Here is a 57,671-nt window from a genome sequence, read left to right as displayed (position 1 = left end):
GAAGGCACCTCAAAATCTCAACTTTCCAAAGCCCGAGCCATGCTGAGGAAAATTCTGGTCGGTTAGGATATGATTATGCCACTTTTTCATTATAAATGCCAACTCATAAAAAGGCTCCTTTCGGACAGGACCGATGATCCCTTACGTCCGAAGATCGAAAACAAGGTGCAAAAACACCTGGAAATCTGCGAAGATTGCAGGAAAGAAGCCGATTTTTACGTCGAATTATCTAACGTTTCCCCAAAATTGGGGAATTTTCAACCACCCAATTATTTATGGGAAAGGATTTCCCTGGCGGTTGATGAACATCCCTGGGAAGAAGGCGATAATTCCCATCCGATTTTTCAATTTTCCTTTTTACATTCGTATAAAAATTCCATACCTTTAGCGGGTGTTGTAGCGACCGTATTATTGGTAATAATATTAACCTTGATGCCGGATTTATCGACCGATATGGGCGGCAATAACAATCAGGTTCAGGCGGGTGAAATAAATCCTGAGGTAGCGTACGTTTCATTGTTTATGATGAGCCAGGGCGATAAATATCCGCCGGAAGTGCAGGATTATTTCATTAGTCAATTAAACGGGCTTAATGAAAAAATTGCGATCATCAAAACCGCCATGGAGCGTCATCCGCATAATCAGGAAATCAAACTTCGACTGGCTGAGGTTTATAAACAGAAAATAAGTATTTATAAACGCCTTGAAATACCGTCGCGCTACCAGCTTATGGGTAATCTTAGCCCGAAACGTATAATAAATTAACGAGATCCAATCATGTACGGCAAACTTGGAAAATATTCGCTATCCGTATTAATGGTAATGAGTAGTCTGCTGATTTTCTCATTTAATGCCGTTTGTGCCCAGGAAGAAGAAAACGCTTCAAAACCTTCACCCAAATACGGACTTGATAAAGGCGATGATTATGATACCCGGATCCTGGCCATCAGTCAAAACTATAGTCAGCTTATTGAACAACTGGAATCAGTTATCGGCGAATTCGAAGATTACTTTGAGACGTATAGTCTTTATACCCTTGACGAAACAATGACGGCTCTCGAGATATTAGAAGAATCTATCGATAATGAATTTTCAAAAGACGTCACTGATGAAATGATCAAAAATCTTTCTATTGCTCTCGATAAAGCTATGGAAAATCTGGATGAGCTGCACACAGAACTGCGCGAGGGCAAAACCAAAATCAAAAGGAAACATCTCCGGCATTTAAGGTCTCTGGGTAATGATCTCGAAGATATAAAAGATCAATTGGAAGAGATGAAAGATGATTTTGATGAATATGAGACATCGAATGACGAAAATATCTCAATTATAATCGATAACGCCCTCCGTCAGGCTCAACGGGAATATCGAGAAGCCCATAAAAAATACCGTGAAAAGGAGCGAAAATCCGGAATTGAGCTTCCTAATATTGAAGATCTACTTGATTTAGATAGCCTAATGAAAAACCTGGCCATTCCGGCTATGCCCGCTATGCCCAATTTCTTTCATGAATTTGACTCCCATCTGGAAAAATCCGCGTCCGTATCTTCCACTGGCAGCGATGCGACTATCGCGATAATTAATAATATCGGTGGTATTACGGTCACGGCGCGAAATAGTTCAGAGATTGTCGCTGAATTGACTATCAATTATTCTGAACATTCGAATACGAGCAAAAGAATTGCCGAACGAATCAAATTAAAAGCGGAATCGAATTTACGGAACGGTTCGGGGAATGATGGCATCATAGTTGAAGTAGTCTATCCATTTTCCGATAATAATGAAAAGGCTATCGGGATCGTATCATCTCATCTGGATATAAAAATTCCCCGCGATAATCCTCTTAGACTATCCAACGCCTTCGGACCGGTATCGATCACCGGCCATCACAATAAAATAATTCTCAATTCAAGTTTTTCAAACATTGAAATGCTGCACGTTGACGGAGACGTATATGTTACCAACTCAACGGGAGAAATTTTCCTTAAAGATATCTCCGGCCATTCTGAAATAACAAACTCTTTCGGGCCCATTGAAGCATCAATGCTCAATGGAAGATCTATAATTCGAAACAGTTATGCCCCCGTAACAATTTCTAAATCAATCGGAGAACTCGAAATAAACACATCGGGGAAAGTCATAATTAATCACCTCGAGGGCGACGCCGAGATTCAATCGAGCAACGGCAAAATGGAAATTTACGATATCTCCGGAAATCTCGAAGCCTCCAATTCATTCGGTGATATTTTGGTCGAGAACATTGGCGGCAACGCCATTGTGGAAAATATCAACGCCGAAATCGAAATCAACAACGTTGGCGGCACCCTGGAAGTTACAAACCGAATGGCATCCATTAGTATTGTTCAGGTTGGCAAGAGCATCGATATCGAATCTTCCAATTGCCGAATATACATTGAACAAGCCGAGGGGGACGTCGATATCAGCGGCCGCTTTGGACAGATTGACGTTGAAGGCGCAGGCGGATTTGTCAGGATTAATAATACCAGCGCCCCGGTGAATATCTCCGATGTCGCCGGAAATGTTATCGTGTCAAACCAAAATTATCCAATCTCTTTATATTCAATCGAGGGTGATATTGATATAGCCAATCAAAACTCATCGATTGATTTCGTTAATATTGGCGGTCGATCCGTAGTCAGCACCAGTTTTGGTCTCATCTCGGGAGAAAATATCAAAGGCGATTTTCAAATTACCAATAACAACGGTTCAATAGAATTAATGCGCATTCTGGATATATCTCATGATTGCCAGATTTCTACACGATACGGCAATATTGAACTGGAACTTCCTGAAGACATCAGCTATAACCTGAACGCCTACACATCACTGGGAAGAATTGACTCAGATTTGCCGTTAAAGATTTCCACTAACGGCAATATTACCTACGGTGAAGTAATTATTGATGACAATAAGCCCACCCTGACCATTCACGGAGATAATTCCTCAATAAAAATTTCAACCAACTAACTCTTTGCGTGTATAATTAATCAGAACCAAAAATAAACGAAACTTTGGAATCGTTTCTACGAATTAAATAGTAGAAGATAATAAAATCGCGGATAGGTAAATTTTTCAGTTGGTGGACGATTATAAGGGCCGGACTTCTCCCGGCCCTTTTTCTGCATAAAAACTAATTCTTATTTCCGGCTTATTCACATTTCAGGATTTGTGCCGGATTAATGTTCGCGGCATTAATTGTCCTGACAGTCACGACCACGAGCGCAATTGCGATAGTCAATATTCCAACCGTTACAAATATTTCCCATCCGGGTTCAACGCGATATACGAAATTTTTTAACCAGTCATTTAATAACAGGAACCCAATAGGCAATGCTATTAAATTTGAAATGGTCACCAATAACAAATATTTGCGGACCAGCAGTGAGATTATGCTTATTACTGAAGCGCCTAATACCTTTCGAATACAGATTTCTTTCATTCGGTGCCGAACCGTAAATGCAGACAACCCTAACAATCCAAGGGCCGCGATAAGAATCGAAAGGATACTTGAATAGGTTAAGATTTTTACACTTTTGTTCTCTGAACCGTATAGGTTATTTAAATCATCGGAAAGCACTGAATACTCAAAAGGAACATTCAGGCCTACAATATCTTTCCAAATATTTTGCATCCCAATAATTGTATTGTCATTGTTTGAATCATTTACCCTGACCAAAAGATAATTGCATCGGCTATCATCTAAAACCATTATCAAGGGCTGCAAACTGTTCCGAAGGTATCGAAAATGGAAATCCTGTACAACCCCGATTACTTCATTATCGTACCAGGGTTCTCCCTCCGATGATGATCCCGCAAAAGCTCTTAATCGTGTTTTTAGATTATTGTCCATAATCAAATTTAAATACTTGCGGGCGGATTCATTCAGGATAAATCCGCAATCCATATCATATGCGATTTGGTCATCCTTCAATCTGACACCCATTGTCTTGATAAATGAACTGTCGATCCAGAGGGTGGGAACAACCTTCAGATTCCTATCTTCCTCGGAAGCATATGACAAAGCGTTGCAGTCAGTTTCAGCGGGACTTTTTGATGCGGCGGCCACTCCCGTTACATTGGCAAGTTTAATCATTTCCGATTTGAGGATTCGTTGTTTTTTATATGCCTCATCAATACCGATAGGGATCACAATTAGCCCGCTCTTATTATAACCCAGATCCTTATTCATAAGTAAATTATACTGTTTATTGACGGTTAGTACGGCAAAAAGTAAAATGACAGTACATGAAAATTGAAAAATAACCAATCCTGATCTTGTTCGGGATGTTGATTTTTTGCCAGTTCGGTTGGCACCGAATATCTTGAGGGAAATATTCGATGATAATACCAGGGCCGGGCATATCCCCGTAACAATTCCGGTTAATACTGTCACCAGACCAACAATTAAAAATGCGTTGGTATCACCCCAAAAACTTATTTGACGGCCCGTTTCAGATAACAACCCAAACGAAGTTTGAAAAAGGTTCATGAATAATAACGCAATGAGCGATCCCAAAATGGTAATGATAAATGACTCCACGAAAAATTGATATACGATGTGGCGTGTTTTCGCACCCAGAATCTTCCGCATACTGATACCGCGTAATCTATCAAAGATCAGAGCCGTTGAAATATTGATATAATTGACGATGGCAATAATCAGGATACTGATTGCCAAAGCCGCGAAGATGTATAGCTTTTCGGAATTGGTATCCCACCGGAGATGGATATCTTTAACGGATTCTAATGAATAGACAACCTTCTTATCGGCGTTATTTCGATATTTATCTGCCAAAATATTCAGGCGCTCAGTTATAAGAGGCGATGACTCTTTATCATTCAATAACAAATATGTTGCCGTGCGTGAATCCCAATGATTGGACCACCCCTGATAAGCGTTTTCGAGCGTGGAAAATGATGCCACAAAATCAAATTGCAAATGCGAGTTGGCTGGAATTACATCAATGATTCCGGTTACAGTAAGATTTATGGCGTTTTCAAAAATTATGGTCTTCCCGGTCGGATTTTCCTCGCCAAAATATTTTTTTGCCATTTTATCGCTAATCAATACAGAGTTTGGCGAAGAAAGGGACTTTGCAGAATCACCGGTGAGAATAGGAAAAGAAAACAGATCAAAAAAAGCAGGATCGGCAAAACAAACATGTTTTTCTCTGAAGCAATTCTCTTCGTATTTAATCAATCCTTCCCATAGCGATATTCGAATAGCGTGTTCAACCGAAGGCACTTCAGCCTCAACCAACGGTGCCAGCGGTGTCCCGGTATACGGACGAGTTCTAAAGAATCCATCGGAGCTTCGCATCTCTTCCACCACACGATAGATTTCATTGCTTCGACTGTGAAATGAATCAAATGAAAGTTCATGATTGACAAATATAAATAACGCAAAACAGCAGGAGAGACCGACGGATAACCCAATCATTGAAATGATTGAATATGATTTATTTTTCCATATATTCCGGATCGCCGATTTAATATAATGCATCCCTAATAAACCTCCTGAAAAATATTGGCCTAATACAAGTTATTTATTTAACGTTGAATCGATTTTCTTATGACTAACCTCTTCCAAATATGACTTTCATTCATTACTCGAGTCATTTATCATGAGATTATTATTTGGATTACTATTTTTTATTAGTACGGCGTTATTAATGAATTGTTTCAATTCCCATATTTGGGTCAGAATAAAATGCCATTGATATCGCAAATTATTTGCTGATCAATTTTTAATTATTAATTGCGGATTGAAAAATTATTTCGATTTGGCGGTAATTCTCTTATCGGCTTCGATTTTGGCTATCTGGTTTCGCAGCTTATCCTCGATATCGAGAATCGACGTCTCATCATGATAAACGGTCGTATCAAAACTCGACATCTCTTTAAGTTCTTCCAGTACTAACGAAATCGTCTCCACCGATTTTATAATTACATCCATTGAATTGGCGGCGGTATTATTATCGTCGGTTATGGTTCCTTTGGATACAGCCAGCTCCACCAACTGCGCCCGCCCCAAAATAGTCGCCGAGGCGTTATTGATGTAATGCGATAGAGTTGCCGTTATTGTTTTCAACGAATCGAGGGCCGCTTTTTTCATCTGGTCGCGGGCAATCTGGGCCTGCATTTTCCGGTTTTCCCGCAGGACCGATTCCACCAGAATATATTGCTTGTATATCAAACTATTGGCGGCTTCCAAAAGATCAATCGGCGAACCGATCTGGATATCGAGAAACTCCGATTCCTGGACTAACATCTTCATTATCCGTTCCTGCAACTCGGACAGAACGGTCGGACCTATCCCCAGAGTCTGTGATAAATAATCAACCTTTTCGACATCAGACTTATCAAGCGGCGGAGTCTGGCAAACCTTGAATCTTGAAATCAGATTTCCGAGACAGACAATCTGTCCCAACCTATCGCTCGGTATTGAATTTTCATCATGAACGTCATCATGATGTCCGGCGATAGCTTCGCCGATAAATCTCGGTATCTTCCACTGATCCAAAAGAAACTTGGCCACCCGGGCATGATTGGTGCTCCAGGCCGCTTCCTCAAGCTTAATCTGGTTCTCACCGGCTTCGACCAGTTTCCAGATTCGTTTGAATTGGTCAGGGAAATTCGCCTGAAGAACCAAAACTCCCAGATCATGCATCAGACCGGCCACAAACGCTTCTTCGGCCGGGCGATAGGTGCAAATATTGGCAATCTCCCGGCAGGCGATCGCGACCTCCAGTGAATGCCGCCAGAAATGAACCCGATTTACAATCGAATTTTTGATATCAAATTTATGATAAAGCCCCGTCGATAATGCCATTGCCTTGACTGCCCGCAAACCCATCGCTACCACCGCCTGGTTCACGGTCGTAATTTCCCGGGCCAGCCCGTAGAACGGAGAATTGACGATTCTCAAAAGTCGAGCCGTTAAGGATGGATCTTTCAGGATTACATCGGCCAGAGCGTTAGCCGTAGAATTCTCATCATCAGCGACGCGAATGACCTCCGCCAACACCTGCGGCAGCGAAGCAAGCTCCCGGTTGTCCTTTAGCAAATTAAATATCTGTTCTTCCGACATATCATTACCCTAAACAGGGTATCGACAGTATCTTATTAAGATTTAGAGGATATTCGCAGGCACCTGCCTATTAGTCGTTTTTTCCGATGAATTAACTGTTTTTTTTGAGTCGCTGTCATCTCCAAATTGAGCATCAATTCGACCACCTCCGACGCCGCAACCGGGTCTTTCTCCGTATGCTCTTGATACTTAGCCAATTCCAATAAATGCTTGAAAACCTGCGGATCGTCCAATCGGGATTCGGAATTTTTCCAAATCTGACTGGCCTCATCCAGATACCCCACCTTTTTTAAGGTTAATGAATATTGCAATTGAGTTACTAATGAACTTTCATCCATATAACCCCGGCGGATATATTTAACATATTCAAGCAATTGTTCAAATCGCTTGTTCTTGAAAAAATGATTTATAACCCCTTCCATTAATGCCACCGAATTCGTTCTCTCGGGGCGAATGAGTACTTCGGGAATATACCGCGTTACAAGCGCCAACGAAATTACATCCAGACGATTATGCCGGATAATTTCGGGAATCAATCCCGGCTGACGATCATAGAGATAATCGAAATACCTGGTCGGGATAAGATATCCGGGAATATCCTCGCCCCGGTCAAACGATAAGAGATATTTTTCGAGAGTAATCAGCGTGCAGTCTTCCCCCAGCCTGCGAAACAGCGATCGGGCCGGATGCAAAACATCGATATGATCGCCGATTTCGGGAACATCCATGCGGTTAATCGTATACCTCCCCGATATCATTGGCCAGTCGAATGATTTACCATTGTAAGTTACAAGAATCGTTTCAGGCGTCAAATACTCGGATGATAATTTTAGAAACAATGATTCATGAGGATAATCGGGCAAAAAATATTGCACGACGCGAAAACAGTTTTTATGAAAATACCCGAATCCGCACAAGAACACCACCATCCCCGCACCCGAAAGCCCGGTCGTTTCGGTATCGAAAAAAACAAACCGCTCTGGATTATAATTCGACTCATCTCCGCCGGTATTGAAATGCCAATTTTGATAAAGATCGGAACCAAGATGATCGTGAATATCTTTTAAATCTGAGTACGGAAAAATATCGAGGTCATCGACAATTTTGAGAACGATGCTTCCGTCGATTTGGATGATTTCCGCCCCGAGAATTTCGGCCAACTTGGGAAGATTCTCATCGCCGGTAAAATCATCTCCCGGCAAATCATAAAACTTATCGAGAGTCTGTAGCCGCTTCTTCTTTTTCATCACAGGAAGTTAGACCTGGCTTCAGATGATCTATATATGACTCGCGTTTCATTATCGAACGAGTATTACTATCGGTCATAATGCTCATACGCATAAGCTCCATGGCTGCTTCACAATCAAATTTCCATAAGGCTTGAAACATAAAGCTATTTATATAAGTGCCCTGACAATGTGCTTTTATTTTTTCGACATTATATTCGCAACTATCTTCGGCAATAATCCGGGCCAAATATGATTCCTTAAAATGCGAATTGTCATCATCAATATATTTAAATATATATTTCTTCTTCACTTCACAATCCAAGTTCTTTAACGCCTCATACGCGCTAAAACGGACGCCGTAGTATTTATCATCCAATACCGGAACGAGAATGTCGAACAACTCTTCATCATCAACCATCCGCCCCGCCGATACAGCCGCCATCGTCCGCACCAGTTCATTCTCGTCCTGTAGTGCCTCTTTAATCGCGTCCAAGCCCCGCCGATCACCGATTTTCCCCAGCGCCCGGATCGTCTGATACCGTACCCAGTAATACGAATGGTCTTTGACTTTCAGCAGATTTTCCACCGAAGATGAATCGGGTATATAAAAAAGTATCAACGACACCCGCGACAATTGCAATGAATCCTCGACGGTGAGAAGCGCGTCGTTCAAAAGCGGTACTGCCGGTTTTCCGATCTTTGCAAGGATTTGCCTCAGAGTCACTCGCTCGCGGGCATCTATCGTCCCCAGCTTGTCTATCAAAAACGGAACGATCTCGACGCCGTATCCGGCCATATCATCAATCGTCGGCTGAACCATATCCCTATATTTCATCGCTCCCGACGACGCGATAACAAACATCGAATCGACCGTCTCCTGCGTTAGTTTGGCATTTACCGGTAAAGACAGACCAGGCGACACTGCCAACAATATTGAAATCAAAAAATGTTTTTTCATCTCCAAATCCTAATTAAGCTTTTTTGTGCTGTCAGGTCCTGATTTTGTGAAGCAAAATTGTGACCGACAATCTCAACAACCGATTCATCGCGCTATTAAGGAACTATCAATAAAAATCAAATTTTCGATTCACGGAGCAGCGGCTGCGTTAAGCATAGCGCCCCCCCTCCTCCTTTTAGAGATATTTCATCTCCCTGATACGTCATAACGTCGCAACCAGCAGACTGCAGTCGTCGCATCGTAACAGGATTTCCTTCCAGCATGAGACATTTGCCGGGTGATAAAGTTAAAATGCTGATTCCAAGCGAGTCATCTTCCTCATCTGGTAAAGTAATAAGATTAAATCCGCGTTTTACAAGAAAATCGGTGAACGACTCGGGCAGGTAATTTGGCAAGACAACCGCTATGTTATGATGGATAGGGCAAAAAACCGATGCAAGATGCAGCGCATTAGAAAAGGGAACCGGCAGTACTTGAATTCCGTGGCGCGATAATAGTTTTTCCAATTGATCAAATCCGGCTTTTCCTGTACGTGGACCCTGTCCAACCGCTAAAGTATGATTATCAATCCAAACCAAATCCCCGCCGTCAATAAATACATCTCCTGAAAATTGATGGAGAATTGGAATACCCAGCTTTTCCAGACATCGGCGAATGCCTTCTCCTTCACCGAGGCGGAGTTTTTTTGCCATTTGGAAAATTATAGCTCCATCGGATATGATAATTGCGGGATCACGCACAAAGATTGCGTCTGCACAATCAACCAGATCCTCATCATGGTAAAGAACCTTCACGCCCACATCATTTAATATATCAACAAATTTATCGTGTTCCTGCTGTGCCAATAACATATTTGGGCTTGACGGATAGCCCCATAGCTGGGGATCATCAACTGCGAATGAAGCATCAGGACGGCGAACCAAGACTACTTTGAGTTGATCGATCATGCTTTGACAACCGTAGTGCATTTTGGGTATCTCCTTTTCTCTGAAATTTATAAATACTTGGGACATGAATCCAAACTTAATTATTTGTAATTCCAAAGTCGGCCAACCTACTATAGCCTCGGTTGAAATTAAGATAATTTCAAGTTTTATCATGTCCCGCCAAGTCCTGTTTCCTTATTTACGGGAAAGTGACCTGACAATCTCAACCGTCGGTTCACCGCTTCGCTGAGGAACCGACAGAACAATTCCTATTTTTTATCGACCGCCGTCGAATCGGACGGAAGCACCTCAATCTTCTTCAAATCCAATCCCCCGCCCCATTTGCCGGGGACTTTCCAGAACTTACCATTACCGCCATTGGCGCCGTAACGATCATCACCATCCATATCCAAAAACAATCCGATCGACCCGTAATCCCGTCGAGGATTACCATACCCCTGCGTATTATGCGTATGGGTCGTAAAATATCCGTCGTCGCCATTTAAATCCGTAAATATCCCGATGCCGTTTGCCTGCCCGCCTCCCTGCGCCAGTCCCTGCGCCGAATAAACGTCGTTACCGCCCCGGTCAAGAAGCCATCCGCATGAATAATCATGCCCGACTCCATGACACAAACCATGAGAGCGATAAATATCATCCCCCCCGCCGTCGAGCAGAAGCCCAAGCGCCATATGCGCCCCGGCTCCCTGGGCATACTGATACGACGCGTACAAATCATTGCCCGATTTATCATAAATCATCCCCAGCGACCACCAGTACGATGATCCCTGCGCGAAGAAATCGGCGATATACGAATCATTCCCGCCATAATCACAAATAAACCCGAATCCTCCAGACATATACGGCCGCACACCGATTGCGAATCCCTGCGACAACGATTGATAATGATCCCCGGCATGAAAAAACTCTTTGTATTTGGGTTGGACTATGTAAGCATCATTTCCAGCATAGTCGGCAATCCCACCGATTCCTCGCACGAACCCGAACCCCTGGCTCTGAAAATGGCAGGTATACGTATCCGATCCGTCCTCGTCAATCAGAAGCCCCAGCCCGAACGTCCCGGCTCCCTGAACGAACGTATCTCCGAAATATTTATCGTTTCCTTTTTTATCCCACAGAATCCCAACGCCGAAATACCCCGACCCGAGCGAGAAATTCTTACCCCAATAAATGTCGTCGCCTTCATAGTCAATCAAAAGCGAATACGACAGCGCTCCCGATGCCAGCGCAAAATCAGTTTCAGCTTTATATATATCATTGCCTGAATAATCGACAATCAGAGTCGGATGCGGATTTTCGATATCGTACGAAATATTATAAACATCATCCCCCCCTGGATCGATAATCATGAAGTAGTCCCCGGTGTATGTGTCGTTACCGGAAGTGCCTATTGCTAAGCGCCCAAAATCTGTAAACCAAGAATATGGTTCTGACTTTACCTTATTAAATGTCTCCTGATATGACATACTATCTTCTGCCAGTAGCTTATATATTGTATCCAGTGAATTTAAAAGTTTTGGAGGGAATCCTGAAATATCTGTGTCAATAATATTATCGCTAAGTTGAACGAATTCCTTTGCGAATTCTTCTTCCAATTGCTGTAACGAATCTAATTTCTCATTGCTATGAACTCTATAATCCGGATAATCAAGAATTAACTCCTTATAATCCCTGAAAACAAATTTGAATATCTCTGATTTTTTATCATCCGGTATAACTGTCGCCCCTTGTCTAAACTCTTTATCATAACCCACAACAGTTGGAAATACTTCTGGCCAGCAGTCTATATAAATATGGAACTGCTGAAGCATATAACTATATTTCCACTTAAATGAGCCAGTTACATCACGCAGCCGTTTTGACAATTCTTCAGAAGGATAAGGGCCGGGAGGTGTTCCATAGCCACATCTGGCAATATATCGTTCAAGTCCGGGTGGATGTCTATCTCCTTGCAGTATGTCCAAATAATTAATACATTCATTTGGTTCTTCAAAAAATCTGGATAATTCCACCGCGCAGCTATCGGCAAAATCATCCATCAAAAGCGGGTGTTTCATCAGGCTGTCAACGATTTTCAAACGATACGGATCGCGAGGCATATAATCATCACGAAAAGTAAAATCATCGCGTGTAAACAACATATACGACAGCAACTGATCCAGCCCAGCGTTGAGAAGGCTATCGGAATTAATTATCGTTGAATCATTTTCAGATTCCTGCGCGAACGAGGGAATAGCCAATGCCGCGCATATCAGGATCGGCAAAATATATTTTTTCATACATTATTAAAACGTGCAAAAACCCATTATGTCAATCATTAATTTTAAGACTTATAAGAATATGAAATAGTCCAAAAGACCGGTGGCCCATTGTCCTCCCGCGAAGCGGTTTTTTGGGTGGGTTCCGTCGCATTCCATTCACAATTATCACTCAATTCAACCCCTGTTTCTGAAATCATCCGCAACTATAGATGATATAAATCTATTGCCGTACATGTGTGATTCGCGGGGAAATGGCCAAATCCAAAAATACTAAAAAGGACAAAACGAACCCAATTCGCTGTAACCTAAATAGGGATATATACTAACAAGGATTTTACAAAAATAAAGTGTGGATAACTCTTAAACCATAGATTGCCACACTCGCGACGCTCGTTCGCAATGACGGGGATGGAATGGCTGGAGCCCGTTGGGCTTCTGCCCTACAAGATTATTTTTATTGTGTAGCGACAACTCTTGAGTTGTCGCATTGTCGAAACCGCGGGGGTTTCGACCGACCAGAAAAAAACCCGGTCATATTACCGGGTTTTGAGAAAAAACAAATTTATGAAACAACCGAAAAATTATCCTACCAGCACCTTCTCGAGGCGCTCGCAGATATAATCGATTTCGCTTTTACCGATAATCAAAGGCGGGCTGATACGAATCGTATGACCGTGACTGTCGTTGACCAGCATATCCATAGCGAGAAGCTCACGGCAGAAATGCATTGCATCGCCCGATTTTACTTCGATGCCGATGAAAAGCCCTTTCCCCCGCACTTCCTTGACATGCTTCGAGCGCGACGCGATATCCTCGATTTTCTTTTTCAGAATCGCGCCCATCTCGGCCGACCGCTGAGCCAGCTTTTCATCTTCGATAACTTCCAGCGCGGCAATCCCGCAGGCGCAGGCAAACGGATACCCGCCGAAAGTCGATCCGTCGCTTCCAAGACTGAAAACCATATCCATCAGATGCCGGCTGGTAACCATCACCGAAAGCGGAGCCAGTCCGCCCGAGATCGCCTTGCCCAAAATCATACAATCGGGAATAACATTTTCATGCTCAAAACAGAACATCTTACCGGTTCGTCCCAGACCAACCTGGATTTCATCAAAGAGAAGCAGCATATCATTCTCGTCGCACAGATCGCGCAAACTTTGGAGGAATCCTTCCGGGGGCTGATACATACCGCCCTCACCCTGCATTGGCTCAATGAGGATAGCGCAAGTGTTCTTGTTTATCTTACTTTTGACGGCTTCAATATCGCCGTACGCAACCGATGTAAATCCGGGTGTCAGCGGTCCGAAGCCCTCTTTATATTTCTTCGACGTCGAGAACGATATAACGGTCGTCATCCGGCCGTGAAAGTTATTATCAAAAACGATGATTTCCTGATTTCCATCCGGAATGCCTTTATGTTTCCATCCAAAATATCTTGCAAGTTTGATAGCTGTCTCCACCGATTCCACGCCGCCGTTTTTTGGCAGAACCTTGTTGCCATGCTCTCCGAAGCGCGGAGCGATCTGAGGAAGCATCGTCGCCGCTTTCTTGAGAAACAGAGCCAGCAAATCGGTATAGACGACATTTGAAAGAACGGACGCGTAATGTCCCTGAATAGCATCAACCGCCGCCTGGACAATTTTGGGATGATGATGACCCTGGTTGGCCGCCGAATACGCCGCCAGACAGTCGATTACTTTGTGTCCATCCTGAGTATAAAGCCAGGGACCTTCCGCCTTGCGGACGATTGTTTTCAACCGTCCGTAATGATCGGCCCCGTATTTGGATTCGTATCCGACGATCTCATCATCGGTCAGCGCAGAAAATCCCAATTTGATTGCGTTTTCAGCCGCTTTAATATCTTGTGCTTTCATAGGCACCTCCGAGTCAGGAAATTCATCAGTTCAGTTACCGTTCCGGTTGTTTACATACCGGTTATTGCCGCGTCAATATAATAGTTTAAAATCCGGTGGCAACCCCATTTTCAAGGATTCGGCCGGTTAAGGATAAAATTCATCGAAAGGGAATAACGTTTTGAATTATAACTTCATTTCTTTTTTGATTCGAAGTTTGGCGTCAATAAGTTTGTCATGATCAAGATGCAAAAGCCGGGCGAACCTGTGAACCAGAAAATCTTCATGGCCGTTTAAATGCTGGTCAGTATATATAACCCGCCAGACCATCTCGATTATTTTGATTTTATCATCGATATCGAATTGATCATTTATCTGTTTGGTGAAATAATAAAGGTCAAGCTGATTATTGATCTCTTTTTGAGAAGTTTCCAATATTTTCCCAACCTCGTCCTCACTGATCTCAAAATGTTCTTTCAAAACCTTTATTATTTCGACTCGCTCATCGCCGGAAAACTCATCATCGATTTTGGCGATTTCTAAAAGCAAAGCCGCCGTGGCAACTTGCAGATCATGTTCGCTTGATTGCTCGGAACCGCTCTCCCCTCGCCCCTGTCCCATTAAATTTTGTAAAAATCGTCTCACGAATATTTCCCGATGTATCCTATTAAGATTTTTGCCTGCCTTTTCTTACACTGTCAATAATACCAAAAATTGGGACGAATTCATAATAAAATGTGTCCCCCGAACCGACATTATCTTAAATAGCCGTAATGCGTTACGATTAAATGAGATGGGGCGATTATATGAATAATCGCATTAAGCAGTGTCGGAATTCTGGACAATTCACACCAAAATCGAGAAAAATCAGAATGAGTGCGAAGAAAGGCCATGCGTCTGATTAACAATAGCTTATTGTAATACCAAAGTTAAATACTCCTTTGGCCTGGTTTTTGCTCAAATATAGACAGATAAGTAAATTTTTATGGGATTTTGATATGAAGACAAAATTGACAATATTGATGACGCTCTTTCTAATGTTAGCTGGAACTATCGGATCGCAGGCGGCGATTTATACTTTCCAGCCTTCTCCCGCCGATTTATGGGACCTCTCCCACGATCAGGCTTATACCTGGGGCATAAGCTGGGATTTTCCTGAAGAACAGATTATTGAGGCAAAATTGACCTTTTTTGACATTTACAACTGGAAATCGGAAGATAATTGGCTTTATATTCATATGCTTGACAATCCACCCGTGGGTACCTTCGCTCTTAGCGATCCGATTAGTAACTCCAGTGGAACTGATTATTTTGCCAATGAGGGCATTTTAATCGATATCTGGAGCGATCCCAACGGTGGCCCCCCGGGCATAGACCTGACATACTCATTTTCGGATATTGGGATACTCGATGACTTCATCGCATATTCATCGGACGGAATTTTCGGATTCGCAATTGACGCCGATTGTCATTATTTCAATAGAGAAATTCAACTAACGGTCTTTACATCAGCTTCCGTTCCCGAACCGAGCACTGTAATTTTAATCGGTCTTGGTTTAGCCGGATTTGGATTTTATCGCAGATTTAAATAGAATCAAGCTTCAGACAAAGCAATTAAGACGGCCATGATGGCCGCCTCAGACTGATGACAGAGGGCAGTTTTTTGAACTGCCTTTTATTTTTATGACGATTTTGATCTGTCTCGGAGAGTTTTTTCTTAAATTGTCGAGAATCGATATTTTCGATGATTATTTGCCAACAGGAAGCGCTTTTTCAGGCAATAAATGATACAATAAGAAAGATGGCGAGCCATCTTCTCGATGTTCATCGCAATCGCCGTCATCAAACATTGCTCGCTGACATTCTTCAACCCGCAATAACGTGCATACCGCAGACCATGCAACTCTTTGGCATCGGCAAATGATCGCTTCACCGTCTCCCGACGCTTCTGACGAAGATATTTACCCAATGGTGTTTTCCATATCTGTTCCCGATACCTCTGCCAGACATGACGGGTTATAACTCGAACATGATTCCGTGACTCGGTGCATTCGGATAGCATCCGGCATTTACCGCATAGCCTGGGATCGGAAACATACTCATTCGAGCCGGCTATTCCTGCCGTTGAAACAGTACACTCCTTAATTAATCTGAATCATAATATTGACTGTTTCTAATAATGAAGGAAAAACATATATCAATTAAAAAAGGTTTCGACCGACTTTGTCAAAAGTCTGGGGAGCCTTATTCAAGCCGGTTCTTTTTTTTGCGCGATTTATTGGTGATTGACATTTCAATTTTTTAATTGAATTATTCATGAGGAAAATATATAAATAACGTTTACCAAATGGTACATGGAAATATTCGATGGATGACTTCAAATTTATACATTGCTCCGATTTGCATCTGGATGCTCCTTTCGCGGGAATTTCATCATCCAATGATGAAATCGGCAAGATTCTCAGAGACGCCCCATATAAATCCTATTTTAATATGGTAGCTCAGGCGGTAGAGGATAAGGTCGATTTTGTAGTTATTGCGGGTGACATTTTCAATACCGCCGATAAGAGTATTCGGGCCCAATATAATTTTTATCGAGGATTAAAACATCTTTCTGATAACGACATTCCGGTATTTATTGCCCATGGGAATCATGATCCCCTTAATAGCTGGTCAACAAAAATGAAAATTCCGGAAAATGTTATTGGCTTCGACGCTGACAATGTATACAGCCGGCAGGTCATTGTGAAAGGTAAGCCGGTAGCGAGAGTATATGGAATTAGTTATGGGACTCGGGATATTAAAGAAAACCTCGCACTGAAATTTAAACGAGAGGACGAATTACCGGCAATTGCGGTATTGCATTGTAACGTCGGAGAAAATACCGGACACGAACCTTACGCGCCGGCTACCGTGGATGATATTGTCAATCGGGGATTTGATTATTGGGCACTGGGTCATGTGCATAGTTATAAGATAATCAGAAAAGAAAATCCCACGATAGTTTATTCGGGAAACATACAGGCGATAAAATCATCCGAACGCGGCCCCAAAGGATATTGCCTGGTTGATTACTCGCGCCAATTGGGTTTTAATGTTGAATTTAAACCGATTGATATGGTTCGCTATGAGTCCATAAGAATAGATATCACTTCATGTAAATCCATTGAAGAAATCCCCGATGAAATTACCGGGCATATTGAAGATTTGATTGGAAAATCAGATAATCGGCACTTAATATTTTCATTGGATATTTATGGCCAGACAAATTTAAATACCGAATTAAGACGTCGCGATTTTATACAGAGCATTTCCGAGGATTTGCGCGATCAATATGCAAGTCGTGATCCGATAGTCTGGGTTGACAAGATAAATCTATCGACTAATGGCGAATTTGATATTGAATCGTTTCGTAGCGAAAAGAGTTTTGTGAGCGATGTTATTTCGGCGTATGACGCAATCAGTTCAGAAGATCCGGAATATCTCAGATTAATTCGGGCCGAATTGGAGGCGTTATATAAAGATTGGCCCGGGGGCGCTTTTCTGGACCCGCTCTCAAATGAAGATATAATGAAATTATCTTTGATAGCTCGCAATCGAACCCTGGAAAAAATATTTACTGACGCATAGTATGATAATAAAAAACGCACATATCAATGGTTTTGGTGTTTTCTCCAATAAATCGATTAACGGATTTGACCACGGAATCAATGTTGTTTACGGACCCAACGAGTTTGGTAAAAGCACCATACTTGAATTTATTCGGAGAGTTTTATTCGGCTTTCCGCGCGCAAGTAAGTCATTGAATCAATATTTGCCTTTGGATGGCGGCCAATATGGGGGCGTACTCGAATGCCTGATAAGTTCAGGAGAAAAGCTTCGGATATCAAGATTGGGTGGGAATGGAAAACGTAAATTAACAATTACCGTATCCGATAAAATGATTTCCGGGCCTGATGCATTGCGCAAATTTATCGGTTCTATAACCGAAAATGTTTTTAACAATGTTTATGCCTTCGGGTTGAACGAACTTCAGATTGTTGAATCTCTGGAAGATGAAGAAATTAGTAATTTCATTTACGGTACCGGGTTGGGGCTGGGAAAGATATCACCGGTTACCATATCTCGGGAAATCGCAGGGTGGCAAAATTCCCTTTATTTAAAACGCGGGCGAACACAGCCTTTAATCCAATTATACAAAGAGATGAATGAATTGCGAACAGAGATTAAGCAATGCCAGAATGAGATAGATCAATACGATCATTTGGTACAGCAAAGAGAAAATTCCGGCGCCGAATCGGATGAATTGAAAACAAAAATCGAAAACGCCGAAGAAGGAAAGCAAAAACTTGAAGCATTGATAAAGATGTTTCCGGTCTTTCAGGAGATGACTACGAAGCAAAAAGAGATTGACGGTTTACCGGATTCACCAAAAATCTCTGATAAGCAACTGAAAGAATGCGAGGAGTTATCTTTAGAGGTTTCAAATCTGAAATTGCGGCATGAAGAATTGGTTGACGAAAAAAACAAGCTGCAAATTCGAAAAGATCAAATTAATATCAATCACTCCCTGCTTGAGCATAAACCCACAATCGAATCGTTGAAAGAACACCTCAAAAGTTATCGCGATGCCGCGCGTGATATAATCCGAGTAAGGGATGAAAAAAAAGAACTTTCGATCCTGATAGATTCGGAAATAATTCGTTTGGGAGACAACTGGTCGAGAAAGTCTGTTTCCGATTTTACTCTTAGCATTACCGCGGAAGATAACATTAAAGAATACAAAAAGCGTCTACAGGAGGCTGAATATTATCGTCGGCGAGTTCAGGAAATTGAATTTGAAGACAAGGCGAAATCCGAGACTCAGTCGGGGAGATTGCCTGAATTTTATAGCTATGCTTTATATGGATTATCCGCTTTAAGTTTGGCCGGGATTGTGATCAGCCTCACAATCGGTAATTTACTGGCGGCAGGATTCGCGGCGGCTGTTTTCCTGTTGAGTACTCCAATGGTCATAAAAAATGTCATGGCTAAGAAAGTTAATAAAGATCTATCGAGTATAGATAAAGCGGATGAAGATGCGGATTCGGGATTCAATGAATGGGAGGACGCTTTATCTGAATGGCGAGAGTATATCGGGAATATCGGATTAGATCGGAAGCTGACCCCCGAAGCCGCATTGGAATATTTTGCCGCAATTAAAGACATTAAAAATAGTATCAAGCAAGAAACCAAGCTTACCGAGCGTATCGATTTGATGGATGAAACTATCACATCTGTCGAGAGGCAACTTTCAACTGTATTGGGAGCATCGCATTCTGTAGATAGCAATACGGAAGTTTCAATGGCTATAGGAATAATTGGCAATGAATTGAATGAGGGCGAAACCTTATTGCATGAGCGAAATGGAATCATCGAACAAATCGAGCAACTGAATTCCAAAACCGAATCTTTAAATAAAAAAATAAGTCAGCAGGAAAATAATTTATCCGAACTGCTTGCAAAGGTTGGGGCAAATTCATTAAGCCAATTAAAGGAATATCATAGATTAACAATAGAGCAAGATAATTTATCTACGGGGATAAAGACAAGTAAGGAAAAGATTCAATTATCAGCCGGCGTAGGTGAAAATTATGATAAATTTATCAATGATCTCAATGAAATGTCTCCGTCCGAAACCGCGTCCAGGATTGAGAAACTGGGTTACCAAATCGGTGAAATAACTTCGGAAAAAACTCAAAAGGAACAAAAAATAGGCGAGTTGCGCGGGCGGATTAAGGAATTAAATACGCGGGAAGATATATTGGCGGCCCAGCATAATTTGGAAATAGTTCGTCAGAACATGATAGATAAAGCTCAGGAATGGGCGGCCGCGACTATCGCAAAAGTAGTTTTTGAAAACGTACTAAAATCCGCCGAAAAGAATCGCCAACCCAATGTAATCAAAGCAGCCGCCTCGAATTTTGAGAAATTTACGGGGGGAAGATATAATAATGTCTATAAACCGGCCGATAATGAGACGCTGCATATTGAAGAGTCCGCATCCCACCAGATAAAGTCAGTCGATATGTTAAGCCGGGGAACACGGGAACAGTTATATCTGGCGATGCGATTGGGACTGATCGAGGAATACGAGAAATTATCGGAGTCGATGCCAATAATCTTCGATGATATTTTTGCCAATTTTGACGATGATCGGATTGATTTAGCTGCAGAGGCGATTAAAAGATTTTCTCAAAAGCGTCAGGTGATTATTTTCGCCTGCCGCCGTCAAACACGCGATTTATTTTTGGGATTGGGCTCTAAGCTCATAGAGTTCGCGTAAATATTTATTCAAATCAGTAATTCTCTAATTAATTCGGGACAATGTAAAATGCGCAATTTAATTGACACAGACCATATTGCGAAAGAATTGACGTTCGAAAGAACTCTTTCATTTGGTCAATCGGGACCGGATGTAAAAATGGCTCAGGAATGGCTAAATCTGCATGGGATAGAATTAGTTATTGACGGCAAATATGGAGCAAATACCCGAAGAGCAATCATAAGATTTCAGCATGCCAGGGGAATTAAAGAATCAGGTTTGGTTGACGCCGACACTTTTAATCGTTTGACCCTGCCTATTCGCCGAGCCATTGCGATGCAAAGTTTAAATAATGACTCCCCTAATCATATAATTGTATCATATGCCGAACAGCACCTGAGAGAATGCCCGCACGAAATCGGCGGTCAAAATAGAGGTCCCTGGGTGCGCCTTTTTATGAAGGGGAATGAAGGCAGGCAATGGTCATGGTGCGCCGGATTTGTATCCTTTATACTTATGCAAACATTCGCGACATTATCAAACGAGTTGATACTCGATTATACATTTTCCTGCGATGAACTTGCTCATGACGCGATGGAGAAAAATATTTTTATTGAAGAGTCTCAACTAAGGGAAATGACTATAAAGCCGGGAATGATTTTTTTGAAGCGAAGGAAAAAATCGGATTGGGTTCATGCCGGAATCGTTACGTCATCCGATGGAAATTATATAAACTCAATTGAAGGCAACACAAATGAGATGGGCCGTTATAATGGCGACAGAGTTATGCGAAAACGGCGAGTCTTGAGAAACATAAATTTAATAAACCCGGAATTGGCGACCGCCATGTCGTAAATACCATTGGCGATATGATCGAATTATCTTATATTGGCGCGATGTTTTTGGCGCTGGAGTTGTGATAGTGAAAACTTTTCCGTATGAATTTGAAGCTCGCAAGGAAATTCAGTTTTATCCCAACCGGCCGGATGATTTCTCTGCCCATTCATTGGAAATCGGCCCCGGGCGAGGCGATTTTTTGCTGTCGGTGGCGGGAAAATACCCGGATAGGAAATTTGCCACCATTGAACTGGGTAAGCGCCGTTATTATAAAATGATTCCGCGCATTGAAAAGAAAGGCTTATCCAATATTATTCTCATCAACGGTAATGCCCGAATTGTAATTAACGAGTATTTTGATAATGCGCTGTTTGATAAAATTTATATTCTGTTTCCCGATCCCTGGCCCAAAAAACGTCACATCCCGCATCGATTAATGTCAATCGAATTTTTACGTTTGATCATGGGGCTTTTAAAGCCGGGAGGTCATCTTTATTCCGCGACTGATTATTGGCCTTACGCGATTTGGGCTGCCGATAATTTGAAACAAATTGGAAGATTGCGAAGCGAAGGCAAGCCGTTGTTTACCGATATTGACGCGATTGATGATTATAGCCCCTCGTTTTTTGAAAATAAATGGCGCGATGAGGGCCGAGCGATTTACTACATGAAATATTTGCGCAAATAATTTTTGATGTCTATCGTGGAATTAACAGAAAATTAATATCTTCGACAATTGCGCCCTGTTCGGAGGGCTTAAGTTCAAAATCAATATACTCCGGCGTCGATTTATAACCTGATGAGATTAATTGATTGTTGTCGATTTCGGCGCGGTATCGTCCGGGAATCAATCCCAGGTAATAAAATTCTCCATTATTGAACGTCGTTATCTCATGCCGTTCGCCGGTGGACAGGTTGACCAGGATAATTTTAGCGCCACCCAATCCTGCTTGTCCGCTTGCGGTTTGCCGTTTTACGCTCCCGTTGATTTCACCGGCCATTACGATAGGGACATCAATAGCGGTGACCATATTCGGATTGAAATTCATTCGATATCCTTCGTGAATAGGCTTCAGTAATGGATCGTCGAGACTATATTCGTTGATTTCCACGACGTATTCATCGTAGGCTCTCAGGCGATCAAAATAGAAAACGGTTCCATCGTTTGTTAAGCGTCCGTTGGCTCCCTTGATTTTGGCGGTCAGACCGGGGATTATTTCATCGATTTTTTCGTCGAAACGGCCGTTGAAATTGCGATCCAGAAAAGGCCTTAAAACCGCCGAACCCTGACCTACTCCCGCGCGACGATCAAAATGGAACGAATTGGTTTCCTGGTTATATCTGATTGAGCCTCGTTGGATCTGAGTAACCGCGATCTGATCTCCGGTCGTTACCGCCCGAGTATTAAAACTCGCGAATCCGCCATAAAGGGTAAAGGTCGCCATTATCAGATTGGATTTCGCTATAACGTTTTTCTCAAGCGATAAAGAGATTTGCCCGGTTCTGAAAACCCGTTTGGTTAGGTAGACTCCGACTTTTCTGATTTGTTTCCGGCTATGATCATAATCGAATCTAATCTGGGGCCGTATCCATCTCAGAAGCGTTGTGGACATCAGAAGCTGGCTCGATATGTCGGTTGTTGTCAATCCATTTTCGAGATTTTTATTGATACCGTATTTTCCGAAATAATTGATATATATTCGACTAATTGAGGTGCTCAATCCATAATAAGTATTGATTTCGGTCGCCTTAGGGAAGCGATCAACAAAAGTATTGCATCTCAGACTAATCCTGCGGCCGCCTATTTTGATCGGTGATGTCGCTGAAATCGAATAAGTTTGCAGACGTCCGGCCAGGTTGCGATATCCTTTGGATAAGTAATTCGTAAAGCTCCCATTTATGCTGACGATGGACGGTTTGCTAAAGGTCATTGCGGCGTTGACCATCTGCCCCGGCGAGGCGTATCCATTAAACGTTAGATTGGTCAGCGGTTGATATGAAAACTCTCCGGCGAATCCGAATCTTGAACTATCCTCGGTCGATATTGGTAAATCGGCGCTTATTCCGGCCGTCAGCCGGGTTGTGACTCCATAGAAGCAATTGGCCTGGCCGAAAATTCCGCTTGAGAATGGATTGTCGTCTTTTCCAATCGCGACGGTATATTCAACTTCATTTTTGGGAATCAAATTATAAGGTATTTTGATATTGATTTCTTTTTCCCTGATTTCTCCGCCGGGGCCGTACATTTTCAAATTTATCAATGAGGCGCCATAGAAAATATCTATATTAAAATCATACTTTCCCGATTCGTCGGTTCGAATAAAATCGATGAGGCGATTATCTATATATAATTCGATTTCCCACCCTTCGCCGATATAATCGGATACTATAATGGTCTGAAAATGTTTTCTTCTAACCTGCGGTTTATTGGTTGCCAGAACTCCTTCCAAAGCCCGGGATAATCTGCCCCCGGTGAAAACATTTCCGGCTTCAATCTGGGAAATATATTGTTGATTAGCGACGAAATAATGCCATTTGTATCTTAGATCATCAATTTCAAAGCGGTTTCTAATCTTATTGTCGCCGGTAACCGTTGGATCATTTCCCATGACTACACTACCGTTGCCGGATATCATTAAATCGCCTCCGGCGACCATACTGCCGGTATTCAGGCTGAAATATTGCACCTGTCGGGTTCCAATCGGATTGGTGGCGATCATCCAGTCAGCGACACCGCCTCTGAACCAGGCGCGCTTAAAGGGAAGAGCATAAATCTTTTTTTCGACTTCGCGCCTGGCCATCAATTTTTCCTGGGCCTGTTTTCGTTTGAGGCGTTGATAAGCGGGAAAATCTTTATTTAATGGCAAAGACACTTTTAACTGGGAAAAATCAAATTTAGTATTCAGATTAAAACATAGGGTAAATAAATCATGTCGCAGGTATAATTCGTATCCGTTGTAAAAATATTGATCCCGTAATAAGTCAAATTCCTCTTTTTTTGTTTTGATTTTGCCCTGCCCGATATCAATGAGAAACTTATCATCCTCAGAAAGGATATACCCAAACATACGTCGGCCGGGCTGGTCATGAGTTATTTTGAGCTCTAGTAAACCGATGATTTCGATAACCGGCAGGAATATTGTCTGGCCGTCGTATTGAACGAATATATCTTTGTTGAGTAGTCGAGGAATATCAAAGTTAACGACAATTTCCTCAAAATTGTCGAATTGAGCCTGAACCGTACCCCCTGAGAAAATCAGAAGCAGGCAAATCAGGAAGATATATCCCGATGTTTTATTCGAATATTTTAATGTGAACATATCCATATGTTCAAACTGGACCGAATTAAAACCGCTAATCTACGATAGCGGTATAGTTTATGTCATTGCCAAAAACAATATCGTTTCGTGCGATATCGGTTCGTCCTTCACAGCTAATTTTCAATTCGACTTGATAAGGCTGTTTGAAATCGCCTTCCGGAATTCCAAGATTCATGCGTTTTCGAATGTTCCTATAAACAGCCAGATTTCCGTCGCTGGAGCTTATTAAACGATTATCGGCGTCGAGCAGGCGGCAGGTAACGACCCCCAGATAGGAAACATTGCCCTGATTAATCAAATCGGCCAATACTTCCACCCCACCGTCTTTATATTGCGCGTTGAAATTCGCCAAATCGATTTTCGCCGCCAATTCCCCGGTCCGATACTTGAGGGAAATAGCGGTTTGCATGACCATGTTCAGTTGCGTAGTAATCTGAGTATTATCGGTTGACGCCGGTATCGATGTCTCGCCCTCCTGAGAGCGGATAATTATACGGGCCCAGTATTCACCGTCGGGCAAATCTTTCGGAGGATGAGCGACCAGCCTGACCACCTGCGATCCGTTAGGGGGCAGAACCAGCTTCCGAGGAAAAACACGGATCCATCCCAGCGCTGATTTCGGATCGGTCACATTGGAATCCTGCAGAGTCAATTCGATATTGCCGAGGCTGTCTGATTCGGGAATGCCGAAACTGAAAAATACTTCAATCTCCTTGGGTTTGTTGGAGGGATTTTCAAGATTCAGGCGACCCGTCCGGCTTTTGTCCGATAGAATTACCACCGTTGGAGCCACTAAAACTCCCGCTATGACATTGGATACCATAAACGCAAATAATATCGTCGCAATGACGACGATATAAACTTTGCCCAAAAGATATCTCAATTTGACTGATTGGGAATTGTTTGATACAGACATAATAACCATCCCATGTTTTATAAATCTAAGCCTCTTTTCAGAACAACATTCCATCGCGGCTCCGAAAAGAGGCGAATCTTATTTCTTCAGCTCAATCTAAATTTAGGTTCCATCATAGGCAACAGTCAAGATAATGTCGCCGGTGTAAGCTCCCGCAGTTTGATCCAAAGTAGGAATTACCTTACCGCCTATAAAAATAGCGCAAAATCCGGCATCACCAAGACAGGGAGTAGCGCCAGCGACCGCCATCAGATCATGTGGATCTTCAGCCTGCCAACCGTCAGTAAAACTGGTCGGATCGCCGGGTTGAGCCGCCAGAGCGGTGTCGATATCGGCGACGGTGGCTCCAAAGACAACCGTCATACGATCATCACCTGTCGCCGTAGCGACAAACTCCGGAAGGGAAAGATAAAGCAACAAATCAGCGTTAGCCTGACCAGCGATATCAAAGATAGCGGCATCCGCGACGTTTTTGCTGATTGACTTGGGCACGCCCTGATAAACCGTACCGAACGCCAAAGGACTGGTGGCCGCCACTGTCAGCGCCGTTACGACGGTGGCAGTGATTTGAGCATTGGCCACATCCTGTGCCATAATTGCCGAATTGGAAATCAAAACGGCGATTAGAGCCAGAATAATCCATAAAATTTTATTATTCATCCGTGAATTAACTTGCATTTTCATCTCCTTTAAGCAAGTAAAATCAGGTTCCATCATAAGCGACAGTTAAGATAATGTCGCCAGTGTAAGCTCCCGCAGTCTGGTCCAGAGTTGGGATAACTTTACCGCCAACGAATATGGCGCAAAATCCGGCATCACCGAGACAGGGTGTTTCGCCCGCGACGCCCATCAAATTATGAGGATCTTCGCCCTGCCAACCACTAACGAAACCGGTCGGGTCACCCGGCTGAGCGGCCAATCCGGTATCGATATCGGCATCGGCGACGCCAAAAGCAACTACCATTCGGTCGTCACCGGTAGCGGTAGCGACAAATTCCGGAAGCGACAGATAAAGCAACAAATCAGCGTTGGCTTGACCGGCGATATCGAAAATAGCAGCTTCGGCGACGTTTTTACTAATTGATTTGGGTACGCCCTGATAAACCGTACCGAAGACCAAAGGACTGGTAGCTGCGACAGTCAAAGCTGTTACGACCGTGGCTGTGGCTGAACCATTGGCTACATCCTGCGCCTGGACGGTGGCATGACCCAATATCATCATTGTCATCACGGCAACCAGAAGAATAAAGCCTTTGTTCATCCTTGATGATGTAAACATACTTCTCTCCTTGAAATAAAAATTCCCTTTATATGTTTTTTTTATTTTCATTTCGAACCTTCAAATCCATTGAATATTTAACTCCCCTGTGGACGGCACTCCCTCTTTTCTAATTGTCCAACATTTGAACCATTAGCCAGTTTCTTATTATGTACATCGTCATACAGTTCAAAAGCTTTACAGTTATTGCAAAAAAAAACAGGCAATTTGCAAGAGTTTGAAAAATTCTCGCAAAACGCTATTGCAGTTTTCAAGGAATAAATTGGGCGGTAATGACTAAAGTACCCTAAACGGTGGCACTATATTTTGTCTGATTTATGGAAGTTGTTGAAAGGCAATAAAAAAGGATGGTACCCTTATGAGCGCCATCCCATCCTTTTCCCCTCTTTGGGAATTTATGATCTAAGTTCCCTGGTATGCTACAGTTAGAATAATATCGCCGCTATAGGCTCCGGCTGTTTGATTTATGCGCGGTGTTACTTTCCCGCCGATAAAAATGGCGCAAAATCCGGCATCGCCCAAACAAGGATCGGCTCCGGCAACATTCATAATATCATGAGGATCAATAGCCTGCCAGCCATCGATGAATGATGTCGGGTCGCCCGGCTGAGCCGCCAGGGCGGTATCCATATCGCAACTGGAAGAACTGAACGCGATGGTCATACGATCATCGCCGGTAGCAGTGGCAATATACTCGGGCAAATTCATATACATAAGTAAATCGGCGTTGGCGGCTCCGGTAATGTCAAATATCCCGGCATCAGCGGTATTTTTATCAATCGTTTTGGCGACGCCCTGATAAACGTTTCCAAAGGCTAAGGGTGATGTCGCTACTACCTGCAAGGCAGCCAATACGGTGGCGGTGGCAGAACCGTTAGCAACATCCTGGGCCTGGGCTGGTTGAAAAACGAGTAAAAGCAGAATTGAAATTAAAAACGCTGATAGCTGGCCATGTCGGGTAAAATATTTTGTATCCATGTTGCTCTCCGAAATTTATTCTCTTTATGCCTTTCCCATCAAGGCAAATTATGCTTTCCAATTCTGTATTCGTCTTAATTGAGGCATTATGCCATATTTTGCCGTGAAAAAAATGTCTTAATCTGCAAGGTTGTTTATGGAATGAACAATTATTACGTGGATTAAATATTAGCTGCCCGTATAGGCTACCGTAAGAACTATTACCCCCGAATAACTGCCCGCCGGTTGTACCAGACCTGGAATGGCCATACCCCCCAGCCAGATCGTCATTCCATTAGCTCCCAGGCGATAGGTCAGTGTATGCCACGGGTCCAGATCATCAAAGATGGGACTACTCTGGTCGGGGACGGCGCTGGTATCAATAGAGCAATCAGTTTCCGAAAAAACCAGTTGAATATTATTACTGCCGGAATTCATATATGTCGGCAGGCTAAAATCAATAGTTATCTCGTTTCCGGCTACACCGCTGACCTGAAATTCGGACGCCGAACCGGCATTGGTTTTATCGATAATTTTGGGAATACCCGGAATAACTGTCCCGAAGGTCAGATTATTATCTATAGTAATATTTTGGGATACGCAAATCGCGGGAATAATAAAAAAAATTGAAATCGAGGCTATAAATAAAATATAGAACCGCATAAAAGCAAGTTATAGGCGCCGCCCGCCTATGTCAATATTAAATAAATTCGGATTCAATTATCGATCGGAGCGATAGTAATTACAATAGCTGAATCAATCTTTTGATTAGTCATTATCAGATCGGAAAGATTGATATATAAGATTTCTTCTGACGATCCGGATAAAAGGTCGGCATGTCCGAGGCCTTTATTATTATTTATCATAATCGCCACATTTTGATTATTCGGCAGCCAAAGTACTCTATAATAGTCGCGTTCACAATTTTCGTTTAGATTATCCAGAAAATTATGATTGGCTTTTACCATTGAGCTGTTACCATCTTTTAAAGAAGAAAATCCAAGGGGATTTATAACTGTCGCCATCGCCGATATTTCCGCCGACGCTGAACGGATAGTTGGCTCCCCCGCAAAAACTATCATTTCATTAGGCAACGGAGTTAGCCAGAAAACAAAAATCGCGTATAATAAGACAAATTTTGGGCGCAAAACGGTATCCGATGTAACAAGATGTGTACATCTCTAATATACCGCATTTACCCAAAATGTCAATTAAGCATTTGGGAGAACTTTAATTAAAACAGTGACCCTGCGCAGCGGCCTGTTAATTGCCGGTATAAGCCACGCTTAATACAACGTCAGCGCTGTAATTTCCTCCCGTTTGCGCAACTGTCGGTTGAGCCGTACCACCAATCCAAACATTCATTGTACCTCCCGGCCCCAGATTCAATATACTCTGGCCGTTGGGATCCAGAGTCCCCGAAGGATTGGATTGTCCTCCACCGGTGCCATCATCATAAGAAGCGTCGGTGCTTGTATAGGTCACTATGAGTGTCGCCGACGAATCGGAATGCATTAATACCGGGGGTATCGCGATATCGACTGTCATCTGGGCTGATGGCGTACCGTTAACCTGCCATTCACCGGCGAAACCGGCGTCAGCCTTATTGACAGATTTGTTGACACCAGGAGTAACCGTTCCAAAATTCAGGTTATTGATGCCGATAACCTGCAGACTTGAAACAACTGTGGCTATGGCCTGAATAGTCCCTGATTCCTGCGCCAGAGTACTAACCGGATTTAGTACTCCAATAACACAAAATAAGAATATGAAGCCTAATATCCGCTTCATTTTAAACCTCCTTCAAGAGATGCTATTTTTCCAGAAGGGAATAATGCAAGGAGGATGCCGGGCTTTTATGGAATTTATAACTGTTGGCGCTACAATAATATATGAACAATAATCCTGCGATATTCCAGTCCTGACGGCGATATAAGAATGGGAAGAAACCTATACTGCGTAGATTGAAATCATAAGTTGTACAACTCGTAAATTGAAATGTTTAATCAATTTTGAAAAGGAAATTTTCAGGAGTAATAGTTTTTTATTCAGCTAAAGTTCCCCAAAATGATTCCGATATTTCAAATAGAAACGTTGTTCAAAATTCGAACAGCAGATTGGTCAAATAGGATTTAAGTTGGGATAATGGATTATGTCCCGAGGTTATTACATATTTGCGTATGTTCTTCTGCTACTATTGATTCTGGTTTCCGAATCATTTTCGCAAGATTCTCTTTGGGCTGCAAGTTATGGCGGCTTATATAATGATTGTGGTAATTCATCGGTACAAATGCTTAATGGAGATATTCTAATCCTTGGTTCCACATATTCGTTCGGCGCGGGTGAACATGATATGTACCTGGTTAAAACCGATTCGACCGGAAATCTAATCTGGCAAAAATCATTTGGCGGAACCGGCATTGAATACGGTTATGATATAGTCTTAACGTCTGATAACGGCTTTGCCTTAGTCGGTTCAACAACGTCATACGGCGCCGGGAAAAGAGATATATACCTGGTTAAATTGGATGAATCGGGCAATGAACTTTGGAGCAAAACATTCGGTGGAATCGAGAATGATTATGGTCGCTCTATTAGAGAATGCGGCGATAACGGACTAATTATATGTGGGACGACCAGTTCGTACGGTTCCAACACCGATATTTATTTAATAAAAACAAATAGCTCCGGCGATTCATTATGGGCAAAAACCTACGGGGGAAGCGCTGGAGAGACAGGAGCCTCGATTAGAGAAACCAGTGATAACGGATTTGCCATCGTGGGTAATACCGGTTCATACGGCGTTGGTTACTGCAGCATCTATCTTGTCAGAACCGACAGCCTCGGAGATACTCTGTGGACTTCTTCCTACGGGAACGATCGAGCCGATCTGGGAAATACAATTGAAATTACCAATGACAAAGGATATATAATCGGCGGCGCCACCGTAGAAGACGGGGATTTTTATTATAATGCCTATGCCGTCAAGCTTGATTCTTTGGGAACGGTTGAATGGGATAGCACTTATGGCGGCAATTACGAAGACCAATTCTACTCGATTCAATTAACACCTGATGGTGGATATATATATGGTGGTTCAACCGAAGGCAGCGGCTCCAGAAAAATAGATATGTTTGTTATAAAGGTTGACGGGGGAGGCAATACCGAATGGAATGCCCAATACGGCGGCAATCAATCAGATTACTGCAACTCCATAATACCCGACGGCGGTAATGATTTTCATGCCATTGGATATACATATTCTTCCACCAATGGAGGCAGCGATGTTTATATCGTAAAGCTGCAGGGTTCCGCGTCAACGCCGGTTGAAGAGACTTTGCCGCTGAGCGATAATTACTACGAACTTTCACAGAATTACCCCAATCCGTTTAATGCCTCGACGACAATATCATTTACTTTGCCGCGGGCCTCAAATTATACGCTGACAATTTATAATATTCTGGGGCAGGCCATCAGGCAATGGGAGGATTATATTTTTTCGCCCGGAACATATTCCATAATATGGGACGGCCAAAACGGATACGGTGAAAATGCGGCAACCGGAATATATATTTATCGCCTGCAAACCGAAAAATACTCCGAAGTCAAACAAATGATTTTGATTAAATAAAAAAGGCGACCATCATGGCCGTCTCAGACTGTTAACACAGTCAGTCAACTCCTTTTCTAATTGCTATATGTTTTTTCCCTTTCATTATTAGAAAGAGCCAATACTTAATCAGATAAATCAAGGAGCGTAATGTTTCAATGGCAGGAATCGTCACAAATACAAAAGGCAGTTCAAAAAACTGCCCTCTGTCATCAGTCTGAGGCGGCCTAAATAAGGCCGGTTCTCACAGCGTCACTCACCTCCAAAAAACCAATTTATTTCAAAAGAATCATCTTTTTCGAATCCGTATATACTTCAGTTTTAAGTCGATAGAAATACACTCCGGATGCGACCGCCGATCCGGCATTATTATTGCCATCCCATATTACTGTATAAGCTCCCGGCTTCTGATTGGTGTTAACCAAATCGACAACTTTTTGACCAAGGACGTTATATATCGATAACTTAACATGCCCTTCATTGGCAATTGCGTATTTAATCGTAGTCGATGGGTTGAAAGGATTGGGATAATTTTGTTCCAGGCTATAATGCGAAGGCAGGACATCCGGTTTATTTCCGTGACCGTTATAAACCGGTAATTCATTGCCGAATTTATCAAATACCATAAATGAATTCATCTCGAAGCTAAGCGCCCGATCATATGTAAGCGATAATAACGCTCCCTCTCCGGCCCGAACTTCTCCGGCGCCCTCCAAATCGACAATGCCAAATCGATAAGATTTGCCCGACTTTCCGCCGTATAGATCCAGACCTTCTACAAGTTCACCGATTTGAACGTCGGAGATGGTCAAATATTCGCCCCTATCGTAGAATTCGCATTGGACTCCGCCCAGGGCTACATCACTATTGAGATATAGTCTGAATTCCGTTCCATTTTTGCCTGGAATTTCCTCCGTATAATAATAAACCGGAGACGTTGATGTTTTGGGTTTGGCGTTCGGCGGTGGTCCGTGGCGGAAGATATAATTAATCAGGTAAACCACGTCACCGACGTTGACATTCTCGTCAGTATTCGCATCGCCGGCTTGAATAGGAATCGGCGGACGCTGTCCCTTGAAGCAATAATTAACGAGATAAACCGCGTCTCCGACATTTATCGTTCCACTGCCGTCGGCATCCCCTTCAGGATTAAGAGAAATGAATATATTACTCTTTATGAATTCCGGAACAATTTGCGCCGAAGTCGGATCGAAAAGCGAAAACTCTCCCCCCGGCGGGAAAAACAAGGTGTCGATTACCGATACTTGCTCCTCCGCATCCGGATAAATAGTCATAAACATTCTCGCAACCATGCCCTCTCCGGGGGCCAAATTATCTTCCATAAATACGACCATCCCCAGTAGAACCTGGCCGTTAGCCGAATCAATATTTGAGGTTACTACGTTTATATAGTCAACGCGCGTATCGGCATAAGAGACCGAATCGCACATTAAAACGGTATTGTCAAATTTCAGAGGTATGCTAAAAGCCGCTGCTTCGGTAACATTGTTGAGGTAAACCGGTACTTCTACTTGTTGACCCGGCTCAACCGTTACAGATTCAATTCGAACGGTATCTTTCTCAGGTGTATCTCCCGGAATTACCTCTAAATTAACGGTAAGTTGAGCAGGGCTACCAATTGCTTCCGGTGATGTTACCGTGATTGTCGAAGTATATAGTCCCGGCTCCAATCCGTTGATCGCGCAGGTTACTTGTACATTGGTCGGAGCAGAACCTGATAATGGATACACCTCCAGCCATTCTTCGCCTGAAGTCGTCAGCGTCCAATCAAGAGTACCCTGACCTGTATTCAGGATGGTAAACGATTGCGGCCAGGGATTAAATCCCATGTATTCGGCCGTGAAATATAAATTATCGGAGGATAATGCCAGTACCGGTTGATCGCTTTCGATAATCATGCGTACAGATATTGTTCGGGGAGAATTGATGGCATCATTAGCAGTTATAGTTATATTGGCTTCATAATACCCTGCGGATAATTCAAACGGATTTACGGTAATCGTTATTTCGTCATCGGTTACACCTGAATACTCACTAAGCTGACACCAGGAGTCATCCACGACCGCTGTCCATGGAATGGCGTTACCGGCGGAATTGCGAATCGTCAAATCGGCTGAAGCCCCATCATCGCCTTCCTTAAAATTAAAATTGAAATTGCCGGGAATTAAAACCAGATAATCCTGAATTTCACCCGATTCATATACGGTTAATTGCATTCCCGGAGTTATCCCGGTTTGTTCATAGACGGCGCCTGAGGGGAAAATAAGTCTCAAATCAAAAAAGTCTCCAGTACCCGTGCCAAAATGAATTCGATTGGATCCCGACCCATTAAAGCCATTGGAAATATTGTATTCCCGAAAAGCATACAGGGCATCCTGATTTCCCAATTGGCCGGCGGGATATAAGTAGGCTTTGGTTCCCACCGCGGCTCGATTGGAGACGATTCCCACCGGTTGAATAGTGATATATTGTCCCAAATTGATGTTGTTTTCAAAAAATGAATTTATGATATAATCAGTGCGGGTAATGAATATATCCATGTCGCCATCGTTATCATAATCCCCAACGACAGCGGCTCCCGCCTTGGCAAGCCCATCATCAATTCCACATGCATCGGTTATATCTGTAAAAATGCCACTGCCGTCGTTGGCAAATAACTGCGCTGACCTGTTTTCATTTGCGACAATCAAATCCAGGTCGCCATCCAGATCTATGTCAACAAATTCGGACCCGCGGCTATAATTTGTGCATGATGTACCCGAAGGACCGGTATTATCTGTAAAATACCCGTTGCCGTCATTAATGAATAATTTATTCGGATCGGAATACCCGGCGCATGTGTACATGTCCAGATCTCCATCATTATCGACGTCTCCAAACGATACCCCCACCGCGGTCGGGAAGTAACCTAAACTGGATTTATAATAAGAAGATTCTAAGAAATGACCGGTACCGTCATTTATAAAGAGAAGTGAGGGCGCGCGATTTTGCCGATTCATAAAAATATCCATATCACCGTCATTATCGACATCGCCGAACGCCGCCCGACAGGTGAACGGTATATTCAAAAGCCCCGCTTCTTCGGTAATGTCGGCAAACGCGAAATTTCCGTCATTACGAAATAGCTTGGCCCCATAAAAGACATCCAGATCACCGTCATTATCTATATCCGCCGCGGACGCGGCATAACCATTAAAACCATCGGCCGTCGAAAATTCCTGTATCTGAGCGTCAACAAAATTGCCGTATCCCGTGTTTAGATAAGTAAACCCAACCTCTTTATCTTCCGTAAATGATAAAATATCGGGCCAATCATCAGCGTTTAGATCCCCTCCAAAGACTCCCAGATTGTGGAAACCAGCCTCTACCCCGGACGATACTGCAACATTTTCAAATATTGTCCCATTTGATTGATAAAGACGGCATTGCCCGTTTATATTATTAACGAAAATATCATCGTCACCATCGAGATCATAATCGAAAAACGCGGCTCCGAAACTGAAATCGCTGTGCGCCATGCCTGATTCAACCGCTATATTCTGCAAGAAGCGATTATGAATTACAATCGTTATATTGAGATTGGGTGTATTAACGGCATCCGGTGAGGTTATAACGATCTGACCGGTATGGTTACCGAGCCCCAAACCGGATGGATTTGCCCGGACTTGTAATGTCGCCGGTGTTGTTCCCGATGGCGTCAATATCTCAATAAATGAAGTTTGACTGCTTGCCGTCCATTCAATCGATTCGCCTTTGGAATCGGTTATGGAAAACTCAACGATTTCGGGATCGCTGCCCTGTGACAATTCAAGTACCTTGGAACTGGGAGAAACATATAAAAAGTTTGGGATATCTCCCGATTCGTAAATTATCAGGCGACTTCCGGAAGCAACCCCGGCTTCATCTACCACAGCGCCGCTCGGAAACACAACTCGGACATCAAAAAGTCCCGGCCCTCCGGTACCCAAATGAATTCTCCCCGTGGTACCGGCACAAAAACCGGAGGTTGATGTCAATTCCGCCATTCCTACCTGATGAGTTACTTCGCCGACATATCCATTCTCATAAATATATGCTTTGGCGCCGATACCAGAGAAATTCGATATCGTACCCCGAGGAGTAATAACTATAGAGTTGTTATTATCCAGTTGGTTGATAAAACATGGATTTATAAGATTATCGGTCTTGGCGATATATATATCCAAATCGCCATCGCCCTCAAAATCTCCAATGGCAATACCACCAGCCTTATCTTCTCCGGGTAAGATCCCAACTTCATCAGTTTTATCAATAAAAATTCCCCCACCCATATTTTCATGATAAGTAGGATGCATGCCTTCTTGGGGCAAAAATAAATCTGGATCACCGTCATTATCAAAATCAGCAAGGATAGCTCCGCGAGTATATGCGGGAACAGCATCGCAATTCGAGTTAATAGAGAATTGACCGGAACCGTCGTTTAAATACATCTTATTGCTATAAGATAGAAATAAATCCAAATCGCCGTCATTTTCAACATCTCCAAATGTAGCACACAGCCCATAAGGAGATCCGGGAATTAAATAGTCTCCCGATGAAAAATTACCGGTGCCATCATTCAGAAAAAGCGATGTGTTTCCGTTATATTGTCTGCAGACCACTAAATCAGGATCAAAATCATTATCAATATCACCAAAAGCGACGTGCGAAATAGAACCGATCGAACCGATACCGCTGCTTTCGGTAACATCATTAAAATTCAGATTCCCATCATTAAGAAACATTCGACCGCCATAATAAACATCAAGATTGCCGTCGCGATTAATATCGGCAAAAGCCGCCGCATATCCGACATAACCATGAGATGAGACAAGCTCCGATATACCCGCATCGGAAAAAGTCTGATCGCCGTTGTTCAAATATAAATACCCCGGATTTGAACTACCTGAAGAGTATGTAACTTCTGTAAAAACCATAAAATCCATAAATCCGTTGGCATCAATATCCGCCGTCGCTATGCCCAGAGTTTTTACCGGGGTAGCTACGCCGGCCATTTCGGACATATCGGTAAACGTACCATCGCCGTTCGACATATACAGGCGGTCCTTGTTAACGGCATAATTGGTAACGACAATATCGTCCAGCCCATCATTATTAAAATCAAAAACCGCCGTTCCCATGGAAAAATCTGAGTAGTATAAACCTGAACTTGGGTCAGTCGCAATATTAACAAATGATGTACCGCCCCCCATTGATAGGCTATATCCAAACACGATTAATATAAAAGTGATGACGCGCGTGCCCCTGTTCATATTTCCCTCCTGCTCTCATTCTCTTTTTAATAGGTTTTAGACTACCTGTGAGTCTCTACCCTGAAGAGAGCATTTCCATAAAAAAGATACATCTTTTTTCTAAAAATCAAAGGATTTTCCCTGAATTGACAAATTATCCGTGCGGATAATATTTTTTGTATCAAAATCTCGTTATAATTCTCTATATTATAGTTAAGCGATAACTTCAACATTTATTAAAGATGCATCACCGGGGGAAATGGCTGGAGTTCAAAATAAAAGTATTGAGAAATTAGTCGACGGCTGCCGGCGTGGCAATAAAAACGACTGGTCCGAGCTGATTGACAGGCTCACGCCGATTATATTTTCGGCGTGTCATAAATTTGGTTTATCTCGAGAAGAAAGCTTTGATGTCTTTGGGAAAATATCACTGATGTTACTTGAGAATCTCGGGGCTATCAGGGATGAACGTCAAATTTACGGATACGTATTAACAGCCAGTTCTCGGGAAGCAGGAGCCTTGAAAGCTCGTGACCGAAAGTTGAGAGAGAAGATAAAACAGATTGGCCTGAATCGATATTTTTTTAACCCCTGCGATTCGAATTTGCCAAAATTGATTCAAAAAGATGATTTAACGATTTTAGTCCGGGCCTTCTCCGCGCTTTCAAAAAAATGTCGCACACTACTTAATTTATTGTTTTTTGATACGGATAACGCCTCATATAAGAATATCGCCAAAAAGCTCGGTATGCCCGTCTCATCAATCGGTCCTACCCGGGGCCGATGCCTGGGAAAACTTCGTCTCAAAATGAAAGAATTTGGCTATGAAGAATAAGGTAAAAAAACCTGATCTCAAAATATTGGCGCAATACGTCAAAGGGAATAAAGATATTATGAAATACTGGTCAAAGTTTATTGAAAATGATCCCGAAAGTCGATCAAAGGCGACTGTGTTGAAAAAACTATTTAATATGTTCCAAAGTCTTAATTTTAACAGCAATCGACAACCGGCGATAGATATGGCTAATGCCATCTTTGATAATTATCGCAAACGGAATAAAAAGTCCAAAATTGCGCGGGCGCGATTATTTTTCGACAGCCGTTACGTCCCCCTTCCGGAAGGACTCAGGCGGTCAATGATCTCTGAACGACGGATGAGATATGTATTTGATTCCGGACTTATTGAGCTGGCCATTTTACCGGTATTCCCAGGAAAATTCGAGTTGACCGGAAAGATCGACCGGGAATCAATAATATCAATCAGGGCTCAATTGCGCGGAAGAAAAATCTATAACTCTCGGATCGACGCCAACGGTTTCTTTTCATTCGCGGTTGTAAACCCCGGTCAATACAGTTTATACTTAACGTGGGATAAAACCAAAACAATGGTGGATACACTTGAACTAAGATGAAAATGCCATCGTTAAAATATACTAAAGCCTCAAAATCCTTTACCGGATATTTGAATAAACATTATCAGGGTTCGGTCGAAATATTTTTTGGAAAATTAGGCGCGGAGGCTGATAATCTTATTCGTACGGATTTGAATAAATCCGAACAGTTTATCAATAAACTCAATTCTATGGACAATTTATTGCCTGATAAATATAAAGCTCATCTCTATCGCATACGAGGCCGTCATTATCATCTATCCGGGAAATATAACGATGCATACAAATGGTATATCAGAGCGGAAAACAGTTTCACTGAATTGCGAGATTTTCTCAATCGTGCGAAAATCCAAAAAGCTCTTTTGGACGTCTTAATTTATCGCGGGAAAAAAGAAGAAGCGCTTCAAATGGGTCGCCGGGCGCTCTATTATTTTAAACGTTCCGATCTTACCGATGATTATGCCCAGGTTATGACCAATATTGGAAATCTCTATCATCGCATTGATGAAAACAAAACGGCCCTGCGTTATTATGATAAAGCTCTCAAAGTTTTTACGCGGCGAAAAAATAAATATGCCATTGCTCTTGTGCAATTCAATCAAGCCAATGTCCTGGTGAATTTGAATCGTATCAATCAGGCTGAGTCATTATACAGAAACTCGGCCAAGATTTATGAATCGATAAATTTGAGTTTGTTCGCCTGCCAAGCCGAATATTCACTGGCGTATATTAGCTATCTAAAAGGCGAATACAGCCACTCCCTCAAGGAATTTTCAGAGGTAGCAAATAAATTTGCTTCTTTGGGAGATAAAAGATGTGTCGCATTAGCAGAACTTGACTGCACCGAAATTAATTTGCACCTGAATTTATATGGGCAGGTGATTGAGGATGCTTCAGACATTGCAAAAGATTTTGAAAATCTAAACATGTCTTATGAGCAGGCTAAATCTATCTATTTTTCGGCAGAAGCTTATTTCGCGCACGGTGATTTTGAAAGAGTGAATCAATTATTGATTAAAGCAACTAAACTATTTGAACATAGTAATGTTCACTGGCGGATGGCATGCAGGTTCCTTAAGGCCAGATTAAACATATGTGAAAATCGACCGGAAGCGGCTATTAAATCACTACAACATATTTCTCGGTATTATAAGACCAGTGGAAACATTCGCAAATATATCGATGTACGGCTCGCGCTCCTTGATGGATTAATCTCGCAAAACAAAGCAGGACAGGCAATCAGATTATATAATATTTTACTAAAATCGACTTCTGGTATGGCTGGTTATCAGAAATACATATATTATACGCTTGCCGGCGACCTTTATTCTAAACGACAAGATATAAATCGCGCAACAAAATTGTATCGCCGAGCCATCAAAGTCGCGGAAAAATCTCAACTTAGTATTTTCCCGTATGAAATGCGACGGTTTTACTGGATAGACAAATTAAGCACTTATGAAAAATTGGTATCTATTTACCTGGCGGAAAAGAAGTACAAACAGGCTTTTGATATTCTCAACCGGGGAAAAGCAATTCTATTTGACAAGAACGATTCTTTTGATATTAAAAGGCAAAAGACTAAATCCTCAAGCGAACTATGGGATGAGTATAAATCGCTAAAAGCTTCTCTGAGAAAAGCTCTTATGCCGGTTGGAACGGAATCTTCGGAGCGAATCCTGAATAATAATAAAAAAATTCATGGCGTTGAGAGAAAAATTTGGAAAATTAACCGCTCGTTACCGGATACTAATAAAATCTATCCGGATAAATCCATACCCGTCGACTTGTTATCAATTCAGGACAGGCTTTCAGATGGGGAAGTTTTAATCCAATATGCCATCCGCAATCAGCACCCGGGAGCTTTTGTCATAAGTAATTATTCATCGGATTTTATATCTCTTGCTTCGGAAATGAACGGCGTCAGGAAACTCACTCGCAATTTTTATTTTATAGTTGTCAAATCGATTTATGACGCTTTAGATAATCAGATCACGAAAAATATCCTGTCCGAAATATCTGAAATTATCTGGAATAAAATAGAATCCAAAATGCCCAACGCCAAAAAGCTATTTATTATCCCAGATGGATTCGTTAATCGTATTCCATTCTATGCTTTGAGTTGTGATGACGGTAGCTTAATAGCGGAAAAGTACTCAACTCGCATCTTGCCCTCGGCTTCATTTCTATCGAAAGGCGGGAAGAATAAAGTATTCCCGAAAAATATTGATGTTTTCGCGGTCACCGGCGATAACCTTCCGGGCATAGAATCAGAAAAAAACATTATTCGGAAACATTTCCCAAAGGCAAGGATTTATGCCGGACAAAATGCCAATAGCGATCAATTGCGTAACAGTATGCGCGAAACAAACGGTCTTGTCCATATAGCGGCTCACGCTCGCCAGTCATATGAAAATGAATTATTTTCGCAAATTCTTTTAGACGATGGCCCCCTGTATACATTTGACATCTATTCGTGTCAAATTAATTCCCGGTTGATCATACTTTCCGGTTGCCAAACCGGTGATCCGGGCTTATTTTATAAAGGGAATACTACATCTCTGGCGCAATCGTTTTTATTTTCTGGGGCAAAGGCGGTCATGGCGAGCTATTGGCCTATCTCGGATGATATAACCGGCGTGTTTATGGATTTCTTATACCGTCATCTGACCTCTGGAATGAATTGCGGAGAAGCCTTAAGGGGCGCAATATTTGAAATGAAGTCATTAACCGACGACACTCGACATTGGGCTTCATTTTACCTATTGGGGCCAGGATAAGGAAGAAACAATGAATATAAGAATTCAGAGACATTACTATCGCGCCTTATTCACTCTAATCTTGCTGTGTTTTTCTTCATTCAATTACGCCATCATCGAAGAGGATCGAATCATTTGCCAGGTTTATTCCCCGCAGGAAATTGAGAATATCCTTGACTCGCTTGGCGCGACTATTATAGCTGAAATTGACGAGAGTAATCTTTTTCTTCTTCGTCTCCCCAGTGCGAGCGATGTAGAAACGGTGGTGGAAAAATTAAGCGACATGCCGGAAGTAGAAATGGCCCAGCCAAATTATATTTACTGCGCCATTAATCCCTATCAAATCAGCCAGCCTTTTGTTGATTATGATGCTCCGCCATTCCAGGAAGGGGTTAGTCCGGAGCATTATTATCAGCAATATTCTCAAACGGGTATTTCTATTGATGCGGCCCATCAAATATGCCGCGGCGAAAATATATTAATTGCAATTATCGACGGGGGACTGGATAATAATCACCCGATTTTTTACAACCATTTAAGCGAATTATCTTATGACTTTGTATCAAACGATGCGGCTCCATGGGTAAGCCTGGGTCGAATGGCAGATCATGGTACTTTTGTTGCCGGGATTGTCGCTCGCAGCGCTCCCGAAGCGTCATTAATGATATTAAAAAGTTTTAACAGCAGCGGCAACAGTACCAGTTTTCGGATAGCGCAAAGCATCAGTTACGCCGTTGAACATGGGGCCCGAGTTATTAATATGAGTTTTGGTATGGATGAATTTGATCCTGTTATTTCCAAAGAGCTCGATCGAGCATGCGAAAACAACGTGCTTCTGGTTGCGGCGGCCGGAAATGAAGGCCAGTTTATAAATAAATTCCCTGCCGGTCATGACTGCGTCGTTAACGTAACTGCCGTCGATTCGCTGGATAAAAAAGCGGATTTTTCAAATTATTGGTACAGCGTTAGCCTGACTGCGCCGGGAGTCAATGTCTATGGTCCGTTGTCGTATGATGAGGGATGGGGATGGTGGGGCGGAACATCGTTTGCGGCGCCGTTTGTATCGGGATTGGCCGCGCTTGCGTTTCAAGCCCATCCTGAAGAGAGTAATCAGGAAATTATCAACCGTATAAGACGCTATTCAATCAACATTGACGATTTAAACTCAGAATATATATCAACGTTGGGTGACGGTAGAATAGTTTTTCCTTTATCTGTATTTGTAAATGGTGATATAGATAGCAATCTTAAGGTCAATTTGGGCGACGTTGTATTCCTAATCAATCATATTTACAAAAACGGACCCTCCCCTGTCGTAAATCAAGCCAGCGATAATAATTGTGATTTACAGGTTAATGTCGGAGATGCCGTATTTTTGATAAATTATATATTTCGAAACGGCCCCTCGCCCGGCTGTGATTAGTATAACGCGTTGTATAAATAGCATTTAGGGCCACCAAAACAGCGTGATAAAAATGGAGTGTTTTATAAATCAAAAGACTTAAATAACTTGCTTAAATCGGGAAATCGATTATCTTATTGGGGCTTTACCGATATATACGCTATGATTTCGGGATATTGCTCGACTGAATTCGTGTTTAGAACGGTCGATATAAATTAGAAAATCAGTTATTTGAGATAGAGAAAGGAATTAACGCGATGGCTAAGGCAGGAAACCGAATAATAATCAGACTGAAAAGCACCGAAAGCGGGTATATGTACACCACTACTAAGAATAAAAGAAATACGCCGGATAGGATCCAGATTAAGAAATTCGATCCGCTGGTTCGCAAACATGTTATCTTCAAAGAAACACGATAATTGATTTATATTGAAAATTTCAAGCCGCCGAATATGGCGGCTTTTTTTTTAGTGCAAAGTTATCTGGAAATTTATTAATTTACTTTCCCGATGAGCTCATTTATATTTAGTCTGACTGACATGACATTATACTTTGTAACAGTAAGGTAGGATATATCCACTATGCCCATTGTCGGATACTACGTTCATGATATCGATCCCGTGCTACTCCATATCTGGGGTGAGTTTGGCATTCGTTACTATGGAATTGCCTATGCTTTGGGATTTCTTATCGCAATTTACCTATTTATACAATATCGAAAAAAAGGATTTATTGCCATTACCGCCGAGCAGCAAAGCTCACTTCTTTTCGCCTTAGTGTTGGGAGTATTAATCGGCGGTCGCTTGGGATATGTTCTTTTTTATGATTTTCAGGATACTATTTCAAATCCCCTATCTATTTTTGCCGTCTGGAAAGGCGGTATGGCCAGCCATGGCGGCTTTATCGGTGTAATTATCGCCGGCTGGATTATAACCCGAAAGATAGGGATGCCGTTTTTCAAACTTGGTGATTTTTTAGCAACCATGGCTGCTCCGGGTCTGATGTTGGGACGAATCGCCAATTTTATAAACGGAGAATTATGGGGCACTCCATCGAATGTATCATGGGCGGTCATTTTTCCTTCCAGCGCCCCGGTGGGAACGCCGGTCGAATTAATCCAACCGCGCCATCCGTCACAATTATATGAGGCCGCCCTGGAGGGTCTCTTTCTTTTTATATATACTCAATGGCGAATATGGAGAACCGATGCTTTGAAGTCACCGGGCCGCATCAGCGGTGAATTTTTAATTTTGTACGCCATTGTCCGCATTATCGGAGAGCAATTTCGCGAATATGACTCTCCCCCGATTTTGGGCATGAGCCGGGGGATTTTTTATAGTCTATTCATGATTATACTGGGTACGATTTTTATAATTAAATCCGGGCAACAGCCTAAATCAGAATTATAATTGCGGATTGACGCTAAAGCAGCCTGATCTTTGCGACTCCATATTCCTCATACTCTGATTCAATTGATTTCGCGATCTCAATACCGGGTTTGAGTTTCTCATATACTATCGGTAATACATCCAAAGCCGAACTCATACCATAAAAAGGAATGCCTTTTTGAACAAATACTTCTTCGACGCTCATGCCATCGTTTCTTTTTTCCATGCGATTGGTGAGACTAATCACCCCGATTACATCTACCCCGGCTTCGATAAGAAAATCCAGGGTATTAATAAGTGCCCCGCCTGTTGTCGTAGCATCTTCCAAAACGAGAGTTTTGCCCTGGGGCTTACCTACAAAATACTTATCCTTGGGAGCGCCATGGTCCTTGGGTTTGGCTCGACCCATAGCCAGAGTATGACTGCCCCTGGCGAAACCTGATGATTTTTTAGCCCACGTATATTGCGTCAGTATCCCTAACTTGGTAGCGCCTTCCGGGACGCCATAAAACGTATCCACGGATATACTCTTATCCTCAATAAACTCCAGGACAAAACCTATAAGTTTTTCTGTCAACCAGGCATCTTCGACAACGTTTCTCCAATTGGCGTAAAAATGAGATTGGCGTCCGGATTTGAGGGTAATCGCTTCCTCGAAAAAACCGTAAACTCCATTCTCAGCAACGAATTCATCAAAATCTTTTTGGTTAAATTCTGACATAAAAAAACCTCCAAATATATGACTCAGATGTTTAATAAAGAGATTTTGAAGTTATTGTCCATTAAATTCTTCGACTTTATTGACACCATAAAATGTGGGAATACAATTTCGGGCAAAAAAAACCGCTCCCGCAGCTGAAGCGGTTCGCATTATTACTTTATTGTATCTATTATAGATTACCGCACGGTTTATCGCCGATACTAAATATATAATTAATGACAACCACTATATCACCGATATTGTAGCGATTATCGCAATTGCAGTCGCCAACTATATACTCGGGGATCGGTGGAGGACCAAACTTAAAAACATGATTAACCATTTTGACGGCATCGCCGAGGTCAATACGGTTGTTCCAGTCCACATCGCCATGTAAACGCCAAACCTGAAGCGTTAAGTCGACCCTGATAGGTGAATTTGACGCCGATTCCGAATGAATAAAGAAATGATCGTCATAAATCCCGTATTTGTAATCTCCAATTTCGACTATTGCCTCTATCCAGTTGGGAGCTTGACCAGTCGTTTCTACAAACTTCAACCATGGAATATTTTCTTCAATTGAATAATCCATACAGCCCGGATAAAGATTCTCTATGCGAGCTACGCACCTCGTATTCGTATTCATATTAATTTCCCAGCAATTACTGAATTTCTCCACATAAACATCTCCAAAAACTTCCTGCGCATAAACCGAATCACTTGATATGCGAATGGTCATTTCAGGCGTTTCTGTGCCTGCCACTATGCTGAGGGTAACGGCAATTTTCCTGGGGCTATGCGTAGCGTTATCGGCCGTTATGACGATCGTGTCATAATAAACTCCAACCGGCAATCCATCAGCATTAAGTTTAGCCGTATTAATTATGGGTTCCGTCCCCGATTCATATAGAACGTCCAGCCACTCCGCCTTATTGGCCGCTTCCCAAAAGAGAGAACCGCCACCGTGATTTTCAATCTGGAAATGTTTATAATCCGGCCGGGGATTAACTCCTTGCCAGCATTCGTAGTAAGTAAAATTGAGACCTGAGGGAATAACATATAATTCAGGCGGGTTAGCCATTACGGTGTACTTAATAATATATTCAAAAGGTGAGTTGATTGCCGTGGTGGATGTTATCATTATTGTATCATAATAGATGCCCGCCTCCAATAACTCGGTATCAAATGTCAATTCCACATCTGTAGGAGCAATACCGGAGACAGGGTTAACGCTAATGATTTTTTCGCTGGTTTCAGATATTTCGAAATCCATTGAGCCTTCGCCCGAGTTGAAGATATAAAAACTTGCTGATTCGGCATCTAACCCGGTTTCAATCACAACTGATAATCTTTCCGGTTCGATTTTAATCACCGGCAAATCAGATACAATCTGCAAAGAAACAGGGACAACCAAGGGCGAATTTGTCGCTTCCGGGTCTATGATTACAATCTCATCATAGTATTCTCCAAACGTCATCCCGGTTATATCAAACGACAGCGTAACCGAATCCGGAGGCGATCCTGAAAGCGGGCTGAGAGTTAACCAACTCTCCGAATTGGCAACCGTCCAGTTTAATTCACTGCCGAGGACGCTGGTGGAAATATATAAAAATCTATCGGCCGGATTATCGCCCCCCTGTACCGCCGATACCGTTATCTGCTGAGGATCGGCAACAATGGTCGGGGGCAATTTAATCATGTTTAAAGTAACGGGAAAATACTGAGGAGAATTATCAGCTTCTTCGCACGAGATTATAATATTGCCGGAATATTGTCCCTCACTGAGTTCCAATGCGTCAACCAAAACCGAAATGTTGGATGGTGCGATTCCGTTTTCAGGGGCAACTGTAAGCCAGGCCTCATCAGATTCGGCCGTCCACGACAATTCTCCTTCCCCGCCGTTACTGATATTTAATCCTTGCGGCGCAGGCGAGGGGAAACCTACCGTTCCTTCAAATACCATTGAGGTTGGTGAAAGATTAATATGTGGCGGCAATTTCGGATCCCCTGCCGTTATCACCCCGGGGAAAAATTCCGGAATAAAACTGGTGGAGTTGGGATTGGTAAACATTAAAAACGCGATATCTCTGGTGATACTATCCACATAAATAAATTGATCGGGAGTTCCGGGGGGAATATCAAAATAAAATTTTGCCAGTAAACCGTAACCGGGGGCGATATCCGCCTCCATAACCACAACCGCGCCAAAGACGACGGTATTTTCTTCGGGGTATATTATGTAAGGGGTAGTGGAAAGATACTCGACTCTCGAACCGACGACTGATACCGAGTCAAGTGATATATCATCGGAACTCCAGTGCAATGGCAAAGTAATTGCGGCTAAATCTTCATCACTTTTGAAATTGACCTCAAGAACCGCCTGTTCCCCGGCGTTGACAGATACGGAACTTATATAGACAGTATCCGGAAATCCCGGATCGGAATTCTGACCATATACCGCGCCAGATAAACATAACGCTGCCAAAAGCATCCATAACATCCTGTTACGCATAAAACCTCCCGGTACAATGCCAAAAAATTATATCTGTGACGCGTTAATTGATTTGTACGAAATACCCGCCCGTACTTGCTTACAAAGTCAAAATATACATCCGCACGATTATGTCAAGAATAAATGAGTTTGGAAGAGCATTATAAGTGGATATTTCGCTTTACTAACTAAGAAATTGCCATAAGATGAATAAAAAAAACCCGGTCGAAATGGCCGGGTTTAAAAATCTTCAGTATTTAGTAATCGCATTATTCCTTTGCCGGCTCTTCGACCGTAATAGTTCCCTTAATAAATGTTGGAATGAACGAAGCCGAGTTTGTTTTAGTAAACATTAGGGTTGCCGGTTCTACCGTTGTTGTATCAATCACGCACGAGATATCCTTCTTGGCCGTATCGCTCGACAAGTACATTTTGGCCAGCAATCCCCGCCCCGGAGCGACATATTCCTCAGTTACCACAATTGCTCCAAAGACGACCGAAAGCTTATTTTCCGCAACTGTAACCGGCAGCATTTGCAGGTATTCGAAGCGACCTCCGGCAAATGATACAGAATCAATAGCAACGCCTTCTCCCCGTAGGATCATTGGAATCGTAACGGCTGCCAAATCCTGATCATTGATGATTACAAAATCCGCCACCGCCTTTCCATTTTCGTCAAAAGAAAATTTCTCAATGATTAAAGAGTCAGGACCATTTTCATCGCCCGCCCACGATATTGAGATTAGCATGAATATGCAGATCGCCAACACACTAATATTATTCAATGATTTCATTCTTACCTCCGAAGAAGATTAAAATCGACCGCCAGAACGTTCAATTTAATAACAAAGCTAACTCCTGTCAATCGCATTTTCCCAAATATTTATTTGGTTTTTTTTGACCCCTTTTTCGTTGATCTGGTGCTTTTCGCTTTTGCAGTTTTTTTCTTTGCCGCTGATTTGGAGCGCGCCCCCTTGCGCTTCTTTGCTTTTTCTATTTCTTCAGCAAAGAGTTTTTCCAGAGTGTAAGTTGACGGTTGAAAGTCAAGCAGGGCGTGGTCAAATAATTCATCAACGGTATCGATAAAGATAAATTTCGTTTTTCTTACAATCTCTCTGGGTATCTCCTTGATATCTTTTTTATTTTCTTTCGGCAGAATTATGGTAAATATACCGGCCCGATATGCGGCGGATACTTTTTCTTTTATTCCTCCCACCGGAATAATCTTACCTCTCAAGGTAACTTCACCGGTCATCGCGATATCATTACGAACCGGACGTTCGGCCATAACCGATGCCAGGACAACCGCGACGGTGGTTCCGGCAGACGGTCCGTCTTTCGGTATGGCACCCATAGGAAAATGAATGTGAATATCAAAATTGGCAAAATCATCGTGATCAATACCGAGAATATCCGCCCGCGAGCGAACAAAACTATGAGCCGCCTGAATTGATTCCTTCATTATCTCGCCCAAAAGACCGGTCGTGGCCACCGTTCCGGTGCCCTTCATTTTGAGGCCTTCAATAAGCATCAAATCTCCGCCGGCTCCGGTCCAGGCCAATCCGTTGGCGACGCCGATTTCAGGTTCGGTCATAGCCTTTTCCGGAATAAACTGAGGTGTCCCAAGAAATTCATCGAGCGTATTTTCGGTAAGAATAATTTTGCAGGGATCCCCCATTGCTTTTTTGCGCGTTATGCGGCGAAATACTTTTTGAAGTTGTTGCTGCAAACCGATAAGTCCCGCTTCCATCGTGTATTGGCGAATGATACGACTCAAAATCTTATCGCTGAATTTCAATTCGGTTCGCGCCAGTCCATGCCTTTTGTATAGCTTGGGAAGGATATGTTTCTTGGCGATGATAATCTTTTCTTTTTCGATATATCCCTGCATCTCTACGATTTCTAAACGATGCGTAAAAGGTTCGGGAAACTCATCGAGAGAGGAAATGCTAAGGACAAAGAGGACCTGCGACAGATCAACCGGAATTCCCAGAAAAGTATCGACGAATTTTTTATTCTGTCTCGGATCAATTGCTTCGAGCAAAGACAGGAGGGCGTTGGTATCTTCCGATTCGACAACATACTCCAGGTCTTCAATAAAAATCACGAGATTAAATGATTTTTCACTCTGGAGAATTCGAATCAGGTGTCCCGGACCGGCTCCAATATCTGTTCGATACGTACCATTGATATCTTCCACCTCAATCAAACTGGTTCCGTTGATGCGTACGAATTTCCGGCCAAGAGACGAGGCCATGGCCTTGGCCAGCGAGGCTTTTCCTGTTCCGATCGCTCCGGTCAGGCAGAGTATCGGCAAATCCTCCCGATCTTTACTCATCCGCCGTAAAGCCAGATATTCCAGAATCTGTTCTTTTATTTTGGCCGATCCATAATAACCGGTATTAAGCGATTCCTCGACTTTCCTGAGGTCAATGCATTCCTTTTGTTCAAGTCCCCAGGGCAAAGACAGGACCAGATCGAGATAATACTTGCTTGACCCGTACTCTGCCGACGACGATGAGAGATGCTTTAATCGATCGGCTTCGGAAAGAAGGTATTCAGTGACTTCTTTCGGAAGCGATTTGTTTTCCTTAATTTTCCTATGATAGCGCCGCGAGAGATCTTCCTCGATAAATTCATCGCCCAATTCGCGGCGAATTTCCATTAATTGCTGGCGCAGAAAACTCTCTTTTTTCTTCCGTTCCAGAGATTCGGTAACCCGATCATTTATTCTCGCCAGGGTTGAGATGTTTTCAATTTCGGTTCTAAGTAACCTGAGAATGGTTTCAAATCTATCGGGAATTGTAATCGATTCAAGGATTTCCTGTTTATCGTGGAGTTGAAAATGAATCACGGCCGCGACCCGATCGGCAAAATGAGACGGAGACGACTGACTCATTCCCAGAGTATAAATCAACTCTCCGGCGTAGCGGGTATCCAAACGGGTTAATTGCGATATAAGATCGATAATTTCCGACGTGTCTTTTTCCAACTCAGGATCATCATCCGGACCCTCGGCCAGTTCAACAACCGATGCCGTCAGGAACGGCTCGGAGCCTTTTATTTCTGCCAAAGCTATCCGCCGGACACCCTCCAGCGTTACCATTTGTGAACCGGCCATAGCCTCTTTGTTTGACAGAATTCGAGTCAGAACTCCGACTTGAGACAGATTATGAGTTCCGCCGGTCGGCGTACGCTGAGGAATAAAGGATAATACCAGCAGGTTATTCTTTTTGGAAACTGCGTCAATCAAGGCCAAATTTTCCCGGCGCCCTATCTGAAGAGTATGTATTTCACCCGGAAAAATCACGGCCGAGCGTATCGGCAATACGGGAACCGTTTGTTCTTTTTCGTTGGAGAGAAACGGTAATTTTTTGCGCGATTCTATTATTTTACCCATCTTTCCTCTTTATCGGCTTATACAATCTTTTCTCAATGAAGTTTACCTCTCATTTAAGAAATTGTCAACCTTTGAGGAAAGAAGGTTACAAAATTCTCATCCGGTCATCATAAACGGCTTCAAATCCCCACCCATTTGCCGGATTTCAAAATCCGGATTGTCTCTTAAGGCATCGACGTTAACCTTTATACTATCGGGAGGCACCGCCAGCCGATAATATCCGGAGCGATTGTTTTCATAGAGCGGCCAGCCAGGGAGGAAATCACGGCCGATTTCCTGGCGCAGACGATACAAGTACCGGGCCTGATTAAATCCCTGCTCCAAATCCTCCTTGTACAACCACCCGTTATCGCGAGTCAGCCGGGACCAGGCCAGCCGGCAGAGATACTTAAAGGATTTTCCGGTCAGATTAATCGTTTGGCCGTTGATACGGACGCGGAACCGTTCCCGAACCGGCGTCCCATCAATCTCAATCGATTTCGGCCAGGAATTCACGATTCTGGCAATGTGAGCGTTAGTATTCATTTTACTCTCCTTTATTTTTTGGAATTGTTTCTCGATTTTATTAAGCCGGGTTTCCGAGGATATATGTTGAGAGATTATGGCCAGCCCCTTATCGAGCATTTCCTTCAAGTCGATTATCCCTTTTCGATAGAGGCTTAAAATTTCTCCCCGATGAAGAATATTTCCGGCGACATCGTAGATATCCTTAAGCTCAGAGGGAAGACCGGTTCCCACGGAAAATGCCAATTCATTGAGCAGGCCCGGCAATTTCGAGTAATTATCGAGGGTTTTAATAACAGCCGCCGAACTCGACAGGAGCCAGGCCATCTGGCGGGCCAGGTAATCCATCATACCCAGATGAAGGCGGTAATCATTTTCAATATCCAGAGCCGAAAAACCGCCTTTCCAATCAATCAGCAGAAAGGCCAACCGCACCCGGCGAATCTCATCGGCCGTCAGTTTGTCCCGTCGGGTCGAAAAATTTCGAACCAGAGAACTACCACCGTGTAAATGTCGAGCGGGCGCGATTGCCCCGCCCCCAAAACCAACACCCGGCAGATACATATTTTGAGCGGCGGAAGTATCAAGAATATCAAAAAATACTTCCTCATCCGTTTTCGGTCGGGACAGATCCCAATCCCTGATGATTTTTCGGGCGGTGCCAATTCCCAAACCGGTCACAGCCACGGCCATTCCCAGAGGCGTTATTGCCAAGTCGTCGTCCCGCCGCTTAAGGAAACTTTCATCGATGAGTTGAGCATAGATTGCGGCGCTTATTTTTGGCTGACGGCCATTGCGAGCGGCAAAAAACGTCCCGGATAATAATTCGTTTATGTCTTCCGGCCGTCTTACCAGTTGGGACCCGAATAAATCAAGGATAATATCCTCCACCGGCAGGGTATCCAATCGCGAATTCAAAGGATTGGCCCGATTATCGATATAGTAATCCCAGAGAATTGATTTTTCCAGATCGCATGAGGCGAATAATACCGCCCGGCCGGCTTTGATGTCTTTATCCAAAAGACCCACCCGTCCGGCCCGGCCCGACATGCTTTCATACTCACCCCAACTCAGCGGCTCCAACCCCGGCTTCCCGGTGTACCCTTGAAAGTTGTATTTCTGAGCTTCCACAAATACGGTTGAGGCCGGTAGATTGATCCCGGTCGATAGAGTCGTCGTGGCGAAAACGGCTCTAATATATCCCCTGCGATATCCCTCTTCGACGGCCATCCTCTGCGCGATAGTCAAATCGGCATTATGGAAGGCGATTCCGCAACTAAGCAGGCTGATAAGATTATCAAGAAGCGATGAATTTTCCTCATCGCCCAATTGGGATAAAAAATACTCGCGGTTTTTATCGTCCGGCTCAAGCCCGGCATACTTAACGAATTTCCGAGCGGCATTGACGGTGTCGATTTTCGATTTGAGAAACACCAACACCGATTGATTAGATTTTACGGTTTCTTCGATATTTTTAAAAAGAGTGTCAATTGTGTTCTCGCCCCGAGGGCACGATTCTTCGCCGGTATCCCCCGAATTGTGACAGCGAAAATAGAATTTTCCGTCAGACGCGACGCCCCGGCGCAATTCCACCGGACGATTTTTCTCAAGAAGCAACCGGCATCCCAGCCATTCGGCCAGATCATTAGCTTCACCCAAAACCGCCGATAAGGCCACAATCTGAGGATTGTAATCACAGTATAGCAATTTGGCCAGGGCCAATTCCAACCGCGCCCCCCGCGTTTCATCCTCCAGCATCTGCAATTCATCGATGACAATCGTTCCGATTTGTCCGAGAATATCAAGATTGGTGAGAAGAAGGGAATTGAATTTTTCATAAACTATAACGGCAATATCGAACCGTCCGTTTTCGATATCGGTATCATTTTCGGGGTGATCGTGAGTCCCGATCAGAACCCGCAAACCGATGCCCCCGTAACAATCCTCGAATAACCGATATTTTTCCTCGGCGACGGCTTTGAGAGGCACCAGAAAGATTGCCTTTTGCCTTTGCCGAATTGCCCGGATAAGAGCCATCTCTCCGCAAAACGTCTTGCCCGCCGAAGTCGGCGCCGAGATAAGAAGAGAACGCCCCTCCATTAATTTGTAGTCTTCAATAGCTCTATACTGGAGAGGCAGCAACTTGCCTCGATACCGTTTCTCCCACTGACTCAAGACCGGCTCCGGAATACTGTATGGTAATAATCTTTTCCGCATAATCATTCCCCTTACTATTCGGCAACAAGCCGCGTTTTTTAGGAACATCCTCCCCACCCGCAGGCAATACACGAAAAACAGTACCCGATACGGGCCAGATACCCGCCGCAATCAGGACAACTCTCAGCATTGCCCGTTTTATTACTCGAATGATACCCCGATACGCTGACGGACATACTGTCCCGCGCTATCCCAGTCGCTGATGGAGAAAATGACGCCTGCGATTTCGGTTTTACCGCCGAAGAAACGTCTCCTTTATTTTTCGTTTTGAAAAGCATTACATCTCCTGTCTGTTGATATTATCGGCGCAAATTCAATATACTGCACATTTGTGCAGTAGTCAAGTGATTTTTCGTTATTTTTTTGTTTTTTTCTGATTTTTTTCTGATTTTTTTCTGATTTTTTTCTGATTTTTTCTATTATTTATTTCGATAACTATATATAGTGTATGATTTTATAATAAACACAACATGTTGACCCAAACAGTCGAAATCCCTGCGGTTTCGACAATAGGACTATTTTCCCCTCTCGAGAGGGGTGCCCCAAAGGGGCGGGGTGTGTTAATCCGTGTAGCGACAACTCTCGGTTTTTCATCACCCAATCATTTGTGTAGCGACAACTCTGGAGTTGTCGTGGTTAGCGTATGCCCCCGGTGTACCGACATTTTGTCTGTCATTCCCGAGAGATCCCGCCGAGCGGGATCGAGTCGGGAATCCAGTCGTAGGGATGGAGCCCATCGGGCTCCAGCCATATGCCTCGTAGCGACAACTCTCGAGTTGTCGTCTTCGAAATATCTTTATGATCTTATACTAATTCGATGGTGATTCCGAATAACCTGTAGGTCGAAACCCCTGCCGTAGGTCCTGAAACGAAGCCCCGAAGGGGCAAGTGAAGGAGGTTTCGACAAATAGCATCCCAAATCTGCGCGGAGATAGCATCCACACCTGCGCCAAATTCCCTATCAATTATATCATAGTTCATCTCATTTAACGAGATAATTTCAGAATTTTCTGCTATAATCCTACTCGCCCGAATTATACTTATTCAGGGTATCTTTTAATACACTTTCCATAGTGGCAAGAAGCTTTGCGTGCGGCCCCTCCGGGTATTTTTCTACATGAGGGCGCAATAATTCAATTCCTTCATTCAACAAGGAAATCGCTTTCGAATATTCTCGCTGTGATGATAGTATAAGTCCATTTAGACCAAGGCTATGTGCCAGGTCTGGCTCATATCTGGCCGAATTCAATTCTGACAAACGGCGTCTTATTTTAACCGCTTCACAAATGGCAGTCAAAGCCCCCTCCGTATCGCCCTGGGCAGATAAATAACTGGACAGATTGAACAGACTCATGGCCAGGTAAGGCTCATATCTGGCCGGATTCGATTCCGATAAACGACGTCTTATTTCAACCGCCTCCCGAATGGCCGTCAATGCCCCCGCCGCATCACCGTCTTCAGATAATCGATTCGAAAGATTGTTCAAACTTGCTGCCAATTCAGGCTCATATCTGGCCGGATTCAATTCTGACAAACGACGTCTTATTTCAACCGCTTCCCGAATCGCATCCAAAGCTCCCGCCGTATCACCGCTGTCTGACAAATCACTCGATAGATTGTACAGACTCATGGCCAGGTCAGGCTTATATCTGGCCGGATTCGATTCCGATAAACGACGTCTTATTTCAACCGCCTCCCGAATGGCCGTCAATGCCCCCGCCGCATCACCGTCTTCAGATAATCGATTCGAAAGATTGTTCAAATTCATGGCCAATTCAGGCTCATATCTGGCCGAATTCGATTCCGACAAACGACGATTAATTTCAACCGCCTCCCGAATGGCCGTCAATGCCCCCGATGTATCACCGTCGGCAAACAAATTACTTGATAGATTGTTCAGACTCATGGCCAGGTCAGGCTTATATCTGGCCGGATTCGACTCCGATAAACGACGTCTTATTTTAACCGCTTCCCGAATTGCCGCCAATGCTTCCTTTGTATCGCCGGCTTCAGATAAATACTTTGACAGATTGTTCAGACTCATAGCCAGGTCAGGCTCATACTTAGCCGGATTCGATTCCGATAAACGACAATAAATTTCAACCGCTTCCCGAATGGCCGTCAATGCCCCCGCCGTGTCGCCCAGCGCGCCTAAGTAATAACTCAGATTATTATAATACCGGGATTTATCCTCGTCTTTTTTAGTATATTTAATTAAAGTGCGATTGATCACTGCCCCTATTTTATATAAAAACATTGACAGAATATCTTCGGTAATTATATCATCCAGCATTTTACATTTATCAAAATCGCCGTCTATTTTTTGTGCCAGCCAATCGCTGAGACTATGCTCACGCATTCCAAGTACAATTTCAGCGTCATAGCACAAGCGGCCGATACGTTCCAATCCTCCTTCAAGGTCATTTTGGAGCGCGGCCCAGATTAAATCCGGAGCGTGTTCCGGGCGCTGAGCAAGAATATTAACCGTCAACGCCGCCGCGACAATATCCGGCGTAGGAGCCAATAGTTTATCACCAGTGAATAACCCGGTCGAAATCAATTCTTCTTTAATATCTCCATCTGTATTAAAGCCAAACAGTGCGTTGTTATCCAATATATAAGACTCGATTTCCGATAATGTTAATTCGCCCGCGATTGCCGCCATAGCCATTAAACGAGCCAGGGCATATTTATCTTTCAATTTTCTACTTTCGGCAATCCTTATAACCCGATTGATTTCTCTTTCAACAAGAGATGTGACAATTTGTCGACCGCTAAAATTGACGATTTCATCATCCGGATTTTCTGCGCTGTGAACAGCGGCGGCCATAATAAAAAGGGAACGGTGATTTTCCGGGGCGATTTTCATCCATGCGTCCATCGCATCCGACGGAATCAGAGCATGGCCAGGATCGGATTGGGATGTATGCCCCAGAGTTTCACCCGCTTTGCATGCGGTCGTGTTGTATATGATTTTTGCGTCCTGTGCATCGAGACGATTCAAAGTTATATAATTACTGTCAACCAGATTATTGGCGTTGGCCGATGTAATAATATCCGCCCACCTTTCGGGAGACTGCCGGGTAAGAAATAAAACCCTCAGTTGGCAGTTGGGACCCAAATGAGCGAGATCGCCAAGCAGTTCTTTTACCCTGTCCACATATTCTTCCGGATAATCGACAATCAGGAGCGTACCGGCATCGCTCATCGGGAAATTAATCGGTTTGCGCAAATTTATAAACCCGGCCGACCAGTTTTCGCCCTGCATTTTTTCGGCAAATTCCGCCGCCAGGCGGCTTTTTCCGGCTCCGCCCTCGCCCACGACAAAATTAATACGAATCGGATGATTGCTCTTTGCCCATTTTACCAGCCGGGCCATTTCCCGGTCTCGTCCCGCAAATTCGGAGATGCGGGTATGCCAGCTCAAAAGAGAAAATAAATTGGGGTCAGGCAAAATCTTCTGCCACGGGACAACAAGCTCTGCTACTTGATTGCCGGGGATTTTCTCATCTCCGCGTCCCAACTGCCCGATACAGGTTATCGACGGCCCCAGATTTATATCTGCCAGTTTAATGTTAATGGAGGCAATAGACAGCATTTCACCCTCGTAACTAATGAGATTTTAATAAATCCACAGATGTTTCCCAAACGCACAATCTAAAATAACGCCCTAATTGCGATTAATAATAAACCGCATAAATACAATTATGTCAACGTTTATTAAGATTTGATCGTGCATGCAACCGGTCGCCCGCCCAAAAAATAAGCGAAGCGCTTTTTTGCGTAGGTTCCACATGGGCCATCTGCAATTATTCGATAACTCTGATGTTTTTTCCGAAATCATCCACGTTTTATAGGATGAAAACTAATAATTCACACAGCGAATTCAGAGCGATATTAACATGGATGATTTGGCAATGACTCTTCGCCTTTTATCCAATAGAACTTTCGAAAGTACTAAAAAGGACAAAACGAACCCAATTCGCTGTAACCCACACAAACACATTCACATATGAGGATTTTTTAGAAATGCAATTGTGGATAACTCTTCCGGATTCCCACAATTACCTCTTCGGATCCTTCGCGGGTTTGATAGGCAAATAATCGCATTTATTTTTCCCCTCTTGAGAGGGGTGGCCCCGTGTAACGGGGACGGGGTGTGTACAATTAGTTGGAATAAGATAAATGACTAACTTCTTGTCAAAAGTTCAGGTCATCTACGCGACAGCCAAAAAGGGATGACATCCCCTTTTGCCTGTCGTAATCACCACCGGTTTGATATGACCCAAAACGTTAATCTGAGGAAACAAACCCATTTTGAGAAGCACTCAGCTTATAATATTTGACATAAAATTCATATACACCGCGCGACAGCTGAAAACAGGCTTTCGCCTGTTGATATGACCAAAAACGTTAATATGAGGAAACAAACCCATTTTTACCGCGCAGGTGTGGACACCTGCACGGCACCAAATACTATTAACATGAAGTGGATACACCGCGCGACAGCCAAAAACAGGCCCCCGCCTGTTGATATGACCCAAAA

The 57,671-nt window shown here is 43.1% G+C and carries 40 protein-coding genes (1 of these 40 running past the window's edge); 15 read left to right on the top strand and 25 right to left on the bottom strand.

Going from position 1 to position 57,671, the window contains the following annotated elements; all coding sequences use genetic code 11:
• The 3 genes in view from V3V99_06035 to V3V99_06025 are tightly spaced (at most 12 nt apart) and all read left to right on the top strand, a layout consistent with a single transcriptional unit that may run on beyond the window.
• Window positions 1-66, top strand: partial view of an RNA polymerase sigma factor gene (locus V3V99_06035; protein MEE9442209.1) — the final stretch only. The gene continues 510 nt to the left of window position 1, outside the view; only the last 66 of its 576 coding nucleotides appear in the window; its start codon lies off the left edge, out of view; its stop codon occupies window positions 64-66.
• A 9-nt stretch (window positions 67-75) separates the two neighbouring features.
• A complete protein-coding gene (locus tag V3V99_06030; GenBank protein MEE9442208.1) occupies window positions 76-765 on the top strand; it encodes a zf-HC2 domain-containing protein in 690 nt (229 codons plus the stop codon).
• 12 nt (window positions 766-777) lie between these two features.
• Window positions 778-2,988: a hypothetical protein gene (locus tag V3V99_06025; GenBank protein ID MEE9442207.1), complete on the top strand. Its 2,211-nt coding sequence runs from the start codon at window positions 778-780 to the stop codon at window positions 2,986-2,988.
• A 181-nt stretch (window positions 2,989-3,169) separates the two neighbouring features.
• On the opposite strand, the gene V3V99_06020 is transcribed toward V3V99_06025, so the two are convergent.
• From V3V99_06020 to V3V99_05985, 8 genes are all read right to left on the bottom strand, one after another.
• Window positions 3,170-5,524: an ABC transporter permease gene (locus V3V99_06020; protein MEE9442206.1), complete on the bottom strand. Its 2,355-nt coding sequence runs from the start codon at window positions 5,522-5,524 to the stop codon at window positions 3,170-3,172.
• A gap of 270 nt (window positions 5,525-5,794) precedes the next feature.
• The gene (locus tag V3V99_06015) at window positions 5,795-7,111 is read right to left on the bottom strand and encodes an HDOD domain-containing protein (GenBank protein MEE9442205.1); all 1,317 of its coding nucleotides are present in this window, start codon (window positions 7,109-7,111) and stop codon (window positions 5,795-5,797) included.
• 35 nt (window positions 7,112-7,146) lie between these two features.
• Complete coding sequence (locus V3V99_06010; GenBank protein MEE9442204.1) at window positions 7,147-8,358, bottom strand: ribonuclease H-like domain-containing protein; 1,212 nt, start codon at window positions 8,356-8,358, stop codon at window positions 7,147-7,149.
• Complete coding sequence (locus V3V99_06005; protein ID MEE9442203.1) at window positions 8,324-9,298, bottom strand: HEAT repeat domain-containing protein; 975 nt, start codon at window positions 9,296-9,298, stop codon at window positions 8,324-8,326. Before V3V99_06005 ends, V3V99_06010 begins: the two co-directional genes overlap by 35 nt.
• A 116-nt stretch (window positions 9,299-9,414) precedes the next feature.
• The gene (locus tag V3V99_06000) at window positions 9,415-10,398 is read right to left on the bottom strand and encodes an arginine deiminase family protein (GenBank protein ID MEE9442202.1); all 984 of its coding nucleotides are present in this window, start codon (window positions 10,396-10,398) and stop codon (window positions 9,415-9,417) included.
• 95 nt (window positions 10,399-10,493) lie between these two features.
• Window positions 10,494-12,524, bottom strand: a complete 2,031-nt coding sequence (locus V3V99_05995) for a hypothetical protein (protein MEE9442201.1) — start codon at window positions 12,522-12,524, stop codon at window positions 10,494-10,496.
• Between the two features lie 563 nt (window positions 12,525-13,087).
• Window positions 13,088-14,380: an aspartate aminotransferase family protein gene (locus tag V3V99_05990; protein ID MEE9442200.1), complete on the bottom strand. Its 1,293-nt coding sequence runs from the start codon at window positions 14,378-14,380 to the stop codon at window positions 13,088-13,090.
• Between the two features lie 165 nt (window positions 14,381-14,545).
• A complete protein-coding gene (locus tag V3V99_05985; protein ID MEE9442199.1) occupies window positions 14,546-15,004 on the bottom strand; it encodes a TerB family tellurite resistance protein in 459 nt (152 codons plus the stop codon).
• A gap of 353 nt (window positions 15,005-15,357) precedes the next feature.
• On the opposite strand from V3V99_05985, the gene V3V99_05980 reads away from it, so the two are divergent.
• Complete coding sequence (locus V3V99_05980; protein ID MEE9442198.1) at window positions 15,358-15,951, top strand: PEP-CTERM sorting domain-containing protein; 594 nt, start codon at window positions 15,358-15,360, stop codon at window positions 15,949-15,951.
• 125 nt (window positions 15,952-16,076) lie between these two features.
• Here the strand turns inward: V3V99_05980 and V3V99_05975 are convergent, their stop codons facing one another.
• The gene (locus V3V99_05975) at window positions 16,077-16,475 is read right to left on the bottom strand and encodes a transposase (protein MEE9442197.1); all 399 of its coding nucleotides are present in this window, start codon (window positions 16,473-16,475) and stop codon (window positions 16,077-16,079) included.
• 251 nt (window positions 16,476-16,726) lie between these two features.
• Here V3V99_05975 and V3V99_05970 point away from each other — a divergent pair, with 251 nt between their 5' ends.
• From V3V99_05970 to V3V99_05955, 4 genes are all read left to right on the top strand, one after another.
• Entirely contained in the window at window positions 16,727-17,989 is a 1,263-nt protein-coding gene (locus V3V99_05970; GenBank protein ID MEE9442196.1) for a DNA repair exonuclease, read from the top strand.
• A gap of 1 nt (window position 17,990) precedes the next feature.
• Window positions 17,991-20,684 (top strand): AAA family ATPase, encoded by a 2,694-nt coding sequence (locus tag V3V99_05965; protein ID MEE9442195.1) that lies wholly within the window; start codon window positions 17,991-17,993, stop codon window positions 20,682-20,684.
• Window positions 20,685-20,732: 48 nt separating this feature from the next.
• A complete protein-coding gene (locus V3V99_05960) occupies window positions 20,733-21,518 on the top strand; it encodes a peptidoglycan-binding domain-containing protein (protein ID MEE9442194.1) in 786 nt (261 codons plus the stop codon).
• A gap of 67 nt (window positions 21,519-21,585) precedes the next feature.
• The gene (locus V3V99_05955) at window positions 21,586-22,188 is read left to right on the top strand and encodes a hypothetical protein (protein MEE9442193.1); all 603 of its coding nucleotides are present in this window, start codon (window positions 21,586-21,588) and stop codon (window positions 22,186-22,188) included.
• 10 nt (window positions 22,189-22,198) lie between these two features.
• Here the strand turns inward: V3V99_05955 and V3V99_05950 are convergent, their stop codons facing one another.
• The 8 genes from V3V99_05950 to V3V99_05915 form a co-directional block, all read right to left on the bottom strand.
• Window positions 22,199-24,820 (bottom strand): carboxypeptidase-like regulatory domain-containing protein, encoded by a 2,622-nt coding sequence (locus V3V99_05950; GenBank protein MEE9442192.1) that lies wholly within the window; start codon window positions 24,818-24,820, stop codon window positions 22,199-22,201.
• A 34-nt stretch (window positions 24,821-24,854) separates the two neighbouring features.
• Window positions 24,855-25,736 (bottom strand): hypothetical protein, encoded by an 882-nt coding sequence (locus V3V99_05945; GenBank protein ID MEE9442191.1) that lies wholly within the window; start codon window positions 25,734-25,736, stop codon window positions 24,855-24,857.
• A gap of 102 nt (window positions 25,737-25,838) precedes the next feature.
• The gene (locus V3V99_05940; GenBank protein ID MEE9442190.1) at window positions 25,839-26,414 is read right to left on the bottom strand and encodes a hypothetical protein; all 576 of its coding nucleotides are present in this window, start codon (window positions 26,412-26,414) and stop codon (window positions 25,839-25,841) included.
• Between the two features lie 25 nt (window positions 26,415-26,439).
• Window positions 26,440-27,015: a hypothetical protein gene (locus V3V99_05935; protein ID MEE9442189.1), complete on the bottom strand. Its 576-nt coding sequence runs from the start codon at window positions 27,013-27,015 to the stop codon at window positions 26,440-26,442.
• Window positions 27,016-27,417: 402 nt separating this feature from the next.
• Window positions 27,418-27,993, bottom strand: coding sequence for a hypothetical protein (locus tag V3V99_05930; GenBank protein ID MEE9442188.1), 576 nt, complete (start codon window positions 27,991-27,993; stop codon window positions 27,418-27,420).
• Window positions 27,994-28,161: 168 nt separating this feature from the next.
• Window positions 28,162-28,635 (bottom strand): hypothetical protein, encoded by a 474-nt coding sequence (locus tag V3V99_05925; GenBank protein ID MEE9442187.1) that lies wholly within the window; start codon window positions 28,633-28,635, stop codon window positions 28,162-28,164.
• A 53-nt stretch (window positions 28,636-28,688) separates the two neighbouring features.
• Window positions 28,689-29,120, bottom strand: coding sequence for a hypothetical protein (locus V3V99_05920; GenBank protein ID MEE9442186.1), 432 nt, complete (start codon window positions 29,118-29,120; stop codon window positions 28,689-28,691).
• 115 nt (window positions 29,121-29,235) lie between these two features.
• Entirely contained in the window at window positions 29,236-29,763 is a 528-nt protein-coding gene (locus V3V99_05915) for a hypothetical protein (protein MEE9442185.1), read from the bottom strand.
• Between the two features lie 361 nt (window positions 29,764-30,124).
• Here V3V99_05915 and V3V99_05910 point away from each other — a divergent pair, with 361 nt between their 5' ends.
• Window positions 30,125-31,603 carry a T9SS type A sorting domain-containing protein gene (locus V3V99_05910; protein MEE9442184.1) on the top strand — a complete coding sequence of 493 codons (1,479 nt, stop codon included), beginning with the start codon at window positions 30,125-30,127 and terminating at the stop codon, window positions 31,601-31,603.
• A 254-nt stretch (window positions 31,604-31,857) separates the two neighbouring features.
• On the opposite strand, the gene V3V99_05905 is transcribed toward V3V99_05910, so the two are convergent.
• Window positions 31,858-36,894 (bottom strand): FG-GAP-like repeat-containing protein, encoded by a 5,037-nt coding sequence (locus V3V99_05905; protein ID MEE9442183.1) that lies wholly within the window; start codon window positions 36,892-36,894, stop codon window positions 31,858-31,860.
• 238 nt (window positions 36,895-37,132) lie between these two features.
• Between V3V99_05905 and V3V99_05900 the strand changes: the two genes are divergently transcribed.
• From V3V99_05900 to lgt, 6 genes are all read left to right on the top strand, one after another.
• Entirely contained in the window at window positions 37,133-37,708 is a 576-nt protein-coding gene (locus V3V99_05900) for a sigma-70 family RNA polymerase sigma factor (GenBank protein MEE9442182.1), read from the top strand.
• Window positions 37,698-38,285: a hypothetical protein gene (locus V3V99_05895; GenBank protein MEE9442181.1), complete on the top strand. Its 588-nt coding sequence runs from the start codon at window positions 37,698-37,700 to the stop codon at window positions 38,283-38,285. The genes V3V99_05900 and V3V99_05895 overlap by 11 nt, the downstream gene beginning before the upstream one ends.
• 2 nt (window positions 38,286-38,287) lie before the next feature.
• Window positions 38,288-41,044 (top strand): CHAT domain-containing protein, encoded by a 2,757-nt coding sequence (locus tag V3V99_05890; protein ID MEE9442180.1) that lies wholly within the window; start codon window positions 38,288-38,290, stop codon window positions 41,042-41,044.
• A 10-nt stretch (window positions 41,045-41,054) separates the two neighbouring features.
• Window positions 41,055-42,446 (top strand): S8 family serine peptidase, encoded by a 1,392-nt coding sequence (locus tag V3V99_05885; protein ID MEE9442179.1) that lies wholly within the window; start codon window positions 41,055-41,057, stop codon window positions 42,444-42,446.
• 236 nt (window positions 42,447-42,682) lie between these two features.
• Window positions 42,683-42,844, top strand: a complete 162-nt coding sequence (rpmG, locus tag V3V99_05880; GenBank protein MEE9442178.1) for a 50S ribosomal protein L33 — start codon at window positions 42,683-42,685, stop codon at window positions 42,842-42,844.
• Window positions 42,845-43,006: 162 nt separating this feature from the next.
• Window positions 43,007-43,834, top strand: a complete 828-nt coding sequence (gene lgt, locus V3V99_05875; protein MEE9442177.1) for a prolipoprotein diacylglyceryl transferase — start codon at window positions 43,007-43,009, stop codon at window positions 43,832-43,834.
• A gap of 13 nt (window positions 43,835-43,847) precedes the next feature.
• Here the strand turns inward: lgt and V3V99_05870 are convergent, their stop codons facing one another.
• The 7 genes from V3V99_05870 to V3V99_05840 form a co-directional block, all read right to left on the bottom strand.
• The gene (locus V3V99_05870) at window positions 43,848-44,534 is read right to left on the bottom strand and encodes a hypothetical protein (GenBank protein MEE9442176.1); all 687 of its coding nucleotides are present in this window, start codon (window positions 44,532-44,534) and stop codon (window positions 43,848-43,850) included.
• 169 nt (window positions 44,535-44,703) lie between these two features.
• The gene (locus V3V99_05865; protein MEE9442175.1) at window positions 44,704-47,025 is read right to left on the bottom strand and encodes a BACON domain-containing carbohydrate-binding protein; all 2,322 of its coding nucleotides are present in this window, start codon (window positions 47,023-47,025) and stop codon (window positions 44,704-44,706) included.
• A 248-nt stretch (window positions 47,026-47,273) separates the two neighbouring features.
• Window positions 47,274-47,798, bottom strand: coding sequence for a hypothetical protein (locus tag V3V99_05860; GenBank protein ID MEE9442174.1), 525 nt, complete (start codon window positions 47,796-47,798; stop codon window positions 47,274-47,276).
• A gap of 89 nt (window positions 47,799-47,887) precedes the next feature.
• Window positions 47,888-50,404 carry an endopeptidase La gene (lon, locus tag V3V99_05855; GenBank protein ID MEE9442173.1) on the bottom strand — a complete coding sequence of 839 codons (2,517 nt, stop codon included), beginning with the start codon at window positions 50,402-50,404 and terminating at the stop codon, window positions 47,888-47,890.
• Between the two features lie 96 nt (window positions 50,405-50,500).
• Window positions 50,501-53,125: a DEAD/DEAH box helicase gene (locus tag V3V99_05850; protein ID MEE9442172.1), complete on the bottom strand. Its 2,625-nt coding sequence runs from the start codon at window positions 53,123-53,125 to the stop codon at window positions 50,501-50,503.
• 38 nt (window positions 53,126-53,163) lie between these two features.
• Window positions 53,164-53,403: a hypothetical protein gene (locus V3V99_05845; protein ID MEE9442171.1), complete on the bottom strand. Its 240-nt coding sequence runs from the start codon at window positions 53,401-53,403 to the stop codon at window positions 53,164-53,166.
• Window positions 53,404-54,146: 743 nt separating this feature from the next.
• Complete coding sequence (locus V3V99_05840; GenBank protein ID MEE9442170.1) at window positions 54,147-56,723, bottom strand: tetratricopeptide repeat protein; 2,577 nt, start codon at window positions 56,721-56,723, stop codon at window positions 54,147-54,149.
• Window positions 56,724-57,671 lie beyond the last annotated feature (948 nt).

Source organism: Candidatus Zixiibacteriota bacterium, from assembly GCA_036480375.1.
GTDB lineage: Bacteria > Zixibacteria > MSB-5A5 > GN15 > JAAZOE01 > JAZGGI01.
This window is presented reverse-complemented; position numbering and strand designations above follow the sequence as displayed.

Coding starts and splice junctions, on each gene's coding strand:
- V3V99_06030 (MEE9442208.1), top strand. CDS start 76: ATGCCACTTTTTCATTATAAATGCCAACTCATAAAAAGGCTCCTTTCG.
- V3V99_06025 (MEE9442207.1), top strand. CDS start 778: ATGTACGGCAAACTTGGAAAATATTCGCTATCCGTATTAATGGTAATG.
- V3V99_06020 (MEE9442206.1), bottom strand. CDS start 5,524: ATGCATTATATTAAATCGGCGATCCGGAATATATGGAAAAATAAATCA.
- V3V99_06015 (MEE9442205.1), bottom strand. CDS start 7,111: ATGTCGGAAGAACAGATATTTAATTTGCTAAAGGACAACCGGGAGCTT.
- V3V99_06010 (MEE9442204.1), bottom strand. CDS start 8,358: ATGAAAAAGAAGAAGCGGCTACAGACTCTCGATAAGTTTTATGATTTG.
- V3V99_06005 (MEE9442203.1), bottom strand. CDS start 9,298: ATGAAAAAACATTTTTTGATTTCAATATTGTTGGCAGTGTCGCCTGGT.
- V3V99_06000 (MEE9442202.1), bottom strand. CDS start 10,398: ATGATAAAACTTGAAATTATCTTAATTTCAACCGAGGCTATAGTAGGT.
- V3V99_05995 (MEE9442201.1), bottom strand. CDS start 12,524: ATGAAAAAATATATTTTGCCGATCCTGATATGCGCGGCATTGGCTATT.
- V3V99_05990 (MEE9442200.1), bottom strand. CDS start 14,380: ATGAAAGCACAAGATATTAAAGCGGCTGAAAACGCAATCAAATTGGGA.
- V3V99_05980 (MEE9442198.1), top strand. CDS start 15,358: ATGAAGACAAAATTGACAATATTGATGACGCTCTTTCTAATGTTAGCT.
- V3V99_05970 (MEE9442196.1), top strand. CDS start 16,727: ATGGATGACTTCAAATTTATACATTGCTCCGATTTGCATCTGGATGCT.
- V3V99_05965 (MEE9442195.1), top strand. CDS start 17,991: ATGATAATAAAAAACGCACATATCAATGGTTTTGGTGTTTTCTCCAAT.
- V3V99_05960 (MEE9442194.1), top strand. CDS start 20,733: ATGCGCAATTTAATTGACACAGACCATATTGCGAAAGAATTGACGTTC.
- V3V99_05950 (MEE9442192.1), bottom strand. CDS start 24,820: ATGTTCACATTAAAATATTCGAATAAAACATCGGGATATATCTTCCTG.
- V3V99_05945 (MEE9442191.1), bottom strand. CDS start 25,736: ATGTCTGTATCAAACAATTCCCAATCAGTCAAATTGAGATATCTTTTG.
- V3V99_05940 (MEE9442190.1), bottom strand. CDS start 26,414: ATGCAAGTTAATTCACGGATGAATAATAAAATTTTATGGATTATTCTG.
- V3V99_05935 (MEE9442189.1), bottom strand. CDS start 27,015: ATGTTTACATCATCAAGGATGAACAAAGGCTTTATTCTTCTGGTTGCC.
- V3V99_05930 (MEE9442188.1), bottom strand. CDS start 27,993: ATGGATACAAAATATTTTACCCGACATGGCCAGCTATCAGCGTTTTTA.
- V3V99_05925 (MEE9442187.1), bottom strand. CDS start 28,635: ATGCGGTTCTATATTTTATTTATAGCCTCGATTTCAATTTTTTTTATT.
- V3V99_05915 (MEE9442185.1), bottom strand. CDS start 29,763: ATGAAGCGGATATTAGGCTTCATATTCTTATTTTGTGTTATTGGAGTA.
- V3V99_05910 (MEE9442184.1), top strand. CDS start 30,125: ATGTCCCGAGGTTATTACATATTTGCGTATGTTCTTCTGCTACTATTG.
- V3V99_05905 (MEE9442183.1), bottom strand. CDS start 36,894: ATGAACAGGGGCACGCGCGTCATCACTTTTATATTAATCGTGTTTGGA.
- V3V99_05900 (MEE9442182.1), top strand. CDS start 37,133: ATGGCTGGAGTTCAAAATAAAAGTATTGAGAAATTAGTCGACGGCTGC.
- V3V99_05895 (MEE9442181.1), top strand. CDS start 37,698: ATGAAGAATAAGGTAAAAAAACCTGATCTCAAAATATTGGCGCAATAC.
- V3V99_05890 (MEE9442180.1), top strand. CDS start 38,288: ATGCCATCGTTAAAATATACTAAAGCCTCAAAATCCTTTACCGGATAT.
- V3V99_05885 (MEE9442179.1), top strand. CDS start 41,055: ATGAATATAAGAATTCAGAGACATTACTATCGCGCCTTATTCACTCTA.
- rpmG (MEE9442178.1), top strand. CDS start 42,683: ATGGCTAAGGCAGGAAACCGAATAATAATCAGACTGAAAAGCACCGAA.
- lgt (MEE9442177.1), top strand. CDS start 43,007: ATGCCCATTGTCGGATACTACGTTCATGATATCGATCCCGTGCTACTC.
- V3V99_05870 (MEE9442176.1), bottom strand. CDS start 44,534: ATGTCAGAATTTAACCAAAAAGATTTTGATGAATTCGTTGCTGAGAAT.
- V3V99_05865 (MEE9442175.1), bottom strand. CDS start 47,025: ATGCGTAACAGGATGTTATGGATGCTTTTGGCAGCGTTATGTTTATCT.
- V3V99_05860 (MEE9442174.1), bottom strand. CDS start 47,798: ATGAAATCATTGAATAATATTAGTGTGTTGGCGATCTGCATATTCATG.
- lon (MEE9442173.1), bottom strand. CDS start 50,404: ATGGGTAAAATAATAGAATCGCGCAAAAAATTACCGTTTCTCTCCAAC.
- V3V99_05850 (MEE9442172.1), bottom strand. CDS start 53,125: ATGCGGAAAAGATTATTACCATACAGTATTCCGGAGCCGGTCTTGAGT.
- V3V99_05845 (MEE9442171.1), bottom strand. CDS start 53,403: ATGCTTTTCAAAACGAAAAATAAAGGAGACGTTTCTTCGGCGGTAAAA.
- V3V99_05840 (MEE9442170.1), bottom strand. CDS start 56,723: ATGCTGTCTATTGCCTCCATTAACATTAAACTGGCAGATATAAATCTG.